Source organism: Streptomyces scopuliridis, assembly GCF_042790125.1.
GTDB lineage: Bacteria > Actinomycetota > Actinomycetes > Streptomycetales > Streptomycetaceae > Streptomyces > Streptomyces scopuliridis_A.
Genome location: NZ_JBHTZS010000008.1, coordinates 110,946 through 165,238, shown reverse-complemented (window position 1 = coordinate 165,238; position 54,293 = coordinate 110,946). Strand labels below are relative to the sequence as shown.

Annotated in this window: 59 protein-coding genes, 1 tRNA gene and 1 riboswitch (2 of these 61 cut by a window edge); of the genes, 39 read left to right on the top strand and 21 right to left on the bottom strand. The window is 70.5% G+C overall.

Features of this window, described 5'->3' with window-relative positions; all coding sequences use genetic code 11:
- Both ACFRKB_RS15365 and ACFRKB_RS15360 read left to right on the top strand, forming a co-directional pair.
- Window positions 1–810, top strand: the 3' portion of a protein-coding gene (locus ACFRKB_RS15365) for a sensor histidine kinase (RefSeq protein ID WP_383106256.1). 345 nt of this gene lie to the left of the window's left edge; the window shows 810 of its 1,155 coding nt (coding positions 346–1,155); the start codon falls outside the window, past its left edge; the stop codon is at window positions 808–810.
- Complete coding sequence (locus ACFRKB_RS15360; protein ID WP_383106255.1) at window positions 807–1,409, top strand: response regulator transcription factor; 603 nt, start codon at window positions 807–809, stop codon at window positions 1,407–1,409. The genes ACFRKB_RS15365 and ACFRKB_RS15360 overlap by 4 nt, the downstream gene beginning before the upstream one ends.
- A 4-nt stretch (window positions 1,410–1,413) precedes the next feature.
- Here the strand turns inward: ACFRKB_RS15360 and ACFRKB_RS15355 are convergent, their stop codons facing one another.
- The gene (locus ACFRKB_RS15355; RefSeq protein WP_383106253.1) at window positions 1,414–1,797 is read right to left on the bottom strand and encodes a hypothetical protein; all 384 of its coding nucleotides are present in this window, start codon (window positions 1,795–1,797) and stop codon (window positions 1,414–1,416) included.
- A gap of 63 nt (window positions 1,798–1,860) precedes the next feature.
- On the opposite strand from ACFRKB_RS15355, the gene ACFRKB_RS15350 reads away from it, so the two are divergent.
- The 3 genes from ACFRKB_RS15350 to ACFRKB_RS15340 all read left to right on the top strand — a co-directional run bounded on the left by ACFRKB_RS15350 (window position 1,861) and on the right by ACFRKB_RS15340 (window position 5,359).
- Complete coding sequence (locus ACFRKB_RS15350; RefSeq protein WP_365972174.1) at window positions 1,861–2,781, top strand: MurR/RpiR family transcriptional regulator; 921 nt, start codon at window positions 1,861–1,863, stop codon at window positions 2,779–2,781.
- 93 nt (window positions 2,782–2,874) lie between these two features.
- Window positions 2,875–3,807, top strand: a complete 933-nt coding sequence (gene murQ, locus ACFRKB_RS15345) for an N-acetylmuramic acid 6-phosphate etherase (RefSeq protein ID WP_383106252.1) — start codon at window positions 2,875–2,877, stop codon at window positions 3,805–3,807.
- A 13-nt stretch (window positions 3,808–3,820) separates the two neighbouring features.
- On the top strand, window positions 3,821–5,359 hold the full coding sequence (locus tag ACFRKB_RS15340; protein ID WP_383106250.1) for a PTS transporter subunit EIIC: 1,539 nt from the start codon (window positions 3,821–3,823) through the stop codon (window positions 5,357–5,359).
- Here the strand turns inward: ACFRKB_RS15340 and ACFRKB_RS15335 are convergent.
- From ACFRKB_RS15335 to ACFRKB_RS15325, 3 genes are read right to left on the bottom strand one after another with little or no spacing between them, the layout of a single operon-like run.
- Window positions 5,276–6,226 (bottom strand): GlxA family transcriptional regulator, encoded by a 951-nt coding sequence (locus ACFRKB_RS15335; protein ID WP_383106249.1) that lies wholly within the window; start codon window positions 6,224–6,226, stop codon window positions 5,276–5,278. The genes ACFRKB_RS15340 and ACFRKB_RS15335 overlap by 84 nt on opposite strands.
- Window positions 6,227–6,235: 9 nt before the next feature.
- Entirely contained in the window at window positions 6,236–7,330 is a 1,095-nt protein-coding gene (locus tag ACFRKB_RS15330) for a hypothetical protein (RefSeq protein ID WP_383106247.1), read from the bottom strand.
- Window positions 7,327–7,716 carry a peptidase inhibitor family I36 protein gene (locus ACFRKB_RS15325; RefSeq protein ID WP_383106245.1) on the bottom strand — a complete coding sequence of 130 codons (390 nt, stop codon included), beginning with the start codon at window positions 7,714–7,716 and terminating at the stop codon, window positions 7,327–7,329. The genes ACFRKB_RS15330 and ACFRKB_RS15325 overlap by 4 nt, the downstream gene beginning before the upstream one ends.
- Before the next feature lie 189 nt (window positions 7,717–7,905).
- On the opposite strand from ACFRKB_RS15325, the gene ACFRKB_RS15320 reads away from it, so the two are divergent.
- Both ACFRKB_RS15320 and ACFRKB_RS15315 read left to right on the top strand, forming a co-directional pair.
- Window positions 7,906–8,874 (top strand): AraC-like ligand-binding domain-containing protein, encoded by a 969-nt coding sequence (locus tag ACFRKB_RS15320; RefSeq protein ID WP_383106244.1) that lies wholly within the window; start codon window positions 7,906–7,908, stop codon window positions 8,872–8,874.
- A gap of 130 nt (window positions 8,875–9,004) precedes the next feature.
- The gene (locus tag ACFRKB_RS15315; RefSeq protein ID WP_383106242.1) at window positions 9,005–9,472 is read left to right on the top strand and encodes a hypothetical protein; all 468 of its coding nucleotides are present in this window, start codon (window positions 9,005–9,007) and stop codon (window positions 9,470–9,472) included.
- A gap of 16 nt (window positions 9,473–9,488) precedes the next feature.
- Here the strand turns inward: ACFRKB_RS15315 and ACFRKB_RS15310 are convergent, their stop codons facing one another.
- Window positions 9,489–9,905 (bottom strand): amidase, encoded by a 417-nt coding sequence (locus tag ACFRKB_RS15310; protein ID WP_383106240.1) that lies wholly within the window; start codon window positions 9,903–9,905, stop codon window positions 9,489–9,491.
- 110 nt (window positions 9,906–10,015) lie between these two features.
- Between ACFRKB_RS15310 and ACFRKB_RS15305 the strand changes: the two genes are divergently transcribed.
- The 10 genes from ACFRKB_RS15305 (at window position 10,016) to ACFRKB_RS15260 (ending at window position 18,064) form a co-directional block, all read left to right on the top strand.
- Window positions 10,016–10,858 (top strand): helix-turn-helix domain-containing protein, encoded by an 843-nt coding sequence (locus ACFRKB_RS15305; protein ID WP_383106238.1) that lies wholly within the window; start codon window positions 10,016–10,018, stop codon window positions 10,856–10,858.
- The gene (locus ACFRKB_RS15300) at window positions 10,839–11,297 is read left to right on the top strand and encodes a DUF397 domain-containing protein (RefSeq protein WP_383106236.1); all 459 of its coding nucleotides are present in this window, start codon (window positions 10,839–10,841) and stop codon (window positions 11,295–11,297) included. Before ACFRKB_RS15305 ends, ACFRKB_RS15300 begins: the two co-directional genes overlap by 20 nt.
- A gap of 55 nt (window positions 11,298–11,352) precedes the next feature.
- Window positions 11,353–12,066 (top strand): alpha/beta fold hydrolase, encoded by a 714-nt coding sequence (locus ACFRKB_RS15295; protein ID WP_383106234.1) that lies wholly within the window; start codon window positions 11,353–11,355, stop codon window positions 12,064–12,066.
- 73 nt (window positions 12,067–12,139) lie between these two features.
- Window positions 12,140–12,580, top strand: coding sequence for a hypothetical protein (locus ACFRKB_RS15290; protein WP_383106233.1), 441 nt, complete (start codon window positions 12,140–12,142; stop codon window positions 12,578–12,580).
- A gap of 12 nt (window positions 12,581–12,592) precedes the next feature.
- Window positions 12,593–13,441 (top strand): hypothetical protein, encoded by an 849-nt coding sequence (locus ACFRKB_RS15285; RefSeq protein WP_383106231.1) that lies wholly within the window; start codon window positions 12,593–12,595, stop codon window positions 13,439–13,441.
- Between the two features lie 136 nt (window positions 13,442–13,577).
- A complete protein-coding gene (locus tag ACFRKB_RS15280) occupies window positions 13,578–14,282 on the top strand; it encodes a M23 family metallopeptidase (protein ID WP_383106230.1) in 705 nt (234 codons plus the stop codon).
- A gap of 157 nt (window positions 14,283–14,439) precedes the next feature.
- The gene (locus ACFRKB_RS15275; protein WP_383106229.1) at window positions 14,440–15,105 is read left to right on the top strand and encodes a LuxR C-terminal-related transcriptional regulator; all 666 of its coding nucleotides are present in this window, start codon (window positions 14,440–14,442) and stop codon (window positions 15,103–15,105) included.
- Window positions 15,102–16,340, top strand: a complete 1,239-nt coding sequence (locus tag ACFRKB_RS15270) for a sensor histidine kinase (protein WP_383106227.1) — start codon at window positions 15,102–15,104, stop codon at window positions 16,338–16,340. The genes ACFRKB_RS15275 and ACFRKB_RS15270 overlap by 4 nt, the downstream gene beginning before the upstream one ends.
- A 165-nt stretch (window positions 16,341–16,505) precedes the next feature.
- Entirely contained in the window at window positions 16,506–17,405 is a 900-nt protein-coding gene (locus tag ACFRKB_RS15265; RefSeq protein WP_383106225.1) for a hypothetical protein, read from the top strand.
- Between the two features lie 59 nt (window positions 17,406–17,464).
- The gene (locus tag ACFRKB_RS15260; RefSeq protein WP_383106391.1) at window positions 17,465–18,064 is read left to right on the top strand and encodes a Uma2 family endonuclease; all 600 of its coding nucleotides are present in this window, start codon (window positions 17,465–17,467) and stop codon (window positions 18,062–18,064) included.
- A 78-nt stretch (window positions 18,065–18,142) separates the two neighbouring features.
- Here the strand turns inward: ACFRKB_RS15260 and groL are convergent, their stop codons facing one another.
- The 4 genes from groL to thrC form a co-directional block, all read right to left on the bottom strand.
- Window positions 18,143–19,768 (bottom strand): chaperonin GroEL, encoded by a 1,626-nt coding sequence (gene groL / locus ACFRKB_RS15255; RefSeq protein ID WP_249952171.1) that lies wholly within the window; start codon window positions 19,766–19,768, stop codon window positions 18,143–18,145.
- A gap of 389 nt (window positions 19,769–20,157) precedes the next feature.
- Complete coding sequence (locus ACFRKB_RS15250; protein WP_005315736.1) at window positions 20,158–20,361, bottom strand: cold-shock protein; 204 nt, start codon at window positions 20,359–20,361, stop codon at window positions 20,158–20,160.
- Window positions 20,362–20,738: 377 nt separating this feature from the next.
- Window positions 20,739–21,014 carry a ubiquitin-like small modifier protein 1 gene (locus tag ACFRKB_RS15245; RefSeq protein ID WP_365972430.1) on the bottom strand — a complete coding sequence of 92 codons (276 nt, stop codon included), beginning with the start codon at window positions 21,012–21,014 and terminating at the stop codon, window positions 20,739–20,741.
- Between the two features lie 10 nt (window positions 21,015–21,024).
- Entirely contained in the window at window positions 21,025–22,326 is a 1,302-nt protein-coding gene (thrC, locus tag ACFRKB_RS15240; RefSeq protein WP_383106223.1) for a threonine synthase, read from the bottom strand.
- Between the two features lie 17 nt (window positions 22,327–22,343).
- Window positions 22,344–22,474, bottom strand: a riboswitch (SAM riboswitch).
- Between the two features lie 168 nt (window positions 22,475–22,642).
- Here thrC and ACFRKB_RS15235 point away from each other — a divergent pair.
- From ACFRKB_RS15235 to ACFRKB_RS15225, 3 genes are all read left to right on the top strand, one after another.
- Complete coding sequence (locus ACFRKB_RS15235) at window positions 22,643–23,647, top strand: glucosyl-3-phosphoglycerate synthase (RefSeq protein ID WP_383106390.1); 1,005 nt, start codon at window positions 22,643–22,645, stop codon at window positions 23,645–23,647.
- Between the two features lie 38 nt (window positions 23,648–23,685).
- The gene (locus tag ACFRKB_RS15230) at window positions 23,686–23,862 is read left to right on the top strand and encodes a hypothetical protein (RefSeq protein ID WP_383106221.1); all 177 of its coding nucleotides are present in this window, start codon (window positions 23,686–23,688) and stop codon (window positions 23,860–23,862) included.
- A gap of 91 nt (window positions 23,863–23,953) precedes the next feature.
- Window positions 23,954–25,393: an alpha,alpha-trehalose-phosphate synthase (UDP-forming) gene (locus ACFRKB_RS15225; RefSeq protein WP_383106220.1), complete on the top strand. Its 1,440-nt coding sequence runs from the start codon at window positions 23,954–23,956 to the stop codon at window positions 25,391–25,393.
- Window positions 25,394–25,446: 53 nt separating this feature from the next.
- Here ACFRKB_RS15225 and otsB read toward each other — a convergent pair whose 3' ends face one another.
- The 3 genes from otsB to ACFRKB_RS15210 are packed head-to-tail and all read right to left on the bottom strand — an operon-like array spanning window position 25,447 to window position 27,869.
- Window positions 25,447–26,289, bottom strand: a complete 843-nt coding sequence (otsB, locus tag ACFRKB_RS15220) for a trehalose-phosphatase (protein ID WP_383106218.1) — start codon at window positions 26,287–26,289, stop codon at window positions 25,447–25,449.
- Window positions 26,290–26,298: 9 nt separating this feature from the next.
- Window positions 26,299–26,589, bottom strand: a complete 291-nt coding sequence (locus ACFRKB_RS15215; protein ID WP_383106216.1) for a DUF3263 domain-containing protein — start codon at window positions 26,587–26,589, stop codon at window positions 26,299–26,301.
- Window positions 26,590–26,600: 11 nt separating this feature from the next.
- Window positions 26,601–27,869 (bottom strand): extracellular solute-binding protein, encoded by a 1,269-nt coding sequence (locus ACFRKB_RS15210; RefSeq protein ID WP_463291735.1) that lies wholly within the window; start codon window positions 27,867–27,869, stop codon window positions 26,601–26,603.
- A 276-nt stretch (window positions 27,870–28,145) separates the two neighbouring features.
- Here ACFRKB_RS15210 and ACFRKB_RS15205 point away from each other — a divergent pair, with 276 nt between their 5' ends.
- The 4 genes from ACFRKB_RS15205 (at window position 28,146) to ACFRKB_RS15190 (ending at window position 32,299) form a co-directional block, all read left to right on the top strand.
- Window positions 28,146–29,096 carry an ROK family protein gene (locus ACFRKB_RS15205; protein WP_383106387.1) on the top strand — a complete coding sequence of 317 codons (951 nt, stop codon included), beginning with the start codon at window positions 28,146–28,148 and terminating at the stop codon, window positions 29,094–29,096.
- The gene (nagA, locus tag ACFRKB_RS15200; protein WP_383106215.1) at window positions 29,096–30,286 is read left to right on the top strand and encodes an N-acetylglucosamine-6-phosphate deacetylase; all 1,191 of its coding nucleotides are present in this window, start codon (window positions 29,096–29,098) and stop codon (window positions 30,284–30,286) included. Before ACFRKB_RS15205 ends, nagA begins: the two co-directional genes overlap by 1 nt.
- 161 nt (window positions 30,287–30,447) lie before the next feature.
- Complete coding sequence (locus tag ACFRKB_RS15195; protein ID WP_383106213.1) at window positions 30,448–31,392, top strand: 1-phosphofructokinase family hexose kinase; 945 nt, start codon at window positions 30,448–30,450, stop codon at window positions 31,390–31,392.
- Window positions 31,393–31,438: 46 nt separating this feature from the next.
- Complete coding sequence (locus tag ACFRKB_RS15190) at window positions 31,439–32,299, top strand: class II fructose-bisphosphate aldolase (protein WP_383106211.1); 861 nt, start codon at window positions 31,439–31,441, stop codon at window positions 32,297–32,299.
- A 6-nt stretch (window positions 32,300–32,305) separates the two neighbouring features.
- Here the strand turns inward: ACFRKB_RS15190 and ACFRKB_RS15185 are convergent, their stop codons facing one another.
- Together ACFRKB_RS15185 and cdgB are read right to left on the bottom strand one after the other, a co-directional pair.
- The gene (locus ACFRKB_RS15185; protein WP_383106209.1) at window positions 32,306–33,340 is read right to left on the bottom strand and encodes a CBM35 domain-containing protein; all 1,035 of its coding nucleotides are present in this window, start codon (window positions 33,338–33,340) and stop codon (window positions 32,306–32,308) included.
- 222 nt (window positions 33,341–33,562) lie between these two features.
- Window positions 33,563–35,284 carry a diguanylate cyclase CdgB gene (gene cdgB / locus ACFRKB_RS15180; protein ID WP_383106207.1) on the bottom strand — a complete coding sequence of 574 codons (1,722 nt, stop codon included), beginning with the start codon at window positions 35,282–35,284 and terminating at the stop codon, window positions 33,563–33,565.
- Window positions 35,285–35,685: 401 nt separating this feature from the next.
- Here cdgB and ACFRKB_RS15175 point away from each other — a divergent pair, with 401 nt between their 5' ends.
- Window positions 35,686–36,198, top strand: coding sequence for a flavin reductase family protein (locus ACFRKB_RS15175; RefSeq protein ID WP_376583399.1), 513 nt, complete (start codon window positions 35,686–35,688; stop codon window positions 36,196–36,198).
- Window positions 36,199–36,207: 9 nt separating this feature from the next.
- Window positions 36,208–36,837, top strand: coding sequence for a DinB family protein (locus tag ACFRKB_RS15170; RefSeq protein ID WP_383106205.1), 630 nt, complete (start codon window positions 36,208–36,210; stop codon window positions 36,835–36,837).
- 15 nt (window positions 36,838–36,852) lie between these two features.
- On the opposite strand, the gene arfB is transcribed toward ACFRKB_RS15170, so the two are convergent.
- Window positions 36,853–37,284 (bottom strand): alternative ribosome rescue aminoacyl-tRNA hydrolase ArfB, encoded by a 432-nt coding sequence (gene arfB, locus ACFRKB_RS15165; RefSeq protein ID WP_129767119.1) that lies wholly within the window; start codon window positions 37,282–37,284, stop codon window positions 36,853–36,855.
- A gap of 200 nt (window positions 37,285–37,484) precedes the next feature.
- On the opposite strand from arfB, the gene ACFRKB_RS15160 reads away from it, so the two are divergent.
- Entirely contained in the window at window positions 37,485–38,060 is a 576-nt protein-coding gene (locus tag ACFRKB_RS15160) for a TerD family protein (RefSeq protein WP_383106203.1), read from the top strand.
- A 160-nt stretch (window positions 38,061–38,220) separates the two neighbouring features.
- On the opposite strand, the gene ACFRKB_RS15155 is transcribed toward ACFRKB_RS15160, so the two are convergent.
- On the bottom strand, window positions 38,221–39,606 hold the full coding sequence (locus ACFRKB_RS15155; RefSeq protein WP_383106202.1) for a M1 family metallopeptidase: 1,386 nt from the start codon (window positions 39,604–39,606) through the stop codon (window positions 38,221–38,223).
- Between the two features lie 243 nt (window positions 39,607–39,849).
- On the opposite strand from ACFRKB_RS15155, the gene ACFRKB_RS15150 reads away from it, so the two are divergent.
- Window positions 39,850–40,347, top strand: coding sequence for a hypothetical protein (locus tag ACFRKB_RS15150; RefSeq protein WP_365977696.1), 498 nt, complete (start codon window positions 39,850–39,852; stop codon window positions 40,345–40,347).
- A gap of 241 nt (window positions 40,348–40,588) precedes the next feature.
- Here ACFRKB_RS15150 and ACFRKB_RS15145 read toward each other — a convergent pair whose 3' ends face one another.
- Window positions 40,589–41,269, bottom strand: coding sequence for a pentapeptide repeat-containing protein (locus tag ACFRKB_RS15145; RefSeq protein WP_383106199.1), 681 nt, complete (start codon window positions 41,267–41,269; stop codon window positions 40,589–40,591).
- Between the two features lie 117 nt (window positions 41,270–41,386).
- Here ACFRKB_RS15145 and ACFRKB_RS15140 point away from each other — a divergent pair, with 117 nt between their 5' ends.
- From ACFRKB_RS15140 to ACFRKB_RS15130, 3 genes are all read left to right on the top strand, one after another.
- On the top strand, window positions 41,387–42,580 hold the full coding sequence (locus ACFRKB_RS15140; protein ID WP_383106198.1) for an NAD(P)-binding protein: 1,194 nt from the start codon (window positions 41,387–41,389) through the stop codon (window positions 42,578–42,580).
- 94 nt (window positions 42,581–42,674) lie between these two features.
- Window positions 42,675–43,685: a zinc-binding dehydrogenase gene (locus ACFRKB_RS15135; RefSeq protein ID WP_383106196.1), complete on the top strand. Its 1,011-nt coding sequence runs from the start codon at window positions 42,675–42,677 to the stop codon at window positions 43,683–43,685.
- 161 nt (window positions 43,686–43,846) lie between these two features.
- The gene (locus ACFRKB_RS15130) at window positions 43,847–45,367 is read left to right on the top strand and encodes a DHA2 family efflux MFS transporter permease subunit (protein ID WP_383106195.1); all 1,521 of its coding nucleotides are present in this window, start codon (window positions 43,847–43,849) and stop codon (window positions 45,365–45,367) included.
- 51 nt (window positions 45,368–45,418) lie between these two features.
- On the opposite strand, the gene ACFRKB_RS15125 is transcribed toward ACFRKB_RS15130, so the two are convergent.
- Both ACFRKB_RS15125 and ACFRKB_RS15120 read right to left on the bottom strand, forming a co-directional pair.
- The gene (locus ACFRKB_RS15125; RefSeq protein ID WP_383106193.1) at window positions 45,419–45,913 is read right to left on the bottom strand and encodes a GNAT family N-acetyltransferase; all 495 of its coding nucleotides are present in this window, start codon (window positions 45,911–45,913) and stop codon (window positions 45,419–45,421) included.
- 25 nt (window positions 45,914–45,938) lie between these two features.
- Window positions 45,939–46,865 (bottom strand): aminoglycoside phosphotransferase family protein, encoded by a 927-nt coding sequence (locus ACFRKB_RS15120; RefSeq protein ID WP_383106191.1) that lies wholly within the window; start codon window positions 46,863–46,865, stop codon window positions 45,939–45,941.
- On the opposite strand from ACFRKB_RS15120, the gene ACFRKB_RS15115 reads away from it, so the two are divergent.
- The 5 genes from ACFRKB_RS15115 (at window position 46,864) to ACFRKB_RS15095 (ending at window position 51,210) form a co-directional block, all read left to right on the top strand.
- Window positions 46,864–47,625, top strand: coding sequence for a rhomboid-like protein (locus tag ACFRKB_RS15115; protein WP_383106190.1), 762 nt, complete (start codon window positions 46,864–46,866; stop codon window positions 47,623–47,625). The two genes, ACFRKB_RS15120 and ACFRKB_RS15115, sit on opposite strands and share 2 nt — an antisense overlap.
- Window positions 47,622–49,055: an NAD(P)/FAD-dependent oxidoreductase gene (locus tag ACFRKB_RS15110; RefSeq protein WP_383106188.1), complete on the top strand. Its 1,434-nt coding sequence runs from the start codon at window positions 47,622–47,624 to the stop codon at window positions 49,053–49,055. The genes ACFRKB_RS15115 and ACFRKB_RS15110 overlap by 4 nt, the downstream gene beginning before the upstream one ends.
- A gap of 154 nt (window positions 49,056–49,209) precedes the next feature.
- The gene (locus ACFRKB_RS15105; RefSeq protein ID WP_383106187.1) at window positions 49,210–50,232 is read left to right on the top strand and encodes an alcohol dehydrogenase; all 1,023 of its coding nucleotides are present in this window, start codon (window positions 49,210–49,212) and stop codon (window positions 50,230–50,232) included.
- 205 nt (window positions 50,233–50,437) lie between these two features.
- Entirely contained in the window at window positions 50,438–51,055 is a 618-nt protein-coding gene (locus tag ACFRKB_RS15100; protein WP_383106185.1) for a hypothetical protein, read from the top strand.
- The gene (locus ACFRKB_RS15095) at window positions 51,040–51,210 is read left to right on the top strand and encodes a hypothetical protein (RefSeq protein WP_383106183.1); all 171 of its coding nucleotides are present in this window, start codon (window positions 51,040–51,042) and stop codon (window positions 51,208–51,210) included. Before ACFRKB_RS15100 ends, ACFRKB_RS15095 begins: the two co-directional genes overlap by 16 nt.
- Before the next feature lie 71 nt (window positions 51,211–51,281).
- Here ACFRKB_RS15095 and ACFRKB_RS15090 read toward each other — a convergent pair.
- A tRNA-Thr gene (locus tag ACFRKB_RS15090) sits at window positions 51,282–51,355 on the bottom strand.
- A 204-nt stretch (window positions 51,356–51,559) separates the two neighbouring features.
- Here ACFRKB_RS15090 and ACFRKB_RS15085 point away from each other — a divergent pair.
- The 3 genes from ACFRKB_RS15085 to ACFRKB_RS15075 all read left to right on the top strand — a co-directional run bounded on the left by ACFRKB_RS15085 (window position 51,560) and on the right by ACFRKB_RS15075 (window position 54,123).
- Complete coding sequence (locus ACFRKB_RS15085; RefSeq protein WP_249952196.1) at window positions 51,560–52,684, top strand: ABC transporter ATP-binding protein; 1,125 nt, start codon at window positions 51,560–51,562, stop codon at window positions 52,682–52,684.
- Between the two features lie 234 nt (window positions 52,685–52,918).
- Window positions 52,919–53,341, top strand: a complete 423-nt coding sequence (locus ACFRKB_RS15080; RefSeq protein WP_129767135.1) for a hypothetical protein — start codon at window positions 52,919–52,921, stop codon at window positions 53,339–53,341.
- A 38-nt stretch (window positions 53,342–53,379) separates the two neighbouring features.
- Window positions 53,380–54,123, top strand: a complete 744-nt coding sequence (locus ACFRKB_RS15075; RefSeq protein ID WP_383106181.1) for a nucleotidyltransferase family protein — start codon at window positions 53,380–53,382, stop codon at window positions 54,121–54,123.
- A 128-nt stretch (window positions 54,124–54,251) separates the two neighbouring features.
- On the opposite strand, the gene ACFRKB_RS15070 is transcribed toward ACFRKB_RS15075, so the two are convergent.
- Window positions 54,252–54,293, bottom strand: partial view of a DoxX family protein gene (locus ACFRKB_RS15070; RefSeq protein ID WP_383106179.1) — the final stretch only. Its footprint extends 1,755 nt past the window's final position; the window shows 42 of its 1,797 coding nt (coding positions 1,756–1,797); the start codon falls outside the window, past its right edge; the stop codon is at window positions 54,252–54,254.

Here is a 54,293-nt window from a genome sequence, read left to right as displayed (position 1 = left end):
CACCGAGCGGCGGCGGCCCTGGCGCTCACCGTGTACGTCGCCGCGGTGGGCGCGGCGAGGCTGACGGAATCACGGGACAACGTCTCCGGCGTTCTGATCGAGTACGTCCTCATCCCCACGGCCGTCGCGGTGGTGACGATCGGCGCCCAGTTCGCCAACCACGGCTTCTACAAGGTCATGGAGCAAGCACGGGAACGCGAGGCGGAGCTGGCCGTCATCCGGGAGCGCATACGGTTCGCCAGTGATCTGCACGATATCCAGGGCCACACACTGCATGTGGTGAAGCTGAAGATCACGCTGGCCGAGAAGCTGCTGCGCAGCGACCTCGGGCGCGTGGAGGAGGAACTACGGGAAGTGCACGCCCTGGTCAGCGACACCATCACCCAGACCAAGGAGCTCGCCTACGCACAGCGGCGGCTCAATCTGTCCGTGGAGCTGGAGAACGCGAAGAACCTCTTCGAGGCCGCCGGCATCCGCGTGCGCGTCAACCGTGAGGCCGACGTCGACGAGAGCGTCAACGGGCTGCTCGGCCAGGTCCTCCGCGAGACGACGACCAACATCCTGCGCCACGCGCAGGCCACGCGCGTGCGGATCACCCTCTCGAAGTCGGGCATCACCATCGTCAACGACGGCGCGCGGGAGACTCCCCTTCCGGGGCTCAGGGGACTGGCGGCCCTCAGGGAACGAGTGGGCGACAACGGAGGCGCGCTGACGGTGGAGCAGGAGAACGGGCGTTTCATCACGGCCGCGGCGTTTCCCCGCCTTCGCCCGGCGACGGTGCCCGCAGGGGCGCGGGAGGGCGACCGATGACCAGCGTGGTGCTCGCCGACGACGAGGCTCTGCTCCGCAAGGCACTGGCGTCGCTGCTGACGCTCGAAGGCGAGATCACCGTGCTCGCCGAAGCGCACGACGGCGAATCCGCGGTCCGGGCCACCCTGCTGCACCGGCCCGATGTGCTCGTCATCGACTTGGAGATGCCCGGTCTGGACGGGCTCGGCGCGGTCGCGGAGATCCGCCGTGCGCGGCCGGACCAGGTGATCCTCATGGTGACCCGCCATGCCAGGCCCGGGGTGCTCCGCAAGGCCCTGAAACTCGGCGTCCAGGGGTTCGTCAGCAAGTCGGCGGAGCCCGCGCACATCACGTCGGTCATCCACACGCTGCACGAGGGCAAGCGCTGGATCGACCCGGACGTCTCCGCGCTCGCCGTCGTCGACGACTGCCCGCTCACCGACCGGGAGATCGACGTCCTGCGCGTGACCGGCGAGGGGTACTCCGTCGCCGATATCGCCGCCCGCCTCCACCTGGCGGAGGGCACCGTACGCAACTACCTCTCGAACGCCATGCGGAAGACCCAGACACGGACCCGCCACGAAGCGGCACGCTACGCGCGCGAACACGACTGGCTCTAGGGCGTCATGAGGTGGTTCCGGCCCCTCGTCCTGAGCCCAGCGACCCCACCGCCGCGACCACCACCCCCGCCTTCGCGCACACCCAGTGCGGATCGGGCCCCAGCTCCGGTTCCACCTCCAGGGCGTGCGGTCCGTCCGGTTCGTCCTCGGCGCAGACGGGGCACAGCGGCCACCGTCCGTACCGTTCCAACAACGCGTCCTGTACGTCCTGCGCCACCAGCCCGGCCACGTAGGCGACGCCCTCCGGCCACTGCTCCACCCACCAGCGCCGGTGCGACACCGAGTCCTCCACCAGCGACACGACCTCGGCGCGCGCGACATCGCCCGCCGCCAGGTCGGCCAGCACCAGGGCGCGGGCGGCGTGCAGTGCCTGCTCAAGGTCGTCCATTCAGCCATTGTCGGTGACGGCGAGGGGTTGACGACCGCCGAAATCCGAAAATATCTTTCACAGGTGACCTCAGACGTGAAGGAAAGTTTCAGCGGTGACGCCCCACCCGCCCCCGCAGCCCTGGCCGCCAAGGTACGGACCCTCGCGCCGACCATGACCCGTTCCATGCAGCTCGTCGCCGAAGCCGTCGCCGGCGACCCCGCCGGCTGCGCCGCCCTCACCGTCACCGGTCTCGCCGAGCTGACCGGTACGAGCGAGGCCACCGTGGTCCGTACCGCCCGTCTCCTCGGCTACCCCGGCTACCGCGATCTCCGTCTCGCGCTCGCCGGCCTCGCCGCCCAGCAGCAGTCCGGCCGCGCCCCCTCCGTCACCGCCGACATAGCCGTCGACGATCCCATCGCCGATGTCGTCGCCAAGCTCGCCTACGACGAGCAGCAGACGCTCGCCGACACCGCCGCCGGACTCGACACCGTCCAGCTCGGCGCGGTCGTCGCCGCTGCCGCCGCCGCCCGCCGCATCGACATCTACGGCGTCGGCGCCTCCTGCCTCGTCGGCATGGACCTCGCCCAGAAGCTGCTGCGCATCGGCCTGATCGCGCACGCCCACTCCGATCCGCACCTCGCCGTCACCAACGCCGTACAGCTCCGCTCCGGCGACGTCGCCATCGCGATCACCCACTCCGGCTCCACCGGCGATGTCATCGAACCGCTCCGCGTCGCCTTCGACCGGGGCGCGACGACGGTCGCGATCACCGGCCGTCCGGACGGTCCCGTGTCCCAGTACGCCGACCACGTACTGACCACCTCCACCGCCCGCGAGAGCGAGCTGCGCCCGGCCGCCATGTCCAGCCGTACGAGCCAACTGCTGGTCGTGGACTGCCTGTTCATAGGCGTGGCGCAGCGTACGTACGAGACGGCCGCGCCCGCGCTCTCCGACTCGTACGAGGCCCTGGCGCACCGCCACAGCCCCCGCAGCACCCGCTGACCCCGCCCCACCCCCTCCCCTCCCCTCCCCTCCCCTCCCCGGTAATCAACGGCACCCGCATGCCGCTCACTCGGAAGAAAGAGCCGCCTCCTCATGACCTCCCAGTACGGCGAACTCCGCGCGCAGCTCGACTCCCTGACCACCGAGGCGTTCCGCCCCGAGCTCGCCGAGATCGACCAGCTGCCGACCCTCGACATCGCCCGCATCATGAACGGCGAGGACAGCACCGTCCCCACCGCCGTCGCCGCCCAGCTCCCCCGGATCGCCGCCGCCATCGACGCCACCGCCGAGCGCGCGGCCCGTGGCGGCCGGCTGATCTACGCGGGCGCCGGTACGGCGGGCCGGCTCGGCGTGCTGGACGCCAGCGAGTGCCCGCCCACCTTCAACACCGACCCCGAGGAGGTCGTCGGCCTGATCGCGGGCGGCCCCGGCGCGATGGTCACGTCCGTCGAAGGGGCCGAGGACTCCAAGGAGCTGGCAGCGGCCGATCTGACCGCCTTGAAACTCTGCGCGGAGGACACCGTCGTCGGCATCTCCGCCTCGGGCCGTACCCCGTACGCGATCGGCGCCGTCGAGCACGCCCGCGGCCTCGGCGCGCTCACCATCGGGCTCTCCTGCAACGCGGGCAGCGCGCTGGCCGCCGCCGCCGAACACGGCATCGAGATCGTCGTCGGCCCCGAACTGCTCACCGGCTCCACCCGCCTCAAGGCCGGTACCGCACAGAAGCTCGTCCTCAACATGCTCTCGACGATCACCATGATCCGGCGCGGCAAGACGTACGGAAACCTCATGGTCGACGTCCGCGCCTCCAACGAGAAGCTGCGCGCCCGCTCCCGGCGGATCGTCTCGCTCGCCACGGGCGCGTCGGACGAGGAGATCGAGGTCGCGCTCGCCGCCACCGACGGCGAGGTGAAGAACGCCATCCTCACCATCCTCGGCGCCGTCGACGCACCCACCGCCGCCGCGCTCCTCACCGACTCCGACGGCCACTTGCGCGCCGCGCTGAAGGCCACCCGTACCAGCTGATACACCACGCACCATGGCACCAGCAGAAACGCCCGAACCCTCCGGAAACACCGGTACCGACAGAAACCGCGCCACGGCCGAGGCGATCCTCCCGCTCGTCGGAGGCGCCGCGAACATCGCGGCCGTCGCCCACTGCATGACCCGGCTCCGCCTCGGCCTGCACGACCGCTCCCTCGTCCGGGACGAGCCGCTCAAGGCGCTCCCCGCCGTGCTGGGCGTGGTCGAGGACGAGACGTACCAGATCGTCCTGGGCCCGGGGACGGTGGCGCGCGTGACGCCGGAGTTCGAGCGCCTGGTGGAGGCGGAACGCGCGCCCCAGGCGGCCGGCGCAGACGAACTGGCCGAACGCGGCGCCGCGATCAAGGCGGCACGCAAAGCCAGGAACGCCACCCCGTTCAAGCTCTTCCTCCGCCGCATCGCCGACATCTTCGTCCCGCTCATCCCCGCGCTCATCGGCTGCGGCATCCTCGCGGGCCTCAACGGTCTCCTCACCAACCTCCACTGGCTCCCCGCCCTCGTCCCCGCCCTCGCCGCCCTCGCGTCCGGCTTCATGTCGCTGATCGCGGTCTTCGTCGGCTACAACACGGCGAAGGAGTTCGGCGGTACGCCCGTCCTCGGCGGCGCGGTCGCCGCGATCATCGTCTTCCCTGGCGTCGCCCACATTGACGCGTTCGGCCAGAAGCTCGCCCCGGGCCAGGGCGGCGTGCTCGGCGCGCTGGGCGCGGCGGTGCTCGCGGTGTACGTCGAGAAGTGGTGCGGGCGGGTGGTACCGGAGGCGCTGGACGTCCTCGTCACCCCGGCCCTGACCGTCCTCGTCTCCGGTCTGGTCACGCTGTACGGCCTGATGTACGTCGCGGGCGAGGTCTCCACGGCCATCGGCGACGCCGCGAACTGGCTGCTGGCGAACGGCGGCGCGGGCGCGGGCTTCGTCCTCGGCGGCCTCTTCCTCCCCCTGGTCATGCTGGGGCTGCACCAGGCACTGATCCCGATCCACACCACCCTGATCGAGCAGCAGGGATACACCGTTCTCCTCCCCATCCTCGCCATGGCGGGCGCGGGCCAGGTCGGCGCGGCGGCGGCGGTCTACGTCCGGCTCCCCCGCAACGGCTCGATCCGCCGCACCATCAAGTCCGCCCTCCCGGCCGGTTTCCTGGGCGTCGGCGAACCGCTCATCTACGGCGTCTCCCTCCCCCTCGGCCGCCCCTTCATCACGGCCTGTGTCGGCGGCGCCTTCGGCGGCGGCTTCGTGGGCCTCTTCAGCCAGCTCGGCGCGGCGGTCGGTTCGACGGCGATCGGCCCGTCCGGCTGGGCGCTGTTCCCGCTGCTCGACGGTGACAAGGGCCTGGGCGAGCTGGTCATGGTGTACGGGGGCGGGCTGCTGGCCGGCTACGCGGCGGGCTTCGTCGCCACGTACTGCTTCGGCTTCACGAGGACGATACTGACGGAACTCAACGCGCGAACAGCGCTTTCATCCGTGCCGGAAAGCGCTCCGGTACAGGTGCGGACTCGTACCGACGACCCGCTTGAACCGGTCGCGGAAAGCCGTAGGTGACCCGAACCCCACCTGGGTCGCGATGCGGTCGACCGGGTGGGTCGTCGCCTCCAGCAGGTACTGGGCCTGCCGGATACGGGCCCGGTGCAGCCACTGCAACGGAGTCGTCCCCGTCTGCTCCCGGAACCGCCGGTTGAGGGTCCGCGTGCTGGTCGCCGCCCGCGCGGCGATGTCCTTGAGGGTCAGCTCACGCCCGGCGTTCTCCTCCATCCACCGCAGAAGAGGCTCCATCGTGGCCCCGGCGGGCACCGGAGGCTGGTCCTGGACGATGAACTGCGCCTGGCCGCCCTCCCGTTCCAGCGGCATGACCGACAGCCGGGCCGCGTCGGCGGCGACGGCCGAGCCGTAGTCCTTACGGATCAGATGCAGACACAGATCGAGCGCGGCGGCGGCCCCGGCCGAGGTGAGGAACTGGCCGTTGTCGACATACAGCACATCGGGGTCGACGGTCACGGCCGGATGGTTCGCGGCCAGCAGCGGGGCAGCGGCCCAGTGGGTGGTCGCGCGCAGCCCGTCGAGCAGCCCGGTGGCGGCGAGGATGAAGGCCCCGCTGCACACGGAGGCGATACGCGTGCCACGCGCGGCGGCGGCCCGCAGGGCGTCGAGTACGTCCGGAGGCACCGGGGCGGCCGGGGTGTCCGTACCGGGCAGGATGATCGTGTCGGCCTCGGCGAGCACGTCGAGCCCGTACGGCGCCCGGAGCACGAACAGCCCGGCGTCGACCTCGGCCCCGGCCGAGGCCGCGCAGACCACGACCCGGTAGGCGGCCCGGCCGTCGGGGAGCCGGGTACGGGAGAAGACCTCGATCGGTGAGGACAGGTCGAAGGGGATGACCCGGTCGAGCGCGAGGACGGCCACGGTGTGCATGGCCACAGGCTAAGGGGCTGCCCCCGCCGCGTCAGTGGGAAAGTTGTTGAATGCGATGCCGTTGGTGAGGGACGTGATGCCGCTCTGCACACCGTCGATCTTGACGGTCTGTCCGGATACGTGTTTCACGTAGACACGCATGAGGAATGTCCGGGTGCCGCACGCGGGGTCGACGGGGATGTCGGACAGGGCGGAGTAGCCGACGGCGTGGTGCGCGTCGTCGGTGACGTTCCGACGGGCGGACGCGCTGTGGGTACGGCAAGCATGGGCGGTGGCATCGAGCTGGATGAACTCGAAGCGGGTGTCCACCACCGCGTTCCGACCGCGCGGGTGAACCTGCATGGATTCGGCGCAGGAAGCGGTTCCCCGGTAGCACGTGGTCAGTTCGACATTCGCTTGTGCCGAGACGCTGACCGCGTCGGGGTGTGCCTGCCACTGGTGGACCGGTGTTCCGTCGTCGTAGAAGACCCAGGCATCCCGGCGGGCGGCTCCGTCACCGACATACGTGCACGCACCGGCCGTGTCGGCACTCTCGCAGGCAGGGTTCTGCCACCAGTGCGCACCGTGCTGGTGGGTGTCGTCGCTTTCCAGCCACGTGCCGTTGGCGACCGCCGTGAGGTGGTAGGTGCCCGGCAGCGTTGAGTAGGCCGTGCCCTGCAGCACACAGGTATAGACACCGGCAGTCGGCGCGGTGAACAGCAGATCGGCGTAGAGCGGCAGATGGCCTGGGGTCGCGTACGTGGTTGTGTCACTGCCTTCGTGGTTACGGGCAGACGCCGCGACTACGGGCACGGTCTGGCCCGTCGAGTTCAGGCACCTGATGCGCTCTGTCAGGCCGACGATTCCCGTCGTACTGCTGGTGGCTTCCAGCCGGCCACGCAGATGCCGTTTCTCTCCAGCCGCAAGGGTCATCGTCCGTCGCAGCAGGTCGACGGTGGCACCTCGGGGTATGTCCACGTCGGCGACCAGCGTGAGACGGTCGACGCGACCGGCAGCTCCGGTCACGCCGACCGCTTCGGTCGCTTCGGCCGGAGCCCACAGAAGCGGCATGAGCAGCGCCGCCGCCAGAACGGCCGTGAGCGCCTTGCGCACATCGAAGCTCACGGGCGCGCGTTGCCCATGCACACCAGGTCGCCATAGGCGGCGCCCAGGTTGGGGACACCGATATTGCTGCTGAAACCGCCGGCCACCAACGTACGGGCGGCCTTGTAGACACCGACGTCGGCGTAGTAGTGCCAGACCTTCGCGTCCACCGACAGGTTGCTGTCGTAGGACACGATGGTGCCGAACGTGAAGTCCTGAGGGAAGAAACAGGAGTTGGTGCTACCGCTGGCGATGCGATTGCCACCGAAGTTCGTCGCGTCGTAGACGCAGATGCGGTTCGCCGGGCATGGGCCGTCCGCGGCGGCCGGTGACGCCGTCGCCATCATGCCCCCCGCCGCCAGGAGCATGACCGAAGCGGTACTGGCGGTTCTCTTCTTCCACGACACGTGCGTTCCCTCCAGGGGTATGGTCTGTTCGCGTTCGATGACGGAGAGACGGTACTGAGCGGCCCGTCAGCTTCGTTTTCGTTTCCTTTCCGCTCGTCACCCACTCTCGCCATTCCCACCTGGGCCGTCCATGACGGAGGGTGCATAACGCTTGCCTTTGCGTCCACAGGTCCGGATAGAGTGAAACGTATGATCGAGACCGTGTTCCGGACCGGTGATCTGTCCCCGGCCGACCGGTTCGGCCTCTGGCGTGAGCACATGGTCAAGGCGCTGTGTCCGATGGACATGAGCAGTGAACACACCGCGGGCTTCCGGGTGGACATGCGGCTGCTCCAGCTCGGCTCCGTATGCGTATGGCCGATGACCGTACAGTCGGTGCGCTTCCGGCGGACCGCCAGGCTGATCCGGCGTTCCGATCCCGAGCTGTACCACCTCACCCTTCCGCTGCGGGGCACCAACGGCATCTCGCATGTCGGCCTGGAAACCGTCCATGGCCCGCACGACATGCATGTCGTGGACTCCTCACGGCCGTTCGACATCCATGTGCTCGACAGTCCGGCACCCGTCCGGATGGTGGGGATCGAGGTTCCCAAAGCGCTGCTGCGCCTGCCCACGCGCGCAGTCGACCGGCTGCTGGCCCGGCCGCTGCCGTTGCGCGACGGGACGGGCGCCCTTCTGGCGGGGCTCCTCACGCGTTTGGTCAAGGACACCGCCTCCTACGGCCTCGCCGACGGTCCCCGCCTGGAGCTGGTCGTCATCGATCTGATCTCGGCGGTGCTGGCGCATCACATCGACGCCGACGACACGCTGCCGCCCGAGGCCGGCGGCCACTCCCTGACACTGCGGATCCACGCGTTCATCCAGCAGCATCTGTGTGACCCAGGGCTGACCCCACCGTCCATAGCCGCCGCACACCAGATCTCCGTCAGCTATCTGCACCGCCTCTTCCAGACCGAAGGCGTCACCGTCTCGGCCTGGATACGCGGCCAGCGTCTGGAACGGGCCCGCCGCGACCTCGCCGATCCCGCCCTGCGGAATCTGTCCGCCCAACGCATCGCGGCCCATTGGGGATTCGTCCACTACCCCCACTTCAGCCGCGCCTTCCGCACCGCCTACGGCCTCCCGCCCGTGGACTACCGCCGCCAGGAGACCCGCTAGGGCCGGTCCGGCCGACCCATGGCGAGAATCCGGCGACACCTGGCAATCGAGCCACTACTACGGCCGTGAGCAGCGCCTTAGCGTCGGCGTACAGCCTCCTCCCGCCGAAGCCGAAAGAGCGATCCACGCCGTGACGAAGTTCCTGCTCGCCGTTCATGTCCTCGCCGCGATCGTCGCGATCGGCCCGGTCACCGTCGCCGCCAGCATGTTCCCGCCGTACGCGAGACGGGCGATGGCAGCGCCCGGGGACCCCCGGGCGCTGTCGTCGGTACAACTGCTGCACCGCATCTGCCGCGTCTACGCGACGATCGGTCTCGCGGTGCCGGTCTTCGGCTTCGCCACGGGTAGCGCGATGGGCGTCCTGGGCGACACCTGGCTGATCGTCTCGATCATCCTGACCGGGCTCGCGGCCGTCACGCTCATGGTGCTGGTACTGCCGCGCCAGGAGGCCATAGTGACGGACCTCGAAGAAGCCACGGGAACGTCGACCACCAGGATGACCGCGCGCCTGGGCATGCACACGGGGATCTTCAACCTCCTGTGGGCGACGGTCACGGTCCTGATGATCATCCGCCCCGGCTCCACGACGGGCGCCTGAACATCCGACAGGTCATTCAACCCACCGCGGCCGTACGCAGGAACCGCACCAGGTCATCCACGCTGTACCCGAGCAGCGGCCCGCGCTCGGCGGCCATCAGCAGCAACTGCCCCACCACCTCCGCGCCCCGGCCGTCGGTCCCGTCGGAGGCCCACTCCCAGAGCCCCTCGATCCCGAGATCGGTCATGAGCAGGCCGTGTTCGGCCCTGATCTCGGCGCACAGCGGCCCCACGGCGTCGAGCAGGGTCGCACCCCGGCGCACGCAGCGCAGACTGAAGTACGCCTCGAATCGCACCACCGTGCATCCCTCCGGTGGCCGGGACTTGAGCCCGTCGTAACGGGGGTCGTCGAAGTCCGGGGAACTGTCTGCTGAGCAGTGCACAAGGCTGAACCGGTGCATGACGGCGTCTCTTGTGTCCTGGGTACGAAGCATCGCAACTCTCCACTGTGTGTGACTGATCGGGCTACACAGCGTGGCCAACAGTCGCTAGCGTGCATAGAGGAAGCGGCACAACACCGACATCTGTCCCACCGGGAGCACCTATGCCTGGACCCAAGCCCCTCGACCCGTCGTCCTCACCGCGCGCCATGCTCGGCGCCGAGCTCCGACATCAGCGCGACGAAGCGGACATGTCCCAGGAAGAGCTGGGCAGGCCGATCTTCGTCAGCGGATCGCTGATCGGCCAGATCGAGGCGGGTACGCGTCGAATGCAGCCGGAATACGCGATTCACTTCGATGAGGTGTTCAAGACGGACGGCTTCTTCCTGCGGAATTGCGAGGCGTTGAAGAAGTCGAAGTATCCGGATCACTTCGCGGAGGCGGCGGAGGCCGAGGCGATCGCGACGATGATCAGGGAGTTCGAGCCGCAGCTGATCCCGGGTCTGTTGCAGACGGAGGCGTATGCGAGGGCGGTTTTCCGCAGGTACCACCCGACGGCGCCGGAGGAGGTCATCGACGAGTTGGTAGCGGCGCGGCTGGATCGCGCCAAGCTGCTGAAGGATCCAACAATGCCCCTTGTGTGGACGGTGCTTGACGAGGCGATTCTGCGTCGGCCGGTGGGTGGACCTGCGGTGATGGCGGAGGCGCTGCGTCATGTCGCGGCTCTGATCCGACGCCACAGGGTCATCGTGCAGGTACTGCCGTTCAGCGCGGGAGCTCACGCGTCCATGGGAGGCGCCATCAAACTCATGTCTTTCGAGGACGCACCCCCACTCGCCTATCTCCAGGGCGCGGGATCGGGCCAATTGCTGGACGATCCGGCATCGGTCGCCCGGTACGAACTGGCCTACGATCTATTGGGGGCCAGCGCACTCTCACCGGAAAAGTCCTTGGCCCTGATCGAATCAGTGGCGGAGGATTACGAACATGCAGAGCAGCAGCCATGAGTACGACCTGAGCGGTGTGTCCTGGTACAAGTCCAGCTACAGCGATGGCAGCGGCGGCAACTGCCTGGAGGTAGGCACCTGGCAGAAGTCGACGTACAGCGGCGGCAGTGGCGGCGACTGCCTCGAAGTAGGCACCTCCTGGCGGAAGTCGACCCACAGCGGCGGGAGCGGCGGCAACTGCCTCGAAGTAGGCACCGTCTGGAACAAGTCGACCCACAGCGGCGGGGACGGCGGCAACTGCGTCGAAGTAGGCAGTGTCTGGCGCAAGTCGACGCACAGCGACGGCAGCGGCGGAAGCTGTGTCGAGGTGGCCGACGGCCACCCCGACATCGTCCCCGTCCGCGACTCCAAGTTCCCCGACCGCCCCGCGCTCGTCTTCCGTACGGCGTCCTGGTCCACCTTCCTCTCCGACGTCAAGTCCGACAGCAAGGCCGGCTGACCGGCGGCGGAGTGGCCTGACACGGGTTGTCAGACCCCTCCACTACGTTTCCGGCATGACTGAATTCGTACTGGTACCAGGAGCGTGGCTCGGTTCGTGGGCGTGGGACGAGGTGGTGCCGGAGTTGCGCGCGGCGGGCCACGGCGCCCACGCGGTGACGCTGTCCGGCCTCGCCGAGAAGCAGGGCGTACCGGCCGGACAGCGGACGCACGTCCGGGACATCGTTGACGTCGTCGAGCGGAACGATCTGCGGGACGTCGTCCTGGTCGGGCACAGCTACGCGGGCATCCCGACCGGCCAGGCCGCCGAGCTGATCGGTGACCGGCTGACGCGCGTGATCTTCGTCGACTCCGACGTTCCGGCCGACGGCGAGTCGTTCGTGTCGGGCTGGCCGGACGGCCGGGCGATGGTGGAGGGCGCGATCGCCGAGACCGGTGGTTTCTGGCCGCCGCTGACCGCGGCCGACTACGACGGCCAGGGACTCAGCGACGAGCAGATCACCCGGATCGTGACCGGCTCGACGCCTCACCCGGGCGCCTCGCTGACCGAGCCGGCCACGCTGGCCCGCCCGCTCGGCGAGCTTCCGGCGACATACATCAAATGCCTCCTCGACGGCGATAAGCCGAACGCCCGCGTGGCCGCGCTGCTGACCAGCGACCACTGGCGGCTCGTCGAGATGGACACCGGCCACTTGCCGATGTTCTCCCAGCCCCACGAACTGGCCCGCATCCTCCTGGCCGAGGCTGGCGACTCATCGCCAACTCCTTGATCGGTACCCGGCCCGACCTCCAAGCTGACAGAACACCACGAACCAGTGGATCAGCGGAGGTATCCCCATGTACATGCGGAAAGTCCTTGTCCTGTCAGCTGCCGTGACCACCCTCCTCGCCGGTACGTCATTCGCTCCCGCCTACGCGGAGGAGGCGGCCGAGCCCGGCGTGATCATCACCGATGGCGACCGCGTCCATGTCTCCAGCACGCCACCGCCCACCGCGTCCGCTCACGGGTGGTGGAAGAAGGTCAGCGGCCCCGGCGAGAAGGCGCGCGTCACCGTTGATTTACAGGTGAAGAACGCTGACGGTTCCTGGCGGACCGTCGCGACCGGCTCCAAGGTCGTGAAGCCCGGCGGCGGCAGCGCACGCCGGGCCAATGCGCGCAAACAGTGCGTCAATGTGAATCGGACGATCCATTGGCGGAGCGTCATCGATGTGGACATCATCGGAGTGGTCGACTCACCGGAGAAGGCCGTCACGGCGACCCAGTCGTTGCGGTGCGCGGTTTAGGAGCTTGCTGCCTTGAGCGATGACGCGGACATGGACGGCCTGGCACCGACCATGATTCTGGGCGTCCATGGGGTCCTCGATCTGGCCTCATGGATCCGCCGGGCCTATGAGGACCACAGCTTCGAAGAGGACATGTACAGCCTCGTCGTGAAGCGTACGGTCGCCTACGGGCTGAGTTCCTTCCACGCGGGCGGGCCCGAGGGCGAGCGCTGGGGGCACAACGACGCGGGCGGGGACTGGACCCAGGACGGGAAGATCCGCCAACTGGCCTGGCTCCAGGTCGCCGTCACCGAACAGCTTCGCGGGCAGCGGCTGCCGGTCCAGCCCGCGGCGACGGTCCTCCGCGACGTCCTGACCCGACTGGGCCGCTTCCGCCTGACGGGCCTGCACACCCTGGCCCCTCTCCACCTGGCCCCCGACGGCCGCGCGGACCTCGCGGACGCGGCGGCCTGGTTCGCCCTCGCGGACCCGGCCCCGGACGCGCCGGTCGACCTCACCGTGTCCGTATGGGCCACCGAACCCGCCGCTCTGCCCTCCCGCGCCTCCGACATCCTCACCGCGGCCCAGGAACGTACGTACGACGCGATGACGATCCGCCCCGCACCACCCGACTCACCCCCGACCACCGCGCTGGACGGCCTGGCACTCCCCCTGGCCGGCGAAGTCCAGACGGAGGGGATGCGCCCAGGGCCGTCGTTCCGTTGCCGCGTCCGCGAGTGGTCACTCGATGTAGCCACGTGGACGACGGAGATCTTCGTGGACGCACTCAGGTCCACGGGAACGACCGCCCCGGCACTGATCACGGTGTCGGCCCGGGACCGCACTCAACAGAAAGGACCCACGCGGCCGACGATGCGATAGCCGATACCGGCGGCGCGCCGCCCGCACCACAACACATGTGGTGCGAATGGACGACACCGCGCTCCCTGCCCTCGCCCTCCGTGGCGCTGCGACGCTGGGACCTCCGTTGACGTTTGACGATCACTAGGAGGTCCCGATGGGCATCCGATGGCCCCGGCCACCCCGGTCCCGCTCGCGCAGATTCGCCGTGGCCGTGGCCGCCGCGTTCACCCTGCTCACCACGCTCGCCGTACCGGGCGCGGTCGCGGCGGTCTCAGCACCTACCGCAGCCACGGCACCCTCCGCGATCGCCGGCTGCGTCGACTGGCCGACGAGCAAGTTCCTCCAGACCCCGTTGACGTACAAGGCCAACGGCGGCGCCGGTTACGCCATGCAGAACGGCAGTCATTACGGCGAGGGCTACCACGTCAACTGCAACACCACCGGCAACATGAACCAGTACTACGCACTCGATCTGGGCATGCGTGAGGGCGACGAAGTCCTCGCGCCGGGCGGCCCCGGCACGGTCCTGTACGCGGGCTGGGCGCCCGCGGGCTGGGAGACCTGCGGGCAGTACATCGTCGTCGACCACGGCGGCGGCTACTGGAGCGTCGTCTGCCACCTCAGCCGGATTCTGGTCAGCAAGGGCCAGCGGATCACGGACGCGACCGTCATCGGCCTGGTGGGCGGCACCGGCGGCTTCGCCCCGCACCTGCACTTCTCGCTCATGTACAACGCCAAGCTCACCGGCGCGGGCGGGGTGTACGGCGGCCAGAGCGCCCAGCCCCGGCATCTGTTCCATCTCGGCTGTGGCGGTGGCTACTACGAGTACATCAACAAGGGCCAGCAGGTCTGCTACTGATACCGCCGCGCTCCCGTACAGCCGGACGCGTCGGCCGGAATCCGCCGCTCCCCTCGGGGAGGAGCCCGGCCGGCGCGTCTTCCGTACGCCGGAAAGACAGGACACAATGGCCGCCGACCGCGTCACCACCGACTTTTCGGCCGCCGAGGGGTCTCCCATGATCACCGTTGCGGTGGTGGACGACCATCCCATCGCCCGTCACGGCATCGCCCACATTCTCGGTGCCCTGCCCGACTCGTCCATCACGACGACGGCGTCCGTCGGCTCGCTGCGCGAGCTGGAGGAGGCACTCGCGGCCGGCGCGGCACCGGACGTCATCGTCCTCGACCTCTATCTCGACGGCGGTACGCCCGCCCTGGACGCGGTCGCCGCGCTGTCCGTCGCCACCCGCGTCCTCGTGATGTCCGCCTCCGGGCTGCCCGCCGATGTGCTCGGCGCCATCAAGGCCGGGGCCGGCGGCTACGTCACCAAGCACTGCAGCGCGGAACTGTTCGTCGCGGCGGTGGAGACCGTCGCCGCCGGCGGCTTCTCGCTGTCGGCCGAACTCGCCGACATCCTCCAGGCCGAACTGACCCGCCGGGAGCCGGGGCCGGGGGCGGAGACCGTCGGCCCCCGGCTCTCCGCCCGGGAGGAGGAGACGCTGAGTTACGTGGCGCGCGGCTTCACCCACGCGCAGATCGCGACGCGCCTCGGCGTACGCAAGACCACCGTCGACACGTACGTCGAGCGGATCCGGGCGAAGCTCCAGGTCGGCAACAAGGCGGAGTTGACCCGCGCGGCCATGGCGCGGCTGGGCGCGGACAGAGGCACAGCCCCGACGTGAGCGCGCCGGTCATGGGTGCGGCCACCGGCTCGGTCGCGGGAGTGCTTCGCAGCGAGAGAGTGGTGCTGCGGGCGTACGTACTGTTCCGCCTGGGCGGGCTGTTGCAGGTCGTGATCGGAGCTGTCACCACGTTCCCCCACTATCAACCGCTGGTGGCGGGGGTGGCGTTGTGCGCGGTCGTGTCCGGCGAGAGCTTCGCGCTGATCGCGGTGGGCTTACGGCTCCGCCGGGTCCCGCCGCGCGCGCTCGTGGCCGCGGACGCGGCGGTCATGGCCGGTGTCCTGGTCGTGGGCGGCGGTCTCACCGACCGGGCGCACGGCCACACCTGGGCCTACTTCGTCTACCCGTTCAGCCTGCTCGCGAGCGTCGGGTTCGGGCTCGTATGCACCAGGCTGGTGTCCGTCGTGGCGCTGGCCGCGCTGCCCGCGGCGGCGTACGCCGTCACGGCGGTGACCCGGCTCGGCGAACCCGTCTGGAACGCCGTCCCCAACAGCGTTCCCTACCTGGCCAACGCGGGGGTCGCCTGGGCGGTGGCCGGGGCGCTGCGCCGCACCGGCCGGGAACTGGACCTCGCGACGGACACCGCCATGGTGAAAGAGGCGGAGCTCGCGGCCGAGCGCGAACGCGTCCGACACGCGCGTCTGTTGCACGACCGCGTGCTCCAGACCCTGGAGACCCTCGCCCGTGAGCCGTGGATCACCGACCCGGGACTGCACGCGCATGTCCGGGCCGAGGCCGTCTGGCTGCGGGGTTTCGTACGGGGCGAACACCCCGTCACCGGAAACGGCGACCTCGCGAGCGGCCTCGCCCGGCTCGCCGAGGACATGGCGAGGATCGGCCAGACGGTGGAGGTGCATACCGCCCAACTGCGCAGCGCGTCCGAGCGAGCCGCGAGGGTGCCGGAGAAGGTCGCCGACGCGCTCGTCGAGGCGACACGCGAGGCGCTGACGAACGTGGTCAAGCATGCGGGTACCGCGCGCGCGGTGGTACGCGCCGAACTCGCGGGCGACGTCGTCATGGTCAGCGTCCTCGACAACGGCACCGGCTTCGACCCGACAACGCTCCCGACCGGCTCGGGTCTCGACGGCTCCGTACGTGACCGGGTGGCGGGCGTCGGCGGCCGGGTGACGATCGACTCGGCGCCCGGCGCGGGGACGTACGTCGAGATGCGCGTCCCGGGGCTCAAGCCTCGGGATCCGAGCCCTCTTTCCAAGGATCGGGAGGCCGGGTCTTAACCCACCCACCCTCCCTGCCTGGGGAATTGACTTTTCGTGACCGACTTGCCACGCAGGGTTGCGACGCTCTAGCGTGCCCCAGAGAGCACAAAACAGCCCCCGCCGGTGCTAGCAACACCTGCGAGGGCCTGACCAATCAAGATCGACGGCTTAGGACCCGATCCCATGGCTGAGAGCCAGCTTAGTGCCGCCGTGCCCGAGACGCACGCGGCCTCACCCGCTTCACCCACTTCTCCCCCGATGGCGGCCCCCGGCTACGGCAAGCGTTCGACGCCCGGTCAACAGGCCCGCAGGGACGACGACTTCGCGCACCTCCCGCCGCGCGAGGCCGCCGTCGCCGCGTTCATCGACCGGCTGCCCGAAGGCACGGACATCTCGGTGAAGGCCCTCGCCAGGGTGCTCCCGTACGGGCAGTGCGCCCTGCGTACCGCGCTCCGCCGCCTCCAGGTGGCCGGGCATCTGCGGCGCGGCAGGGAACACCTCGCCGGGCCGGACGGCATGCGCTGGGTGACGCGTACGTGGTTCTCCCGTACCGCGCGGGGCAACGACTGGTGGGCGGCGTTCGTCACCGGCGACCTTGCCACCGCGGACGCGCGGGTCAACACCTCACACCCGCCGACGCGTTCCCGCGCCTTCATCCTGCTCGCCGCGCTCGGCCGCAGTGCGCCGACGATGTCACTGTCGGCCGCCGACTGCGCGGCGCTGGAGCCGCTGACCACGCCGTGGTTCGAACGGGGCGCCACCGAGAGGGACATCCTGCGCGCCCTCACCTCCGGACTCCCCGCGGAGGTCCATCACCCGGCGGGGATCGCCCGTGCACGGCTGACGTCCAAGCTCCCACCGGAGCGGATCCGCGCCCCACGCCCGCCACTACGCGTCCTGGAGTGCGCGAAGTGCGGCGCCCCAGGCCGCCCCGAAACGCTCACCGACGGCGAGTGCGGCCCATGCAGGGGTGAGCCTGTCCCCGCACCCCCTGCCTCCCGGCTCTCCCCCACTCAGGTCCGCGCCCGCGTGGCAGAGGCCCGCGCGGCGGCGACCCGCCCACCCGAAAGGACCCGTACATGACCATCCAGTCGATCCGCCGCCATAAAACCGGGGCACCATGGAGGGGAGGAGGCGACGCCATGACCCCCAGCCCCAGTTCCAGCCCCTGCGCCGAGGTGCGGCCGCAGATGTCCGTCGAGGACTTCGAGGAGCTTGCTCGCAAGGCTCCTGAGACGGTGCTGCTCGAATTCATCAACGGAAAGCTAGAGGTCAAACCCTTGCCGGACCAGCTTCACGGGGCCATTGCCATGTGGTTGCTGAGGCAGTGCATGCAGCAACGTCCCGAACTCGCGCTGTACCCGGAGCAAGGTCTTAAGGTCGAGACCTACCGCAACGGCCGCGCCCGCGCGGACGGCGCCCTCGCACCGCTCGACCACTTCGTGGGCCAGGATGGTGAGTGGGCCGGACCCGAAGGCGTACTGATGACAGTCGAAGTGACTTCACACGACCACGACACGGACCGCCGCGACCGCATCGAGAAGCGCGACGGCTACGCGGCGGCGAACATCCCCGTCTATCTCCTCATCGACCGCGACGCGGAAGAACTGGTCCTTTACGCCGACCCGCGGAAGGGCAAATACCAAACGCGCACCACACACCCTTACGGCTCCACGGTCAAACTCCCCGACCCCGTCGCAATCACCCTCGAAACCGAGAAGCTCAAGGACTACACCCCCTGAAACACCCGAAGGCGGTACCCCGCGAAGGGGTACCGCCCTCGGTCACTTCAGACCATGGACCGGTCCGAGCCGTCAGGCTCAGAAGTCCATGTCACCGCCCGGCATACCGCCGCCGGCCGGGGCCGCGCCGGCCTTCTCCGGCTTGTCGGCGATGACGGCCTCGGTGGTGAGGAACAGCGCCGCGATGGAGGCGGCGTTCTGCAGGGCAGAGCGCGTCACCTTCGCGGGGTCGATGATGCCCTCGGCGATCATGTCGACGTACTCGCCGGTCGCGGCGTTCAGGCCGTGACCCACCGTCAGGTTGCGGACCTTCTCCACGACGACGCCGCCCTCAAGACCACCGTTGACGGCGATCTGCTTGAGCGGAGCCTCCAGCGCGAGCTTGACGGCCTGCGCGCCGGTCGCCTCGTCGCCCGTCAGCTCAAGCTTCTCGAAGACCGAGGAAGCCTGGAGCAGAGCCACGCCACCACCGGCGACGATGCCCTCCTCGACGGCGGCCTTGGCGTTGCGCACCGCGTCCTCGATGCGGTGCTTGCGCTCCTTGAGCTCGACCTCGGTCGCGGCGCCGGCCTTGATGACGGCCACGCCGCCGGCCAGCTTCGCGAGGCGCTCCTGGAGCTTCTCGCGGTCGTAGTCCGAGTCGCTGTTCTCGATCTCGGCACGGATCTGGTTGACCCGGCCGGCGACCTGGTCGCTGTCACCGGCACCGTCGACGATGGTGGTCTCGTCCTTGGTGATGACGACCTTGCGGGCACGGCCCAGCAGGTCCAGGCCGGCGTTCTCCAGCTTGAGGCCGACCTCCTCGGAGATGACCGTACCGCCGGTGAGGATGGCGATGTCGTTGAGCATGGCCTTGCGGCGGTCACCGAAGCCCGGGGCCTTGACGGCGACGGACTTGAAGGTGCCACGGATCTTGTTGACGACCAGGGTCGACAGCGCCTCGCCCTCGACGTCCTCCGCGATGATCAGCAGGGGCTTGCCCGACTGCATGACCTTCTCCAGCAGCGGAAGGAGGTCCTTCACGTTGCCGATCTTGGAGTTGACGATCAGGAGGTACGGGTCGTCGAGGGACGCCTCCATACGCTCCATGTCGGTGGCGAAGTACGCCGAGATGTAGCCCTTGTCGAAGCGCATGCCCTCGGTGAGCTCAAGCTCAAGGCCGAAGGTCTGCGACTCCTCGACGGTGATGACGCCTTCCTTGCCGACCTTGTCCATGGCCTCGGCGATCAGCTCGCCGATCTGGGTGTCGGCGGCGGAGATGGAGGCGGTCGAAGCGATCTGCTCCTTGGTCTCCACGTCCTTGGCCTGCTCCAGCAGGGCACCGGAGACGGCCTCGACGGCCTTCTCGATACCGCGCTTGAGGGCCATCGGGTTGGCGCCGGCGGCCACGTTGCGCAGGCCCTCGCGGACCAGCGCCTGGGCGAGCACCGTGGCGGTGGTCGTACCGTCACCGGCGACGTCGTCCGTCTTCTTGGCGACTTCCTTGACCAGCTCGGCGCCGATCTTCTCGTACGGGTCCTCGAGCTCGATCTCCTTGGCGATGGACACACCATCGTTGGTGATCGTGGGGGCGCCCCACTTCTTCTCGAGGACGACGTTCCGGCCCTTGGGGCCAAGGGTGACCTTGACGGCGTCGGCGAGCTGGTTCATCCCGCGCTCGAGACCGCGCCGTGCCTCCTCGTCGAACGCGATGATCTTGGCCATGTGAAGTGGTCCTCCCGGACGGATGGGGTCTCCCCTGCTCGAACGCAGTTGAGAGCTTGGGGAAGGATTGCTCCGGACCGTGCTGGCGCCCGCGACGGACGGCCTGAGAGCCGTGCGGTTCCTTGCCCCACCGGCTCTTCGGGCCTCACCGACCCGGTCCTTAAGTTGTCACTCTCACGTGCAGAGTGCTAACGCCAATGATTAGCACTCGACCCCCGAGAGTGCAAGCTCCCCTGGGTCCGCCTGGTGTCCCCGGAGGCGCGGGAACGGAGGCGCGGGAACGGAACGGCGGCGCGGGAACGCACGAAGGGTCCGCACCCCCTGTACGGGATGCGGACCCTTCGGCGTGAGTACGTACGTCAGTGCGTCGGTGGCCGATCGCGCCGGGATCAGACGGCGAGCTTGACCATGTCCGCCTGCGGACCCTTCTGGCCCTGCGAGATCTCGAACTCCACTCGCTGACCTTCTTCAAGGGTGCGGTATCCGTCCATCTGGATCGCGCTGTAGTGGACGAAAACATCCGCACCACCGTCTACCGCGATGAAGCCGTAGCCCTTCTCCGCGTTGAACCACTTGACGGTGCCCTGAGCCATGCCTAACTCCCCTATTACTGGCCCTTGCACGGGGCCACACTTCGCGCCGGAACGCGTCGACCGCGGCTGAATGTATCTGCCCAACTGCCCTCTGCAACAGGTCAATCGGACGAGAATTCTGGGCATGGCTGAACACGCATAGTGATGAATTCGCTGCGTTCCAGGGCAAGTCGGGCCGGGCAAAGCGCACCTACGGCGCATACGACACTCCGACTTCGACCCCATGTTGTCGCGTTCTCGCATGCCTTCGGCAGGGGCGACAGCGGGGCGTTCCCACACTCTACCGCGCTCAACCATGTAGAACGGCCCCCTCCGTTTCTCTCACGGAGGGGGCCGTACTCGTCACAGAGCGGAGGACATCCGGGGCATCCGGGAAGTCAGCCTCCGGCGACGGCGGGGATGATCGAGACGCCGGCCCCGGCCGGGGTGGCGGTCTCCAGACCCTGCTCGAAGCGGACGTCGTCGTCGTTCACGTACACGTTCACGAAGCGGCGCAGCTTGCCCTGGTCGTCCAGGACGCGGGCGGCGATGCCCGGGTGGCTGGCCTCCAGGGACTGGATGACCTCGGAGAGGGTCGCGCCCTCGGCGGCGACCTCGGCCTTGCCGCCGGTGTACGTACGGAGGATGGTGGGGATGCGGACGTTGACGCTCATCAGGTGCCTTTCAGTTGGTGGCGAGGCCCGCGTCACGGAACGCGTCCAGGCTCGGTCGGATCGTCGCCGTGGGTCCCGTCGTCGGCGCGACGGCGTCCAGGGTCTTCAGTCCGTCACCGGTGTTGAGGACGACGGTGGTCAGCGCCGGGTCGAGGACACCGGCCTCGATCAGCTTCTTCGTCACGCCGACGGTCACACCCCCGGCCGTCTCCGCGAAGATGCCCTCGGTGCGCGCCAGCAGCTTGATCGCTTCGACGATCTGCTCGTCGTCGACGTCCTCGACGGCGCCGCCGGTGCGGCGGGCGATGTCCAGGACGTACGGGCCGTCGGCCGGGTTGCCGATCGCCAGGGACTTGGCGATGGTGTCCGGCTTCTGCGGCCGTACGACGTCGTGTCCGGCCTTGAAGGCGGTGGACACCGGCGAGCAGCCCTCGGCCTGCGCGCCGAAGATCTTGTACGGCTTGTCCTCGACCAGGCCGAGCTTGATCAGCTCCTGGAGACCCTTGTCGATCTTCGTGAGCTGCGAGCCCGAGGCGATCGGGACGACGATCTGGTCGGGCAGCCGCCAGCCGAGCTGCTCGCAGATCTCGTACGCCAGCGTCTTGGAGCCCTCGCCGTAGTACGGGCGCAGGTTGACGTTGACGAAGCCCCAGCCCTCGCCGAGCGGGTCGCCGATCAGCTCGGAGCAGAAGCGGTTGACGTCGTCGTAGTTGCCCTCGATACCGACGAGTTCACCGCCGTAGACCGCCGCCATGACGACCTTGCCCTGCTCCAGGTCGTGCGGGATGAAGACGCAGGAGCGGAAGCCGGCACGGGCGGCGGCGGCGCCGACGGCACCGGCCAGATTGCCCGTGGAGGAGCAGGAGAGCGTGGTGAATCCGAAGGCGCGGGCGGCCTCGACGGCGATGGCGACGACGCGGTCCTTGAAGGAGTGCGTCGGGTTGCCGGAGTCGTCCTTGATGTGCAGGGAGCCGGTGACGCCCAGTTCACGGGCGAGGTTGTCGGCCTTGACGAGCTTGGTGAAGCCGGGGTTGATATTGGGCTTGCCGGCCACGTCGGCGGGGACGGGCAGCAGCGGGGCGTAGCGCCAGATGTTGTCCGGGCCCTCGGCGATGCGCTTCTTCAGCTCTTCGGGGGTGCCGCTCGGCAGGTCGTACGCCACTTCGAGCGGCCCGAAACAGCTGGCACAGGCGAAGATGGGGCCGAGGTCGAAGCGCTCTCCGCACTCGCGGCACGAGAGTGCGGCGGCGGGTCCGAGATCCACCGAGCCGGTACCGGCGTCGGAGTTCTGTACGGCGGTCTGCACAGCCATGGAGGCGAGGCCCTTTCTCCTCATCTTCCTCGCGACGTACTTCGCCACGAGACGGAATTGGCACCTTCCCCACCGTGACCTCGAAATGGTCGGCGGGAGGGTTGCCGGGACTTCAACGGGCCGTTCCCTCAGTCCCTCTGGATGAGCGCTATGGCGCCGGACTCCGGGTCCGACGCGTTTTTTCACGTAAGGACCCCCGGCATGTGGTGGTCATTCGTGTTGTTCAAGACTGTAACCGAAGGAGCGCACGGTTGAGATAGTCGTCCGCACCGCGAGATGGATCACGTTCATGGCAGACGTACAGGGAGTTCCGACCGTGCTGGAAGAGGTGGAGCACTGGCTGACCAGGCGTTCCTGGTCCGTGGCCGACCGCCCGCTCGACCGGCTGATGGTGGCGAAGGCCGCGCGCGGCACGACGGTGAGCGTGGTCCTTCCGGCCCTGAACGAGGAGGAGACGGTCGGCGAGATCGTGTCCGTGATCCGGCGCGAACTGATGGAGCGGGTGCGGCTGGTCGATGAGCTGGTGGTGGTCGATTCCGGTTCCACCGACCGTACGGCGGCGGTCGCCGCGGCGGCGGGCGCGCGGGTGGAGCACCGGGACGCGATCCTGCCGCGGCTCCCGGCGCTGCCCGGCAAGGGTGAGGTGCTGTGGCGCTCCCTGCTGGTGACGAACGGCGACATCGTGTGCTTCGTGGACGCCGATCTGCGGCGCTTTTCGGCCGATTTCGTGTCGGGGATCGTGGGGCCGCTGCTCACCGACCAGGACATGCAGTTCGTGAAGGCGATGTACGACCGTCCGCTGCACCGGCCCGCGACGGAACGGGGTCCCGGCCAGAGCGGGCACGGCGGTCAGAGCGGCCAGGGCGGCCACGGCGGCCAGGGCGGGCGCGTGACCGAGCTGGTGGCCAGGCCGCTGCTCAATCTGCACTGGCCCCGGCTGGCCGGTTTCGTCCAGCCGCTGGGCGGCGAGTACGCGGCGCGGCGCTCGCTGCTGGAGCGGCTGCCGTTCCCCGTCGGGTACGGCGTGGAGCTGGGGCTGCTCGTGGACGCGCTGCACTTGGCGGGTCTCGACGCGCTGGGACAGGTCGACGTCGGGGTACGGATCCACCGCCACCAGGACGAACGGGCGCTGGGGCGGATGGCCGCGGCGATCTACCGTACGGCGCAGCTGCGGCTGTCGCGGGCACATCTGGTACGGCCGGAGCTGACGCAGTTCGAGCGCGGCGAGAACGGCTTCGTGCCGCGTACGCACGCGGTGGACACGGAGGAACGGCCGCCGGTGCGGGAGATCGCGGAGTACACGGCCGGACGCGCGGCGTAACGGAACGCGATCAGGCGCACTACCTAGATTGCCCGGTTATGGGCATGAATCAGGTGATGGCCGGAGCACTGACCGAGCCTCTGGGTGCCGTCCACACGCAGCTGGCCGTGGCCGGAAGCGCCGCCGAGCGGCTGTGGCTGCTGGGCGGGGTGGTACTCGCGCTGAGCGGCGCCGGGGTGGTCGCGCTGGCGGCCCTGCGCGGCCGGCGGGACTGACGGCCGTGCCCGCCCGGTGACGGCGGCACAGCCGACGACATGGCCGCGTCCGTACGTTTGAGCGTTTCCGTGACGGGCTAGGTTTCGGCACATGGTTACCGAGCCGCCCTCCCAGGCCCAGGTCCTCGTCGCGTCCAACCGCGGCCCCGTCTCGTACACGCTGCGCGACAACGGCGCACTGGAGGCCAAGCGGGGCGGCGGCGGGCTGGTGTCCGGTCTGTCGGCCATCGGGCCCGACGCGGACGCGGTGTGGGTGTGCGCGGCGCTCGGGGACGGCGACCGCGAGGCGGTACGGCGTACGGGCGGCCGGCTCGACCCCGCCGACACGGGCGGCCAGCGCGTCCGGATGCTGGGCATCGCACCCGAGGTGTACGCGGACGCGTACAACGGCGTCGCCAACTCCGCGCTCTGGTTCGTCCACCATCTGCTCTACCAGACCCCGTTGGAGCCCTCCTTCGGCCCGGAGTTCCGCGCGCGGTGGGCGTCGTACGAGACGTACAACCGCGCCTTCGCGGAGGCGCTGGCCGACGAGGCGGCGGACGGCGCGGCCGTGCTGGTGCAGGACTACCACCTGGCGCTGGTGCCCGGGATACTGCGCGCCCTGCGCCCCGACCTGAGGATCGGGCACTTCTCGCACACCCCCTGGGCGCCGGTCGACTACTTCCGGCTGCTGCCCGACGACATCGCGCGCCAGCTGCTGCGCGGCATCCTCGGCGCGGACCGCGCGGCCTTTCTGACGCACCGGTGGGCCGACGCGTTCACCGCGTGCTGTACGGAGCTGCTGGGCGCGACGGGCGGCACGGGAAAGACCCGGATCGGCGTGCACGGCCTCGGCACGGACGGCGACTTCCTGCGCGAGCGCGCGCACCGCCCGGACGTGGACGAGCGGATCGTGACCCTGCGCGGGCAGATCGGCCGTACGAGCACGGGCGAGGAGCGGAAGACCATCGTCCGGGTGGACCGTACGGAACTGTCGAAGAACATCGTGCGCGGGCTGCTCGCCTACCGGCTGCTGCTGACCGACCGCCCCGAATGGCGCGAACGCGTCGTCCATCTCGCCTTCGCCTACCCGTCCCGGCAGGACCTGGCGGTCTACCGCGACTACACGGCGGAGGTCCAGCGGGTGGCCGATGAGATCAACGCCGAGTTCGGCACGGCCGGCTGGACCCCGGTCGTCCTGCACGTGCGGGACGACTTCGCCCGCTCACTGGGCGCCTACCGGCTGGCGGACGTGGCGCTGGTCAACCCGATCCGCGACGGCATGAACCTGGTCGCGAAGGAGATCCCGCTCGTCTCGGAGCGCGGCTGCGCGCTGGTGCTGTCGCGGGAGGCGGGGGCGTACGAGGAACTGGGCGAGGACGCGCTGGTGGTGAACCCGTACGACATCAGCGCCACGGCGGCGGCCCTCCACGAGGCGCTGTCCATGCCGGCCGACGAGCGCGCGGAACGGGCCAAGCGGCTGGCCGCGGCGGCGACGGCGCTGCCGCCGCAGCAGTGGTTCCTGGACCAGCTGACGGCGCTGCGCGCCTGACGCGCCCGCCGCCGGGCGGCGGCCCTCGGCCATCGGCGGTCAGGCATCCGCCGTCAGGCCATCTCCTCCGCCAGCGCCGCCAGGAAGTCGGCCAGCGCCGCCGGTCCCGGCAGCAGCAGGTCGGCGCGCTCGGCCAGTTCGGGTACTTCGTCGCCGCTGCAGACCAGCAGCCCCGGGTGGCCCTCGGAGCGCAGCTTCTCGACCGCCGCGTAGGCCGGGCGGTCGCCCAGGTCGTCGCCCGCGTACAGCACCGTCTCGGCGCCGACCTCGCGGACGTACTCCAGCAGCGCCACGCCCTTGTCCACGCCGGGCGGGCGCAGCTCCAGGACCATGCGGCCCGGTTCGACGATCAGGCCGTGGCGGGCCGCCAGCTCGGTCAGCGGGTCGCGCAGGGCGTCGAAGGCGGCCTGCGGGTCGGAGGCGCGGCGGGTGTGGACCGCGACCGCCTGGCCCTTCTCCTCGATCCAGGTGCCGCGCCAGGCGCCGAACTGTTCGAGCAATCCGGGGAGTTCGGCACGGGCCGCCGCGACGCCCTCGTGCGGGGCGGGGGTGCGGACGGTGCCGGAGACGGCGTCCCAGCGCTCGGCGCCGTAGTGGCCGAGGACCACGAGATGCTCCAGCCCCGGCACTCCGGCGAAGCCGCCGTACCGCACGGCGACCCCGGCCGGGCGGCCGGTGACGACCGCGACCGACGCGACATGCGGCGCGAGCGCGACCAGGGCGGGGACGGCGCGCGGATGCGCGCGGGCCTGTTCGGGGTCGGGGACGATCTCGGCGAGGGTGCCGTCGAAGTCGAGCGCGACGACGGCCTTGCCGGGCCGCGCGAGGAGCGCGGCCAGACCGTCGGCGCCGGCGGAGGTGGCCGGTTTCGGCAGGGGGTACGGGTTGCTGCCCATGCCCCGACCTTATCGGCGGCGGCGTTTCTCGTCCCTGATCCGCCGCAACCTGTTCACCGTCACCGGGTCGTGCTCCACCGCCAGCGGATCGTCCAGCAGCGCGCCCAGCAGCTGGTAGTAGCGGGTCGGCGACAGGCCGAGCCCTTCCCGGATCGCGCGCTCCTTGGCGCCGGGCCCCGGCCAGCCGCGCCGCTCCATGGCGAGCACGGCGCGGTCCCGCTCGGACAGCCCGGCGGGCTCGGCGGAACCGGGGGGCTCGGCAGGCCCGGCAGGCTCGGCAGCGGGCTCAGACGCGGTCATATGACCACACGCTACTCGGCGGCCTCGGCCGCCGCCGCGTCCCTGGCGATCCCGCCGAGGACGTTCGACGGGCTGGCGCCCGGCTCGACCGCCTTGCCGATGTTCTTCTTGAAGCTCTCGCTCACGCTCGCCCACGAGTTCTTGTTGTACGGGATCAGCTCGGAGGTGGGCAGCGCCGCCAGGAACTTGCGCAGATCGGCGTAGTGCGGGTCCGCCGCCATCGCCTCGTTCCCGCTGTAGGTGACCGGCAGCAGGTGGTACTGACCGGCGAAGGACATCACGTTCTTGTCGTGGTACGCGAAGTCCAGGAACTTGCCGATCGCGGTGCGGTTGCCGTTCTGCTTGAAGGCCATCATCCAGTCGGCCACGCCCATGGACGCCTTGGCCTTGCCGTTGACGCCGGGCAGCGGCACCATCCCGACCTTGACGCCCTGCTTGGCGGCCTCCTCCATCAGGGACGGATGCCCGTTGAGCATGCCGACCTGGCCGCTGGTGAACGCCTTGAAGGCCATGGCGCGGTCGAGCTTCCCGGGGGCGACCGGGCCGGTCAGCCCCTTGCCGACGAGGTCCTTCTGGAGCCACTGGAACGTCTTGATGTTCTGCTGCGAGTCGATGTTGTACGAGCCGTCGGCGGTGTCCGTGAAGCCGCCCCCGCCGCTCAGCAGCCACATCATGGTCTCGCCCTGCGCCTCCTCGGAACCCAGCGGCAGGGCGAACGGTGTCGTCACGCCCGTCGCCTTGAGCGCCTCGGCGTCGGACTGGATGTCGTCCCAGTCCTTCGGGGCGTCGAGACCGGCCTGGTCGAAGAGCTTCTTGTTGTAGAAGAGGAGCCGGGTGGAGGCGACGAACGGCAGTCCGTACTGGATGCGGTTGACCTTGCCGGCGTCGGCGAGCTGGGAGAGGAAGTTCGACTGCGTGGGGACGGAGAGCACTTCGTCGGCGGCGTAGAGCTCGTTCTGCTTCGCGTAGTTGGCGTACGAGCCGACCTGCGCGATGTCGGGGGCGCGGTTCTCCTTGACCATCGTGGCGACATCGCTGTCGACGGTCTTCCAGGGGCGGACGTCGACATCGACCTTGATGCCGGGGTTCTCGGACTCGAACGCCGTGGCGAGCGCGGACCAGTACTTCTCGGAGCTGTTCTCCGAGTTGGTGCCGTAATCCGCGGCGACGAGCTTGAGGGTGATGTCCCCGGACCCTCCCGAACTGCCGCAGCCGGCCAGCGCCATTGCCATGCTCCATGCGGCTATCGCCGCGGTCATCCCCAGATAGCGCTGTCGCACAGCCGTGTTCCCGCCCTTGATCTTTGATTGCGCGTAAGGCCCCGGTCGGTCCCCCATGACGCACTGTTATAGAAGCAAATGATTTTCCCTCATCCGGAGGTTTGGGGTCCACCTGGGATTGGTTTCACTTAGGCAACGCCTGGACCATGAGCCAACAGGTCGCGCGTTTGTATGGAGGCTCAACAATCCTGGACAGTGGACTAGACCTTTTAAGGGTCCACGCGCGAGACTGTTCCCGTGAGACATGTCATCGCCCTGGATGTGGGCGGCACCGGTATGAAAGCCGCCCTGGTGGGGGCGGACGGCGCGCTGCTGTACGCGGCACGGCGGGCGACCGGCAGAGAGCGCGGGCCCGAGGCCGTCGTGGAGACCATCCTCGGCTTCGCGGCGGACCTGCGCGCGCACGGCATCGAGCACTTCGGCGAGAGCGCCGTCGCCGCCGGGGTCGCCGTGCCCGGGATCGTCGACGCCGAGCGCGGTATCGCGCGGTACGCCGCCAACCTCGGCTGGCGCGACGTACCGCTGCGCGATCTGCTCGGCGCCCGGCTCGGCGGCGTACCCGTCGCGCTCGGGCACGACGTACGCACCGGCGGTCTCGCCGAGGGGCGGCTCGGCGCGGGCCGTGGCGCCGACCGCTTCCTGTTCGTGCCGCTGGGCACCGGGATCGCCGGGGCCATCGGCATCGCGGGCGGCATAGAGGCCGGCGCCCACGGTTACGCGGGCGAGATCGGCCATGTCGTGGTCCGCCCCGACGGACCCGAGTGCGGCTGCGGGCAGCGCGGCTGTCTGGAGACCCTCGCGTCCGCCTCGGCCGTGTCCCGTGCCTGGGCGGCGGCCAGCGGCGATCCGGACGCGGACGCCGCCGACTGCGCGAAGGCCGTGGAGTCCGGCGACCCCGCGGCCGTACGGGTCTGGCGCGACGCGGTCGACGCGCTCGCCGCCGGGCTGGTCACCGCGCTCACCCTGCTCGACCCCCGGACGCTGATCATCGGTGGCGGACTCGCCGAGGCCGGGGAAACCTTGTTCACACCCCTGCGGGCCGCGGTGGCGGAGCGGGTGACGTTCCAGAAACTGCCCGGGATCGTCCCGGCGGCCCTCGGCGACACCGCCGGGTGTCTGGGCGCGGGGCTGCTCGCCTGGGACCTGCTCGCCGCCGCGCGGCCCGCCACCGACCCGTCCACCGATCCGCCCGCCGACGAACCACTCGCCACGGAGGTATCCGCCTGATGGCCGCTAGCGCCCCACGCGCCGCGCACGCCGCACGCACCCCACGCGCCGGAAGCACCGTTCTCACCGGCGCCCGGGTGGTGCTGCCCACCGGAACCGTGGACGGCGGGCGGGTGATCATCGAGGACGGCCGGATCGCGGGCGCCGCCCATGACGACGCCGTCTCGCTGGATCTCTCCGGCCACTGGATCGTCCCGGGCTTCGTGGACATGCACAATCACGGCGGCGGCGGCGCCTCGTTCACCTCCGGCTCGGTGGACGACGTACTCAAGGGCATCCGTACGCACCGCGAGCACGGCACCACCACCCTCGTCGCCTCGACCGTCACCGGCGAGATGGACTTCCTCGCCCACCGCGCCGGCTTCCTCTCCGAGCTGGTCGAGCAGGGCGAGCTGGCCGGGATCCACTTCGAGGGCCCGTTCATCTCCCCCTGCCGCAAGGGCGCCCACAGCGAGGCGCTGCTGCGCGACCCCGACCCGGCCGAGGTGCGCAAGCTGCTCGACGCGGCGCGCGGCACGGCCAGGATGGTCACGCTCGCCACCGAACTGCCCGGCGGCATCGAGTCCGTACGGCTGCTCGCGGAGCACGGCGTGATCGCCGCCGTCGGCCACACGGACGCGACGTACGAGCAGACCGTGGAGGCCATCGACGCGGGCGCGACCGTCGCGACGCATCTCTTCAACGCGATGCCGCCGCTCGGACACCGCGCCCCTGGACCGATCGCCGCGCTGCTGGAGGACGAGCGGGTCACGGTCGAACTGATCAACGACGGTACGCATTTGCACCCCGCGGCCCTGGAGCTGGCGTTCCACCGCGCGGGCGCGGACCGGGTCGCCTTCGTCACGGACGCGATGGACGCGGCCGGGTTCGGCGACGGGCGCTACCAGCTCGGCCCGCTCGCGGTCGAGGTCAAGGAGGGCGTCGCGCGGCTGGTGGAGGGCGGCTCGATCGCCGGCTCCACGCTGACCCAGGACACCGCGTTCAAGCGGGCCGCGACGGTGGACCGGCTGCCGGTGGAGGACATCGTGCGGGCGATCTCCGCCAACCCGGCGCGGCTGCTGGGCGTGTACGACACGGTCGGCTCGCTGGAGCCGGGCAAGGACGCGGACCTGGTGGTCCTGGACGAGGAGTTCTCGGTCAAGGGCGTCCTGCACAAGGGCGAATGGGTGATTGAACCTCAAGTCGGCTGATTCCGCAATAAGTCAGCCGGTTCAGTCTCAAACCCTGAGAAGCCATACGAAGGCGGTCGGCCCGGGGTCTGGGCCTACCGCCTTCTGTTTGGCATGATCGCTCCGGTAATCGGCCGAGCGAACGATCGGCCCGACAAGCGCGTTTCCCGGGGGTGCGACGGATGATCGTGACGGTCACGCTCAACGCCGCGCTGGACATCACGTACCGCACCCCCGAGCTCGTCCCGCACACCACGCACCGCGTCAGCGATGTCGCCGAGCGTCCGGGCGGCAAGGGCCTGAACGTCGCGCGGGTGCTGTCGGCGCTGGGCCACGAGACGGTGGTGACCGGGTTCGCGGGCGGCCGGACGGGCGATGTGCTGCGCGAGCTGCTCGGCAGCAGCGCCCCCGGGGGCTCCAGGAGCCGGCCGGTGGACGCGCTCGTACCGATCTCCGGGGCCACCCGCCGCACCCTCGCCGTCGTCGACGAGACGAGCGGCGACACCACCCAGCTCAACGAGCCGGGCCCGACCGTCTCGTCCGCCGAGTGGTCCACCTTCCTCAGCGCGTACGAGCGGCTGCTCACCGGCGCCGACGCCGTGGCCCTGTGCGGCAGCCTGCCGCCCGGCATCCATGTCGGCGCGTACGCCGAACTGATCCGCCGGGCCCGCGCCGCGGGCGTACCGGCCCTCCTCGACACCAGCGGCGAACCGCTGCGCCGCGGCGTCGCCGCCCGCCCCGATCTGGTCAAGCCGAACGCCGACGAACTCGCCCGGCTCACCGGCTCCCGCGAGCCGCTGCGCGCCGCGAGCGACGCCCGCCGTCGCGGCGCGCACGCCGTCATCGCCTCGCTCGGACCCGACGGCATCCTCGCGGCCACCCCGGACGGCGTCTGGCAGGCGACCCCGCCCGCGCCCGTGAAGGGCAATCCGACGGGGGCGGGCGACTCGGCGGTGGCCGGGCTGCTCTCGGGCCTCGTGGAGCGCCTGCCCTGGCCGGCCCGGCTCGCCCGCGCGGTCGCCCTGGCCACGGCGACGGTCCTGGCCCCGGCGGCCGGCGAGTTCGACGCGGAGGCGTACGAGGAACTGCTGCCACGGGTGGCAGTGACGGAACAGCCCGGTCCGTAGCGCCGCGACCAGGACCGAATCGCACACCGGAAGGACTGAGGCACGCATGCCACTCGTCAGCACAGGTGAACTCGTCACGGCCGCCCGCGCCGGGAACCACGGGATCGCCGCCTTCAACGTCATCACCCTGGAGCACGCGGAGGCGATCGCCACCGGTGCCGAGCGGGCCGGGGCGCCCGCGATCCTCCAGATATCGGAGAACGCGGTGACGTTCCACGGCGGCGACCCCGTCGCCGTCACCGCCGCCGCGGCGGCCGTCGCCCGCGCCTCTTCCGCGCCGCTCTCCCTCCATCTCGACCATGTCGAATCGGTCGCACTGCTGCGGGCCGCGCCCGGGGCCGGCTTCAGCTCGGTGATGTTCGACGCGTCGAAACTGCCCTACGCGCAGAACCTCGCGGCCACCGCCGAGGCCGTGCGCTTCGGCCATGACCACGGCATCTGGATCGAGGCGGAGCTGGGCGCGGTGGGCGGCAAGGACGGCGAACCGTCCCTCGACGCGCACGCCCCCGGGGTACGTACGGATCCGGCCGAGGCGGTCGGCTATGTCGCCGAGACCGGCGTGGACGCGCTGGCCGTGGCGGTCGGCTCGTCCCACGCGATGACCCTCCGCACCGCCACCCTCAACCACACCCTGATCGCCGCGCTGCGCGACGCCGTCCCGGTCCCCCTGGTCCTGCACGGCTCGTCCGGCGTCCCGGACGAGGAGATCCGCCGGGCGGTCGCCTCCGGCATGGTCAAGATCAATGTGGGAACGGCGCTCAACACGGCCTTCACCGGCGCCGTACGCGACTACCTCGCGGCGCACCCGACGACGGTGGACCCCCGGAAATACCTCGTCCCGGCTCGCGAGGCGATGGCCGGGACGGTGGCGGATTTCCTGCGGGTGGTCGGCTCGGCGGCCGACTGACCGGGGCTACCCCTTGGGGGGTGTGACCTCCAGCCAGTCGAGGATGGCGTCGCACTGATTGCCCTGCTCGCAGGAGATCTTGAGGGTGTTCTTGCCCTTCTTGAGCTCCACCGGCGCCCAGGTGGTCTGCCAGTTCTTCGACCAGTCGGGGTCGTTGGAGTTGATGAAGTTCTTCAGCCCGAGCGGGGAGTTGTTCGGCTTGCCGTTGACGGTCAGGGTCGCGTTGGCGTCCTTGGCGGGTATCGCGTAGCGCACGGACAGCGCGTAGGAGCCGGCCTTCTCGATGTCGGCGGTCCAGGTCACCGAGGCGCCGACGGCGTTGAAGCCGGTCACATACGAGCCGTTGGTGCCCTGGGCGCCGTCGATGTCCGTCGCGAGGACGGCGGGCGGGCCCAGCTTGAGGGTCGCCGCGTCCTGCTTGGGCAGGCCGATCCCGTCGGGCGAGGTGTCGCCCTTGTCGCCCGCCCCGTCGGTGGGCTGCTCCGACGGCTGGCCGGCCGAGGGGCTGGTGCCGCCGGTCGGGGGCACGTCGGCGTTGCTGTCCTTGTCGTCGCCGTTGGTGAGCAGCGCGGCCGTGATACCGATCACGACCACCGCGACGACGGCGATCGCGCCGATCAGCAGGCCCTTGGTGTTGGGGCCGCTGCCGCGTCCGCCGCCCCGCTGGGCCGGCACCTGGCGGGTGGTGGCACCGCCGGGGTGGGTCTCGGGGGCCGCGTAGTGCGGGTTCTGCTGCTGGGCGTACGGAGCCTGGCCGTAGGGCGCCTGCTGCTGGCCGTAGGGAGCCTGGCCGTACTGCGGCTGCTGACCGTACGGCGCCTGCTGCTGCGGGGCCGCCTGCTGCTGGCCGTACTGGCGCTCGCCGACCGTCCTGACCTGGTTGTACGACGTCCTGGGCACGCCGGGCTGCGCGGCCGGACCGGGGTAGCCGTAGCCGCCTTGGCGTCGCTGATTGGCGCCCGCCGCCTGTCCGTCCTCGTACAGATAGCCGAACGGGTCGTCGTCCTCGGGCGTGCTCGCGCCGTTGTTCCCGGCCGTCATCCCTGGTCACTCCTCACCATCTCGCCAGCGTCGCCGACCGGCCGAGCCTACCTCGAATGAGCAAGGCCACGGACGGGCCTTGACGGGTGGCAGCCAGTCTGCGGCCCGTGGGTGAACAACGGATCGCGGACATGTCCCAGCCCTGTCCCGAATGGTCGCGGGACCCTTCCCGGCCTGTCCGGGACTCTTCCCGACGCGTCCGGCGGACCCGTCGCATAACGCCTACCCCGCACGCCGGTGAACCTTGCTCCGCGACCGCTTCTCGATATACATCCGCTGGTCAGCGGATTGCAGCACTTCCTCGACCGACATCCCGCAGCTCGCCCAGCTGATGCCGAAACTCGCCCCGACCCGGACCGCCCGGCCGTCGACCCTGATCGGCGGAATGATCGCGTTCCGCAGCCGTACGGCGAGATCGGCGGCGTCCGCCGAGCCCAGTCCGTCCGCGAGAACGACGAATTCGTCACCTCCGAGGCGCGCGACGGTGTCCCCGTCCCGTACGCCGGTGGTCAGCCGGCGCGCGACCTCGATCAGGACCGCGTCGCCGGTGTTGTGGCCGAACCGGTCGTTGATGGACTTGAAGCCGTCGAGGTCGCAGAAGAGGACCGCGAGGCCCTTCGTGCCGTCGTCGGCCTCGGGGTCGTCGCCGGGCGCGACCATGTGCACATGGTGGTCGAGGGGCACCCCGCCGGGCGCGGGGACGGCGGAGTGTCCGCCGCCCTGCCGGCCGCCCCGCTCCTCGTACTGGTCATAGCCGTCATAGCCGTCGTACGCGTCGTAGCCGGGCTCGTACAGGACGGTGCCCTCGTACCCTCCGTACGCCGCGTCCAGCGCCTCGACCGCGGTCTCCCGCATCGCGTGGGGCCGCGAACAGAGCCGGGCGCTGAGGCGGGAGCGCAGCTCGGCGCTGTTCGGCAGGCCGGTGAGGGAGTCGTGCGAGGCGCGGTGCGCGAGCTGGAGTTCGCGGCTCTTGCGCTCCTCGATGTCCTCGACGTGGGTGAGCAGGAAGCGCGGACCGTCGGCGGTGTCGGCGACCACGGAGTTGCGCAGCGAGACCCAGACGTACGTGCCGTCGCGCCGCAGCAGCCGCAGTTCGGCACGGCCGCCCTCGGCGGAGGTACGCAGCAGGGTCCCGATGTCCTCGGGGTGGACCAGATCGGAGAACGAGTGCCGGCGCATCGCGGACGCCGGGCGGCCCAGCAGCCGGCAGAGCGCGTCATTGGTCCGCAGCAGCCGGCCGTGCTGGTCACCGCCCATCTCGGCGATGGCCATCCCGCTGGGCGCGTACTCGAACGCCTGGCGGAAGGATTCCTCACTGGCCCGCAGCGCCTGCTGTTCCCGTTCGAGCCGGACCAGCGCGCGCTGCATGTTTGCTCGGAGGCGAGCGTTACTGATCGCAATGGCGGCCTGGGACGCGTACATCTGGAGCGCTTCCTGCCCCCAGGGCCCCGGCCGGCGCCCACCGCGCGGCCGGTCGACGGAGATGACGCCGAGCAGCTCGCTCCCGCCGCCGGACGCGTACATCGGCGCGTAGAGCCGGTCCTGGGGGTGCCACTCGTCCTCGAAGCGGGGATCGGGGCCCTCGGTGTACCACTGCGGAACGTCGTCCTCCAGCAGCACCCAGCCCTCGGTGTGCGGTATGAAGCGCAGCTCGCCCCAGCTCTCGCCCATCAGCAGCCGCCGCTCCCAGGAGGCCCTGGAGCCGACCCGGCCGGTGATCAGGGCTTCCGCGGCGGGGCTTCCGGCGAAGGCGGCGACGACGAGGTCACCGTCGGCCTGGACGATATTGACGCAGGCCAGTTGGTACCCGAGCCCGGAGACGACTCCGTCGGCCACGGTCTGCAAGGTGTCCGCCAGGCTGCGGGCGGTGTTGAGTCCGGCGACGGCCTCATGCAACTGCCGCAGGGTCGCAAGACGGACATACGGCTCCGACTCGGTCTCCATTGCTCGCTCTCCCCGAGACCTCGACAGCAACTCCAGGATTCTCATCGGCTCTCGTCCTGCACTGGCATCGCCACTGAATCACAGGGAGCTGCGCGCTCGGTACACAGGGTCAACAAATACCGGGCTCTGTGAGTCAAGTCACATGACCTGTTGAAGAGATGGACGGCCTGGTGAGAGCGCTCCCCAACTTTCTTGAACGCAAATTCCGACAACGGGAGGCGGGTCGGGGCGGGGGCCACGGCGGACCCGTACCGGCCCCGTACCGGCCCCCACCGCTCCTGGTCCTAGGACCGGGCTGGTCCCCTGGCCCGATGTGGGCGGCGGCGGCCGGGGTTAGCGTCGTCCCCGTGCCCCAGACGACCCCTGCCGCCCATACCGACGCCATCCCCCATCCTGAGGGGGTGAGCAACGAAGAGTTCCGCGCCGCCCTCGCCCGGCTGGCCGCGGGTGTGGTGCTGGTGACGGCGCACGAACCCCCCTTGAGCGCCACCGGACCGCGCGGCGAGGACGCCGGGATGACGGCGACCGCCTTCATGTCGGTCTCGCTGGACCCTCCGCTGGTACTGGTCAGCGTGCGCAACGGCTCCCGCATGGACGACCTGCTCGCCGAACAGCCGCTGTGGGCGGCCTCGTTGCTCTCCGAGAGCCAGCGGCATGTCGCGGGCCGGTTCGCGATGAAGGGCCGGATCAGCGACCGGCTGCTGTTCGAGGACATCCCGTACCGCCGGGGCGAGGTGAGCGGCGCGCTGCTGATCGGGGGATCGCTGGCGGTACTGGAGTGCCGCACGGAACAGCGGATCGAGGCGGGCGACCACACGCTGGTGATCGGCAGGGTGCTGACGGCGGAGCTGCCGAGCGCGGAGGGCGGGCCGCTGATGTATTTCAAGGGGCGCTACCGGCAGCTGGGTTCGTAATATCGGCGGATGACAACTCCACCACGGCTCATCCCGCTGCTCGACCAGTTCGATTTCGCGCGCACGCGGCTCGCCGACCGTATGGCGGGCCCGGTCATGAACAGCGGCAACGGCACGGACGTCGACGTCGTTCCGATGACCGACGAGGAGTATCTCTGGGAGCCGGTGGCCGGATGCTGGTCGGTCCGCCGCCGTACGGACGGGCCGGGGCCCGGGGCGACGCTGCTGACCGGCGCGGGCGACTGGGGGCGCGACGCCGCGCCCGCCCCGCACCCTTCGCCGCCGCCGTTCACCACCATCGCGTGGCGGCTGAGCCACCTCAGCGAACTGCTGGCCCTCCGCGCCGACCACACGACCGGCGGCCACAGCCTGACCCGGGACGACTACCCGGTGAGCGCGGACGCCGCGGGGGCGATGGCGGCCTTCGACGCGGGGGCCGCGGCGTGGCGGGAGACGCTGCTCGCGACGGACGAGACGGCGCTCGACACGGTGGGACGGAGCAGGTATCCGTACGGCGGCGATGCGGAGGAACCGTTCGTCGACATCGTGTGGTGGGTCAACCAGGAACTGCTGCACCACGGCGCCGAGATCGCCCTGATACGGGACCTCTACCGCCACCGCGCGGAGCAGTCGCGCTAGGTCCTGCCCTGTCCCCTAGGTCCAGCCTCGGCCGGTGCGGCCACGCTTCGTCTCGGCGCGCTGCTTCTTCTCGCGCAGCCGGCGCTCGTTGATCCCGCGCGGGATCTTCGTCTTACGGCGCGGGCGCGGCGGCGGGGCCGTCGCCTCCGCCAGCAGGGAGGCGAGCCGTACGGCCGCGGTCTCGCGGTTGCGCCACTGCGAGCGGTGCTCCGACGCGCGTACGGTGATCACGCCGTCCACCAGCCGGTCCGCGAGCCGCTCCAGCGCGCGCTCCTTCCACACCGGCGGCAGCGCCTCCGTCTTCGCGAGGTCGAAGCGCAGCTCCGCCTTCGAGTCGCTGGTGTTGACGTGCTGTCCGCCGGGCCCGGAGGACCTTGAGAAACGCCACATCAGTTCGGCCTCCGGCAGGGAGACCGAACCGCGGATGACATGAGCGGGTCCGGACATACCCCTATGGTCCCGTGTCCCGCCCGCTTCCGTCACCCTCTTTTCCCCGGCGTTCCCGTGGCGTTCCCGGGGCGCGGACCTGTTCGGGTAAAGAAAGTAAAGAGGTGCGGAACCTCCCGGACCTCTGCCTGCGTTATGCCGGGTGACGGTAGCTTCGGGACCACTCGGAGCCCGCACACGACAACGAAAGGGACATCCCCATGGCTGTAAGCCTGTCCAAGGGCGGCAACGTCTCGCTCACCAAGGAGGCACCGGGCCTGACCGCCGTCACGGTCGGCCTCGGCTGGGACGTCCGTACCACCACCGGCACCGACTTCGACCTCGACGCCTCGGCGATCGCGGTGAACGGGGGCGGAAAGGTCGTCTCCGACGGCCACTTCGTCTTCTTCAACAACAAGTCGACGCCGGACCAGACGATCGTCCACACGGGTGACAACCGCACGGGCGAGGGCGAGGGCGACGACGAGGCGATCAACGTCAACCTGGCGGGTCTGCCGGCCGACGTCGACAAGATCGTCTTCCCGGTCTCCATCTACGACGCCGAGTCGCGCAGCCAGAACTTCGGCCAGGTGCGGAACGCGTACATCCGCATCGTCAACCAGGCCGGCGGCAGCGAGATCGCCCGCTACGACCTGAGCGAGGACGCCGCCACCGAGACCGCGATGGTCTTCGGCGAGCTGTACCGCAACGGCGCGGAGTGGAAGTTCCGCGCGGTCGGCCAGGGCTACGCCTCGGGCCTCGTCGGCATCGCCACGGACTTCGGCGTCAACCTCTGACACGAAGCGGCGCGCCGGTGACGGCGCGGTTCACGAGTGGGCCCCGGCTCCGGCCGGGGCCCACCGGTCTGTGCGGTCCGACCCTGTGCGGTCCATCCCTGTGTGGTCCGCCCCTGTGTGTTCCGCCCCTGAGCGGTCCGAGCCACACCCGCCCCCGCCGCTACTCCAGCCAGGGCTTCTCCTCCCCGTACAGCCACGTGTCCCACAGCTCTCCCAGGTCGCGGCCCGACTCCCTCTCCACGTACGTCGTGAAGTCGTGGGTGTCGGCGTTGCCGTGACGGTGCGTACGGAGCCAGCCGCGCACGATGCGGAAGAAGGTGGCGTCGCCCACGGTCTCCCGTACGCGCTGGAGCACCATGGCGCCGCGTCCGTACACCGGCGGGTTGGAGATGTTCACCGCCGAGGGCGGGCGCGCCGGCGGGAAGGCCCAGTTCGCGTCGGCGTCGTACGCGTCGAGGAAGCTCTGGCGGACCGGTACGCGCTCGGTGTGTTCCGTCCAGAGCCACTCCGTGTACTCGGCGAAGCCCTCGCTCAGCCACATGTCCCGCCAGGACTTGGGGGTCACGGAGTTGCCGAACCACTGGTGGGCCATCTCGTGGACCAGCGTCGCGACGCTGGTCGGGCCCGGGAGGAAGGGCCTGTTCTGCGTCTCCAGGGCGTACCCGGAGTCCCCCGGCCGCCCGATGACGACACCCGTGGAGGAGAAGGGGTACGGCCCGAAGGTCTTCTCCTGCCACTTCACGATCCCGGGGAGTGCCTTGAGGAGCCGCGCGCCGCTCTTGGCAGCCGTCGGATCGACCGCCGTATAGATCGGCACCGTCCCCTTCGTCCCCTCGGTCTCATACGTCTTGTACGGGCCGATGGCGACCATGGCGACATAGCTCGCCATCGGCTCCGCCGAGTGCCAGTCGGAGGTCGTGCGCCCGTCCGCCGTGCGCTCCGCGCGGAGTTCACCGTTGGAGACGGCCTTCTGCCCCTCGGGCACGGTGATCCGGATGTCGTACGACGCCTTGTCGCTCGGATGGTGGTTGCCCGGGTACCACGCCATCGAGCCGGTCGGCTCCCCCAGCCCGACCGCGCGCTCCCCGGTCCGGAGCCAGCCCTCCTGCGAGGTGTCGGGGTCGGTGATGCGCCGGGGTACGCCGGAGTAGCGGACGACCGTACGGAAGGTGGCGCCCCGGCGGAGGTCGTCGCCCGGTCGCAGCGTCAGCTCCGTACCGGCGTGGTGGAAGGCGGCCTTCTCGCCCTCGACGGTCACGGAGTCCACCCTCAGCCCGTCGAGATCGAGGTTGAAGGCGCTGAGGTCCTGGGTGGCACGGGCGGTGATCTCGGCGGTGCCCTTGAGCCGGCCGGTGTCGGGTGCGTAGTCGAGGGTCAGGCCGTAGTGCTGCACGTCGTACCCGCCATTGCCGATCCGCGGGAAGTACGGATCGCGCAGGCTCGCGGCGCCCGGCCTGCCCTGCACGCCGCCGCCCGGCACACAGCCGCCGAGAACGAGGGCGAGGACAAGGGCGGAGGTGGGGCGGAGTGCCGGGCGCGGGTACACCCGGTGATCGTAGGCCGGGCGACGGCGGCTCGCCGGTTCGACGCCGGTGCCGGGTCGACCGCCGCGCCCGGTCCGGCATCGCGACCGCCCGGTCCGGCATCGCGACCGCCGGTTCAGCTTCACGTCCGCCCGGTCCTGCATCGCGACCGCCCGGTCCGGTCCGCACAGCAGGCCCGTGTGACCGGGAACGCCTGATCGACCACCCCGCGAGTCCGCCGGGACGGCCGTGACACCATCGGGCCCGTGCTCGACATCGGCTACTCCCTCTCCCGGCGCTTTCCCGATCCCCCGCAGACCGACTACCGCCTCGCGGACGTCCGGGCGCTGCGGCACGACCTGTTCTGCGGGGACGTCTATCTCGCCGATACCCACACGGACCGCGAGGTGTCCACAGCCTGGGGATGGGTACCGGTGCTCGACTTCGCCTGGGCGCTGTGCGACATCGTGGAGCAGCTCGACCGCGACCCGCGCGGCAGCCGCGCGGCCAAGCCGCAGTACGCCGAGCTGGACTTCACCGAATCCGCCGACCGCATGCTCTTCCAGCGGCGGTTCGGCTGGGTCGATGTGGAGGCCGACTGGATGCCCGGCGACGAGCCGCCGCTCACCTTCAGCCACCGTCTGCTGCGCCGTGAGGCGCGCGACTTCCTGCACGATCTGATCGCGGATCTCGCCGATATGCACGAGGGGCTGGCCGACAACCCCATCATCTGGGACCTCCAGTCCCGCTTCCCCCGCAGCTGACCGACCCAGCACCTCAGGGCCCCCACAACACGGTCACAGACCCCACCCATCGAATTCCGGATCGGCAGGCGTACATCCCCCGGAAACGGGCAGACGAGGTTCTGCCGGGGCACTGCCGGGGAAGCGGACAACCGTTTCCTCCCCCCACACAAGGCCGTGCCTCTGGAGCACCACGAAGGCCCCGACCCCATCCCCCCAGGTCGGGGCCTTCGAAGGACGGGCCTCCGAAGGACGGACCGCGTCAGTCCTCCACCCGCACCCCGATCTGCGCCGCGAACGCCGGTGCCAGCTGGAGCAGTTGCGCCGAGCTGATGACCGCCCCCGCCAGCCGGTCCAGCCCCCGCGCGATATCCAGCTCCGCGACCGTCCGCAGATCGACATCCTTCATCCGCGCACCGCTCAGATCGGCCCGCCTGAGCACGCAGTCCCGGAACTCGACCCGTACCAACTCCGCTCCCCCGAAGTCCGGTTCGGACAGGACGACGCCCTCGAACACCACGTCCTTGAGCCGGGCCTTCCGGAAGTTCAGATAGTCGATCTTCCCGCCCCGGATCAGCACCCGCTCCAGCACGGCGCCATGCAGCTGCGTCCCGCCCAGCCGCGCGTCCACCACCTCCACATCGCGCAGCGACGCCCCGGACAGATCCGTGCCCACCCCCCGGACACCGCTCAGTACGGAGTCGATGAACCGCGCCCGCCCCAGCGCCGTCTCGTCCAGTCCGCAGTCCCGCAGCGCGCAGTCGATGAACCGCGAGCCCGGCCCCTCCTGCCCCGACAGGTCGAGGTCCTTGAACTCCAGCCCGTCGTAATCGCCGTCCGGATCGAGCCCGCCGCGGTACGGGCTCAGCGGCGGCAGCCGCACCTCTGCCCGCCGCGCCGCCGGGACCCCGCCCGCGCCGCTCTTCGTTGTCTTCCGTGCCATGCCCCCATGGTGACGTACGCCACTGACAACGCGCCGATGTCACATCCGGCTGTCCAGTTCCCGTCACACCGGTGACAGAGAGAGACAGAGCGAGCGAAGGAAAGAAAGAGAGAGACCATGGATCCCAGCCGTCGCATCACCGTCATCGGTGGCGGTCTCGCCGGCCTCACCGCCGCCATCAGCGCCGCCGAGGCGGGCGCCGCCGTCACCCTGTACGAGGCCCACCGCACCCTCGGCGGCCGGGCCCGCACCACCGAGGGCCCGTACGCGGCCAACGACGGGCCGCACGCCCTCTACCGCCGCGGGCCGCACTGGGCCTGGCTGCGCCGGCGCGGACTGCTCGGTCCGATGGCGACCCCGCCCCTGCGCGAGAGCCACCGCTTCCGCTTCCACCGGGCCGGCGCCCTGCGCAGGACCCCGCCCCTCGGAGTGTTCGCCCTCGCCCGCCGCACGGCCGAAACCGCCCCGGTGGACACCGACTTCATGACCTGGGCCACGGAACGAGCGGGCGCGGACACCGCGCGCGCCGCCGCCCACTACGCCGCCGTCGCCCTCTTCCACCACGACCCCGGCGCGCTCTCCGCCGCCTTCGTCCAGGAGCGGCTGCGGCGCGCCACCGCCCTGCCGCCCGAGGCCCGCTACCCGGTCGGCGGCTGGGGGCGGTTGACCGGCCGGATGGCCGCGCACGCCCGGAGTCTGGGCGTACGGATCGAGACGGCTGTACGGATCGACAGCCTCCCCGAGCACGCCCCCGTGATCGTCGCGACCTCCCTGGAAGCGGCCCGCCGCCTCCTCAAGGACGACAGTCTGCGCTGGACCGGCGGCCGTACCGCGCTGCTCGATCTGGCGCTGCGTACGCGCAAGGGCGACCCGTTCATCGTCTCGGACCTCGACGCGCCCGGCTGGCTCGAACGGTTCACCGCGCAGGACCCGGCCCTCGCCCCGGACGGTGAGCAACTGCTCCAGGGCCACTTCCCGGTGGGCCCCGGCGAGTCCAGGGCCGACGGCATCGCCCGCGCCGAGAACCTGCTCGACCTGGGGTTCCCGGGCTGGCGCGCGCGTACCGCCTGGCGGCGCGAGTCGCTCGCGACCGGCCGTACCGGAGCCGTCGACCCGCCGGGCACCACCTGGCGGGACCGGCCCCGGATCGACCGGGGCCAGGGCGTCTTCCTCGCGGGTGACCAGGTCGCCGCGCCCGGGGTGCTCTCGGAGGTGTCGTTCAACAGCGGGATCGGCGCGGCGGCGCTGGCCGTCCAGCAGTTCGCGGCTCCCAGGACGGCCTCCAAGGGGCGGAGCACCGACCTCACTTGACCTCAAGCATGGTTGAGGTCATTGGCTGTTCCCGTACACCGGAAAGCCGTACACCGGACAACCCCGTACGCCGGACAACCCCCGGGAGCCCGCCATGCACGCCATCCGCCTCCATGCCTTCGGCCCCGCCGAGAATCTCCTCTACGAGCGGACCGAGGACCCCGTACCCGCCCCCGGCCAGGTCCGGATCGCCGTCGCCGCGGCCGGGGTCCATCTCCTCGACACCGCCCTGCGCGAGGGGATGCGAGGCCCGTACCCCGCCCCCGTCGAACTGCCCACCATCCCCGGCCGCGAGGTGGCCGGTACGGTCGAATCGCTCGGCGCGGGCGTGGACGCGGGCTGGCTCGGCAAGCGCGTCGTCGCCCATCTCGGCACGGTCCCCGGCGGTTACGCGGAGCTGGCCGTCACCGACACGGCACGGCTCCACGAGATCCCGGCCGGGCTCGACGAGGCCGAGGCCGTCGCCATGATCGGCACGGGCCGTACGACCATGGGCATCCTCCAGTTCACGGACCTCGGCCCCGACGACATCGTCCTCGTACCCGCGGCGGCGGGCGGCATCGGCACGCTCCTCGTCCAGTACGCGAAGAACGCCGGCGCGACCGTCGTCGGTCTTGCGGGCGGCGCGGCCAAGGTCGCGCGGGTCGCCGCGAACGGCGCCGACCTCGCCGTCGACTACACCCTCCCGGACTGGCCGGGTCAGGTCCGCGACCAGCTGCGCGACCAGTGGGGCGGCCGGCGCGCGACCGTCGTCTTCGACTCCGTCGGCGGGGCGACCGGGCTCGCCGCCGTCGGCCTCCTCGGCAAGGGCGGCACACACATCGTCTTCGGCTGGTCGGGCCAGGGGCCGCACGACGGAGAACCGCTGACCTTCACCGACGAGGAACTGGCGGAGCGCGGCATCACCTCCGAGTCCGTCCTCGGGCCGGTGATGATCGCCAAGGCGGGCGGCCATGTCCGCGCGCTCGAAGAGCGCTCACTCGCCGAGGCCGCCGCGGGCCGGCTGCGCCCCGCCGTACAGCGCTTCCCGCTGGCGAACGCGGCCTGGGCCCATCGCGCGCTGGAGACCCGGGGAACGATGGGGAAGGTCGTCCTGGAGCCGTAGCGGCCGTAGCGGACCCGAGCCGCGAGGGGCGAGGAGCGAGGAGCGAGAACCACCGATTCGTGGTGTCCTGTCCAGAGGTTCGACGCGCTTCCGGGGGGCGGTCAGGCGGAGATTCACGGTGAGAGCGGTGAGGGCGGTGAGAACGGTGAGGGGCGATCTCGATGAGTGACCCGCCGACGTCCGGCACTCGGCCGGCCGACACCCACCGCTGGTGGGCCCTGGCCGTCATCGCGACCGCCCAGCTCATGGTCGTCCTGGACGCCACCGTCGTGAACATCGCCCTGCCCTCCGCCCAGCGCGAACTCGGCCTCACCAACGACAACCGGCAGTGGGTGATCACCGCTTACACCCTCGCCTTCGGCGGTCTCCTGCTGCTCGGCGGCCGGATCGCCGACCTCGTCGGCCGCACACGCACCTTCGTCGTCGGGCTGATCGGCTTCGCCGCGGCCTCCGCGATCGGCGGCGCGTCCACCGGTCCCGAGATGCTCTTCGCCGCCCGCGGGCTCCAGGGCGTCTTCGCCGCGCTCCTCGCGCCGTCCGCGCTCTCCCTGCTCACCACCACGTTCACCGGCGGCACCGAGCGGGCCAAGGCGTTCGGGATATTCAGCGCCATCGCGGGCGCGGGCTCCGCCATCGGACTGCTCGTCGGCGGAGTCCTCACCGAGTTCCTCAGCTGGCGCTGGTGCCTCTACATCAATGTCCCGATCGCCGCGATCGCCGTCGTCGGCGCACTCACCCTCCTCGGCGACCGGGCGGGCACCAAGGGTGCGCACCTCGACATCCCCGGCGTCGTCCTCGGCTGCGGCGGGCTCATCGCCATCGTGTACGGGCTCAGCGAGGCCCAGGCGCACGGCTGGACCGCCCCGCTCGTCCTGGCCCCGCTCCTCGGCGGCGCCGCGCTGCTCTGTGTCTTCGCGTGGTGGCAGACCCGCTCGCCCGGCCCGCTGCTGCCCCCGCAGGTCATCCGCGACCGCAACCGCGGCGGCTCGGTGCTCACCATGTGCCTGACGACGACCGGGCTGTTCGGGGCGTTCCTGTTCCTGACGTACTTCTTCCAGACCGTCCTCGGCTACTCACCGCTCCGAGCCGGTCTCGCCTTCCTGCCGATGACCTGCGCGATCGTCGTCGGATCCACGCAGATCTCCGCCCGGCTGCTGCCCCACGTACCGCCGCGGCTGCTGCTGGGCCCGGGGCTGCTGCTCGCCGCGGCCGGGCTGTACTCGCTGACCTTCATCGACACCCACTCCAGCTACCCCACCCACATCCTGCCCGGCACGCTGCTGCTCGGCCTGGGTCTGGGGCTGACCTTCATGCCCGCCATCTCGACCGCCACCATGGGCGTCGCGCCGAGGGACGCCGGGGTCAGCTCGGCCACCGTCAACACGGCGCAGCAGGTCGGCGGCTCGATCGGTACGGCGCTGCTCAACACGCTCGCGACGACCGCCACGGCGACGTATCTGATGACCCATCTCGCCGCGGCGGAACGGCGGGCGGCGCCGAGGGGAGGGCTCACACCGGCGCAGAGGGCGGACATCGTGAACACCGGGACCGTGCACGGCTTCACCGTCGCCATGGGCTGGGCGGCCATCATTCTGGTGGGCACGGCGGTGATCGCCGTGCTGCTCGTCAACGGCGGTTCGCCGCGCAGCCGGGAGGCGGCCGAGGCGGCACCGGCCGCCTGACCGCCCCCGTACGGACTCCGCACCATCCACCTGTCGGGGTGAAGCCACCTATCAGGGTGAAGCCACCTGTCGGGGTGCTGCCCCCAGCTCGCCCAGCGCGGCGTCCGTCAGCCGGAACACCGTCCACTCGTCCTGCGGCAGCGCGCCCAGCGACCGGTAGAACCCGATCGACGGCTCGTTCCAGTCCAGGACCGACCACTCCAGCCGCTCATAGCCGCGCTCCACACAGATCCGCGCCAGCTCGGTCAGCAGCGCCTTGCCGTGCCCGCCGCCGCGCCGGTCGGGACGTACGTACAGATCCTCCAGGTAGATGCCGTGGACGCCGCGCCACGTCGAGAAGTTGAGGAACCAGAGCGCGAACCCGACCGGCTCCCCGTCCTCCGTCTCCGCGATGTGCGCGTACGCGGCGGGCCGCTCCCCGAACAGCGCCTCACGCAGCTGCTCCTCGGTCGCGCGCGCCTCGTCCAGGGCCTTCTCATACTCCGCGAGCTCACGGATCATCGCGTGGATCACCGGAACATCGGCGGGTGTGGCATTACGAATCATGACCACAGACTCTCCTGCCGCCTGCCTACCGCGCCAGCAGCGACCGAGCGATGGACACCTGGTCCGGCTGGAGCGTGTGCTCCCCGTCGGCCACATGCCACAGGCTGTTCTGGAGCACCCGCCCCAGCGTCCAGGCCCGCGCCCGTCCCCGGTCCAGACCCAGCACCTCCGTCATCAGGTCGAAGCGCCACAGCGTCTCCGCCGCGTCGAAGCGGTTGTCGAGGGCCGGCATCAGCTCGAACCCCGGGTCGCCCGCCAGTGGTTTCGGGTCGATGGCCAGCCACGGTTCCCGCGGGTCGGCGGGGTGCGACGCGAGCACGTTCTCGTAGTGCAGATCCCAGTGCAGCAGCCGGTCCCCGGGCTCGTCCGCCACCTCGCGCACCGCCGCCGCGCAGTCCCGCAGCAGTCTCCGCTCGCCCTCGTCGGGCAGCGACCGCGAGAGAACCGGTACGTCATCGAGCATGCGCGCGGCGATGTCCCCCAGCCCGCGCATCCCGGCCGGGGCCGGCACCGACGTGAGCCGCGCCAGCAGCTCCGCGATGATCCGGACCGCCTCCCGCGAGTCCAGCGCGCCCAGATCGCGAGTGTCGAGCCGCTCCAGCAGCAGCGTGCCCGTCTCCTCGTCGTACCCCAGCAGCCGTACCGCGCCGTCGCCGCCCCACACCCGCAGCGCCACCGGCTCCCCGGCCGACTCCTCGTCCAGGTTCTGGAGCTTCAGCACGGCGGGCGTACCGTCCGCCCGCTCCACCGGCAGCACCAGCGCGCACATGCCGTACATCGCGGGGCCGGTACGGCGCAGCTCCCACCGCTCCAGGAAGTCCGCCGCCCGGCCCGGCAGCGCGGCGATGAAGGCGCGGCCCGCCTCGCCCAGGATCTTCGACTGTGTTTCCGCCAGCTCCACCGGAATGTCAATCACGTCACCGATCGTACGGGCGTGGGTGAATCGGCCCATGCGCCGTTTCCTTCCCCGGGTATCCCAGGCACCCCGGGCACTCCGGGCACCCCGGGCCCGCCGCCAGGTCCGCCGCGCGATCCGCGCCGGGACCGTCTGGATCACGAGCGCCCCCGGCACCTATCTCTGGCTGGCGGCCCTCTTCGTCACCACCGTCGCCCTGCACCGCATGTCACCGGCGTTCGAAGAGGACTTCCTGCGCCAGCGCTCCACCAACATCCATGAGCTGTCCACCGACCCGGTGCGGGTGCTGATCGCCAGCGCCTTCTGGATCGACAGCGGCGCGTGGGCCCCGTACGCCGTGCTCTACACGGTCTTCCACGCACCGGCGGAACACTGGCTCGGCACAGCGCGCTGGCTCGCCGTCGTCGCCCTCGCGCACATCGGCGCCACACTGATCAGCGAAGGCGTCCTGGCCTGGGCCATCCGCCACGGCCACGCCCCGCAGTCCGCCGTGAACACGCTGGATGTCGGGGTCAGCTACGCGCTCGCCGGCGTCGTCGCCGTCCTGACGTACCGCGTCCCGAAGCCCTGGCATCTGCCCTACCTGGGAGCTGTCCTCATCTTCTTCGCCACCCAGCTGATCGCCGACCGCAGCTTCACGGACCTCGGCCACTTCGCCGCCGCCCTGATCGGCCTGGCCTGCTACCCGCTCACCCGGGGGCGTGGCCGGGCACGGGACCGGGGACGGAGCCGGGACCGGGGCCGCCGCCGGAGCCTGGACAGACATACGGACAGCGGTGTACGAACACCCTCATGACCAGCGCGAACAACGGCGGCAGCGGCGGCAGCGGCGGCCCGAACAACGGCGGCATCTCCTTCTGGTACGCGAGGGACGGCATCCCCGCCCCCCGCGAGCCGCTCCCCGGCGACGCGAGCGCCGACGTCTGCATCGTCGGCGGCGGCTATACCGGCCTGTGGACGGCGTACTACCTCAAGAAGGCCGTGCCGTTCCTCAACATCACGGTCCTGGAAGGCAAGTTCTGCGGTTACGGGGCCTCCGGGCGCAACGGCGGCTGGCTCTACAACGGCATCGCGGGCCGCGACCGCTACGCCAAGCTGCACGGCCACGACTCCGCCGTACGCCTCCAGCAGGCCATGAACGACACCGTCGCCGAGGTCATACGCGTCGCCGACGAGGAGAAGATCGACGCCGACATCCACCGGGGCGGCGTCCTGGAAGTCGCCCGTACGCCCGCCCAGCTCGCCCGCCTCAAGGCGTTCCACGCCGCGGAGCTGGCGTTCGGCGAGACCGACCGCACCCTCCACGGCGCGCGCGAGACCGCCGAGCGCGTCCGGGTCACCGGAGCCGTCGGCTCCAGCTGGACCCCGCACGGCGCCCGGCTGCACCCCGCCAAGCTGGTCAAGGGCCTCGCGGCGGCCGTCGAGGCGCTCGGCGTCACGATCCACGAGTCGACGCCGGTCACCGAGATCAAGCCGAAGCACGCCATCACCCCGTACGGCACGGTCCGCGCGCCCTACATCCTGCGCTGCACCGAAGGCTTCACCGCGACCCTCAAGGGCGCCCGCCGCGCCTGGCTCCCGATGAACTCCTCGATGATCGCCACCGAACCGCTCCCCGCCGAGGTCTGGGACACCATCGGCTGGGACGGCCGCGAAACCCTCGGCGACATGGCTCACACATACATGTACGCGCAGCGCACCGCCGACGACCGCATCGCACTCGGCGGCCGTGGCCACCCGTACCGCTACGGCTCGAAGGCGGCCCGCCTCGGCCACCCCTCCGGCACCGAGCCCGCCACCATCGACGCCCTCCGCGCCGTCCTGGTCGACTTCTTCCCCACCACCGCGGGCGTCCGGATCGACCACGCCTGGTCCGGCGTCCTCGGCGTCCCCCGCGACTGGTGCGCCACGGTCACCCTCGACCGCACCACCGGCCTCGGCTGGGCCGGCGGCTACGTGGGCTCCGGCGTGGCCACCACGAACCTCGCGGCCCGCACCCTCCGCGACCTGATCCAGCAGGACTCCGGCCAGTCGGGCCCCACGGACCTGACCACCCTTCCCTGGGTCAACCACAAGGTCCGCAAATGGGAACCGGAGCCCTTCCGCTGGCTGGGCGTCCACGGCATGTACGCGACCTACCGCACGGCCGACCGCAAGGAATCCACGACCTCCGCCCCGGAGAGCCACCCCCTGGCGCGCACGGCCAACCGCGTCTCGGGCCGCTGACCGCGAGCCACCGGCGGCCGATCCGACGGCCGATCCCGCACTGACCTGCCCAACGCGCGGGATCGGCCCGGAGCTGGTCCCCTGGAAGGGAGGGGAGTGCCGTCACTCCAGCACCCGCCGACAGGCCAGTGCCCGTCAGGACCCCGGGAGCGAGATGAGCACCTATCGAGTCGCGCAGGTGGCCGCCGCGGGCGGGCCCTTCGAGATCACCGAGCGCGAGACACCACACCCGGGCCCGGGCCACGTACGGATCGCCGTGGACGCGTGCGGGGTCTGCCACAGCGACGCCATGTTCGTCGACGGCCTGCTGCCGGGCGTGCGGTTTCCGCTGGTTCCCGGGCATGAGATCGCCGGGCGCGTCGAGGAACTGGGCGAGGGAACGGAGAACGCCTGGCAGGTGGGCGACCGGGTCGCGGTGGGCTGGTTCGGCGGCAGCTGCCACCACTGCACACCGTGCCGGCAGGGCGACTTCATGGTGTGCGACAACCTGAAGGTCCCCGGCTGGTCGTACGACGGCGGCTTCGCCGAGTCGACGATCGCGCCCGTCGACGCCCTGGCCCGGATCCCCGACGCCCTGGCGGCGGCCGACGCGGGCCCCATGGCCTGCGCGGGGGTCACCACGTACAACGGACTGCGCCGCAGCTCCGCCCGGCCCGGCGACCTGGTCGCCGTACTCGGCATCGGCGGCCTGGGGCATCTGGGGGTGCGCTACGCGGTCGCGATGGGCTTCGAGACCGTGGCCATCGCCCGCGGGGCCGACAAGGCCGATTTCGCCAAGCAGCTCGGCGCCCACCACTACATCGACAGCACGGCGGGCACCCCCGTCGCCGAGGCGCTTCAGTCGCTCGGCGGCGCGAAGGTCGTCCTGGCCACCGCGGCCAACTCCGACGCCATCACGGCGACCGTGGAGGGCCTGTCCCACCGCGGCGAACTGGTGGTCATCGGCGCGTCCGCCGATCCGCTGGGAATCACCCCGGCCCAGCTGCTCATGCGCGGCAAGATCATCCGCGGCCACCCGTCCGGCACCGCGCAGGACGTGCAGGACACCATGGCGTTCAGCGCCCTGCACGGCATCCGCCCGATGATCGAGACGGTCCCCCTGGACCGCGCCACCGAGGCATACCAGCGCATGCTCACCGGCGCCGCGCGCTTCCGCATGGTGCTCACCCCGCACTGACCGGCGCGTGGGTCCCGTCCGAACCGACCAGCGGTAACGGCTTTCTTTACCTTTTTCTTTACGTTGGCGAAAGGTGGTGTTCAGGTACAACGAACACTCCGGTTCGGGTGCACGCCGACCGTTCGGCCGCCCCCCGCCCCGCGCAGGCGGCACGCCGCGGCTGCGGCGGGTGCCCGTCATCATCAGTGGCCCTGGAGTGTGGCGCGTGCGCGTTTTCGAGACTGTGAAGCGAATGCCGGATGCTCCGGCACTGCTCGACCGCTGCCGCGGGCTGGGGATGATCGAGAGGATTCTCCAGCCGCCGTGGCCCGATGAGCACGCCTACGCTTTCGAGAGGGCGGAGTGCGCTGACGGCGGCTGGACTCTGACCATGTACCGCCAAGAGCAGTACTTCACTGTTCACTTTCACACAACGGGTGTCCTGGTCTACGGGTGGGACACCAACGACGATTTCACCTGGTACGACGAGACGCTGGAGTTGGGCTCGGGGACCGTATGGCCGGAGATCATGAGCCAGATACCCGAGGAGCTCAGCCCCTGCCTGCGGGTAGGCGTCGGTGCGCGTTTCCACGACGATGAGGGGTGGCTGCTGTCGGTCGTCATGTGGCGGCTGCCGGAGGACAGCGCGTGGCACGCAGGCGAGTACGAGATCCCCGCCGACGAGCACAAAGCAGCATCCCTGTACCAAAGCTGGGCAAATTCCGCGGACTTGCTCGTGGACCTGATCGATCCGTCCCCGGCACAGATCGAGTGGTCGGGGGGCTGGGGGTCGGCGGAAAGTATCTGGAAGACGATGAGATCGAGTGGGTGGACACGGGCCTGAGCCAGGAGGACGCGATCCGTCACATCCTGGCACTCCGGCCACTGACCGAGCAGGTCGTCCGCACGCTCAACCCGTACCGGGGGCTGGCGGACGTGACCGACGACATCGCCGCCGTCGACTACCCCCAGCACGCCCCGGAACGCTCGACACCGTGACCGCAGGCCGGTCGAGCTGACGAAGGAAGGCCAGGCCGGGGAGCGAAACCCCCGGACCTGGCCTCCGGCTGAGCCCCCTGTCGGATTCGAACCGACGACCTACGCATTACAAGTGCGTTGCTCTGGCCAACTGAGCTAAGGAGGCGTGCCCGAGCAGTGTAACCGGCTTCGATCACCACCCCGCCCAGGAATTTCGTTCCCGCGCAGCTACTGACAGATCAGTATCGGACAGGTACCGTCACCTCAAGTTCACCCAGGTGGACTAGACCCATCCTTCGCCCCCGGCGGAGGACCCATTCCTTTACTCGGATCGTCCGGCACGTTCCTGCCGGTGAGGGGACACATCGCCATGGCAACTGTCTCGTTCGACAAGGCAACCCGCGTATACCCGGGTTCCACCAAGCCCGCTGTCGATCAGCTGGAGATCGAGATCGAGGATGGCGAGTTCCTCGTCCTCGTCGGTCCGTCCGGCTGCGGCAAGTCGACCTCCCTGCGCATGCTCGCGGGTCTGGAGGACGTCAACGGCGGCGCCATCCGGATCGGTGACCGCGATGTCACGCATCTGCCGCCGAAGGACCGGGACATCGCCATGGTGTTCCAGAACTACGCGCTCTACCCGCACATGTCCGTCGCCGACAACATGGGCTTCGCGCTCAAGATCGCCGGTGTGAACAAGGCGGAGATCCGCAAGAAGGTCGAAGAGGCCGCGAAGATCCTCGACCTCACCGAGTACCTCGACCGCAAGCCCAAGGCCCTCTCCGGTGGTCAGCGGCAGCGTGTCGCGATGGGGCGCGCCATCGTGCGTGAGCCGCAGGTGTTCCTCATGGACGAGCCGCTGTCGAACCTCGACGCCAAGCTCCGTGTCTCCACCCGTACGCAGATCGCCTCGCTCCAGCGCCGCCTCGGCATCACCACCGTCTACGTCACCCACGACCAGGTCGAGGCCATGACCATGGGCGACCGCGTGGCGGTCCTCAAGGACGGTCTGCTCCAGCAGGTCGACTCCCCGCGCAACATGTACGACCGCCCCAACAACCTCTTCGTCGCCGGCTTCATCGGCTCCCCGGCCATGAACCTGGTCGAGGTGCCGATCACCGACGGTGGTGTGAAGTTCGGCAACAGCGTCGTGCCGGTCTCCCGTGACGCGCTCGCCGCCGCCGCGGACAAGGGTGACAAGACCGTCACGGTCGGTGTCCGTCCCGAGCACTTCGACCTCGCGGAGGAGAGCGGCGCCGGTGGCGCGCTGTCCAAGGACGCTCCGGCCGGTCTGGCCGTGACCGTCAACGTCGTCGAGGAGCTGGGCGCCGACGGTTACGTCTACGGCACCGCCGACCTCGGCAGCGAGAAGAAGGACCTCGTGGTCCGCGTCAACGGCCGCGCCGTACCGGAGAAGGGCGCCAAGCTGCACGTCGTCCCGCGCGCCGGCGAGACGCACGTCTTCTCGACCTCCACCGGTGAGCGGCTGACCGACTAGGACGCGGTGAAAAGCACGTACGGCTGACGCGCCCACAGGGGCGTCCCGCCCGAATTCGTCCGCGCGGCCCCGCACTCCGGTGCGGGGCCGTACGCGTGTGTCGACAAATACCCCGGCAGACTGGCCATTTCGGACAGGGCGCGTCAATGCCCGATTCGAAAAGTCCGGTCGAACCATCCCTCGCACGAGTGACTAAATGTCGCCAAATCATTACTGGCCGCTACGCTCGCCTGCGTGACCCACACAGCCCGCCGTATCGGCCGAACTCTCGCTCTCGTACTGCCCGTCGTCCTGGTGCTCTCCGGGACCCTCGCGGTCGCCCGCGTTCCGTGGGCGGCCAGCACCTCCGAGTCGCAGGTCCTGACCGCTTCTTCGGACACCGCCTCGGTCCGGGCCAAGTCCCGTACGCCCCAGGATATTCTGCGCGACCAGCTCCTCGTTGAGCTTCAGGAGAAGGATCCGGGCATCGCCCTGACGCATCTTCAGCGGCAGGTCGAGGAGCGCCCGTCGCTCGCCAGGCACTGCATGTCGATCGCAAGGGCCCTCGGCCGCGCCGCCGTGGCCTCCTACGGCCCCACGCGCGCGCAGTCCTTCTCACGTCCCGTGTGCGACACATCGTTCGCGTACGGCGTCTCCCAGCAGACCGCGGGGAGCTGACCGCCCGCTCCCTGTCCGGCCCGCCTATCGTTCACGGCATGCATACGTATCCGACGCAGGCCGTGGTTCTCGCGGGCGGCCAGGGGTCGCGGCTGCGCCCGTACACCGATGACCGGCCCAAGCCGATGGTCGAGATCCCCGGAACAGGGACCCCGATCATCGGCCATCAGCTTTCCTGGCTCGCCGCCGAGGGCGTGACCGATGCCGTCATCTCGTGCGGCCATCTCGCCGAAGTCCTCCAGGAATGGCTGGACTCGGCGGACCTTCCGCTGCGTGTCACAACCGTGGTGGAGCCCGAGCCGCTGGGGCGCGGCGGCGGACTCAAGTACGCCGCCGCGCGCCTGCCCGCCCCCGATCAGCCCTGGTACGCCACCAATGGCGACATCTGGACGCGTTTCTCGCTGCGCGAGATGGCCGCGTTCCATGCCGAGCGCGATGCCACCGCGACGCTCGCTCTCGCCCGCCCGCGCATCCCGTGGGGGGCCGTCGAGACGGACGAGTTCGGTCATGTCCTCGACTTCATCGAGTCGCCCCCGTCGCCGTATCTGATCAACGCGGGGGTGTACGTGTTCTCCGCCGACTTCCTCGCGTTGCTCCCCGACCGCGGCGACCACGAGCGGACCACCTTCCCCCGGCTGGCGCGGCAGCGCCGGCTGGCGGGCTTTCCGCTGCCGCACGGGGCGTACTGGCGGGCCATCGACACCGCCAAGGACCTCACGGAGGCGGCCAAGGAGCTCGCTTCCGGCGGCCCGGGGCGACCCGGGAGCCCCGCGGGGGTCTGACGGGTCCGAGAACCGCGGCACGGACGCGGCACGGACGCAGCACGGCAGCAAAGCACGGCTGCAAAGCGCGGCAAAGGGGCGGTCCCCACCTGAAGTGAGGGCCGCCCCTCCGTCGTCTCCGTACGGCGTCAGCCGAGCAGGCCGCCGATCGGGTTGCTGTTGCCGCCGCC

Bases quoted from the DNA above. Each gene is read 5' to 3' on its own strand.
- ACFRKB_RS15360 (WP_383106255.1), top strand. From the start codon at position 807: ATGACCAGCGTGGTGCTCGCCGACGACGAGGCTCTGCTCCGCAAGGCA.
- ACFRKB_RS15355 (WP_383106253.1), bottom strand. From the start codon at position 1,797: ATGGACGACCTTGAGCAGGCACTGCACGCCGCCCGCGCCCTGGTGCTG.
- murQ (WP_383106252.1), top strand. From the start codon at position 2,875: ATGACCTCCCAGTACGGCGAACTCCGCGCGCAGCTCGACTCCCTGACC.
- ACFRKB_RS15340 (WP_383106250.1), top strand. From the start codon at position 3,821: ATGGCACCAGCAGAAACGCCCGAACCCTCCGGAAACACCGGTACCGAC.
- ACFRKB_RS15335 (WP_383106249.1), bottom strand. From the start codon at position 6,226: ATGCACACCGTGGCCGTCCTCGCGCTCGACCGGGTCATCCCCTTCGAC.
- ACFRKB_RS15320 (WP_383106244.1), top strand. From the start codon at position 7,906: ATGATCGAGACCGTGTTCCGGACCGGTGATCTGTCCCCGGCCGACCGG.
- ACFRKB_RS15310 (WP_383106240.1), bottom strand. From the start codon at position 9,905: ATGCTTCGTACCCAGGACACAAGAGACGCCGTCATGCACCGGTTCAGC.
- ACFRKB_RS15305 (WP_383106238.1), top strand. From the start codon at position 10,016: ATGCCTGGACCCAAGCCCCTCGACCCGTCGTCCTCACCGCGCGCCATG.
- ACFRKB_RS15300 (WP_383106236.1), top strand. From the start codon at position 10,839: ATGCAGAGCAGCAGCCATGAGTACGACCTGAGCGGTGTGTCCTGGTAC.
- ACFRKB_RS15295 (WP_383106234.1), top strand. From the start codon at position 11,353: ATGACTGAATTCGTACTGGTACCAGGAGCGTGGCTCGGTTCGTGGGCG.
- ACFRKB_RS15290 (WP_383106233.1), top strand. From the start codon at position 12,140: ATGCGGAAAGTCCTTGTCCTGTCAGCTGCCGTGACCACCCTCCTCGCC.
- ACFRKB_RS15280 (WP_383106230.1), top strand. From the start codon at position 13,578: ATGGGCATCCGATGGCCCCGGCCACCCCGGTCCCGCTCGCGCAGATTC.
- ACFRKB_RS15275 (WP_383106229.1), top strand. From the start codon at position 14,440: ATGATCACCGTTGCGGTGGTGGACGACCATCCCATCGCCCGTCACGGC.
- ACFRKB_RS15265 (WP_383106225.1), top strand. From the start codon at position 16,506: ATGGCTGAGAGCCAGCTTAGTGCCGCCGTGCCCGAGACGCACGCGGCC.
- ACFRKB_RS15260 (WP_383106391.1), top strand. From the start codon at position 17,465: ATGACCCCCAGCCCCAGTTCCAGCCCCTGCGCCGAGGTGCGGCCGCAG.
- groL (WP_249952171.1), bottom strand. From the start codon at position 19,768: ATGGCCAAGATCATCGCGTTCGACGAGGAGGCACGGCGCGGTCTCGAG.
- ACFRKB_RS15250 (WP_005315736.1), bottom strand. From the start codon at position 20,361: ATGGCTCAGGGCACCGTCAAGTGGTTCAACGCGGAGAAGGGCTACGGC.
- ACFRKB_RS15245 (WP_365972430.1), bottom strand. From the start codon at position 21,014: ATGAGCGTCAACGTCCGCATCCCCACCATCCTCCGTACGTACACCGGC.
- thrC (WP_383106223.1), bottom strand. From the start codon at position 22,326: ATGGCTGTGCAGACCGCCGTACAGAACTCCGACGCCGGTACCGGCTCG.
- ACFRKB_RS15230 (WP_383106221.1), top strand. From the start codon at position 23,686: ATGGGCATGAATCAGGTGATGGCCGGAGCACTGACCGAGCCTCTGGGT.
- ACFRKB_RS15225 (WP_383106220.1), top strand. From the start codon at position 23,954: ATGGTTACCGAGCCGCCCTCCCAGGCCCAGGTCCTCGTCGCGTCCAAC.
- otsB (WP_383106218.1), bottom strand. From the start codon at position 26,289: ATGGGCAGCAACCCGTACCCCCTGCCGAAACCGGCCACCTCCGCCGGC.
- ACFRKB_RS15215 (WP_383106216.1), bottom strand. From the start codon at position 26,589: ATGACCGCGTCTGAGCCCGCTGCCGAGCCTGCCGGGCCTGCCGAGCCC.
- ACFRKB_RS15205 (WP_383106387.1), top strand. From the start codon at position 28,146: ATGAAAGCCGCCCTGGTGGGGGCGGACGGCGCGCTGCTGTACGCGGCA.
- nagA (WP_383106215.1), top strand. From the start codon at position 29,096: ATGGCCGCTAGCGCCCCACGCGCCGCGCACGCCGCACGCACCCCACGC.
- ACFRKB_RS15195 (WP_383106213.1), top strand. From the start codon at position 30,448: ATGATCGTGACGGTCACGCTCAACGCCGCGCTGGACATCACGTACCGC.
- ACFRKB_RS15190 (WP_383106211.1), top strand. From the start codon at position 31,439: ATGCCACTCGTCAGCACAGGTGAACTCGTCACGGCCGCCCGCGCCGGG.
- ACFRKB_RS15185 (WP_383106209.1), bottom strand. From the start codon at position 33,340: ATGACGGCCGGGAACAACGGCGCGAGCACGCCCGAGGACGACGACCCG.
- cdgB (WP_383106207.1), bottom strand. From the start codon at position 35,284: ATGGAGACCGAGTCGGAGCCGTATGTCCGTCTTGCGACCCTGCGGCAG.
- ACFRKB_RS15170 (WP_383106205.1), top strand. From the start codon at position 36,208: ATGACAACTCCACCACGGCTCATCCCGCTGCTCGACCAGTTCGATTTC.
- arfB (WP_129767119.1), bottom strand. From the start codon at position 37,284: ATGTCCGGACCCGCTCATGTCATCCGCGGTTCGGTCTCCCTGCCGGAG.
- ACFRKB_RS15160 (WP_383106203.1), top strand. From the start codon at position 37,485: ATGGCTGTAAGCCTGTCCAAGGGCGGCAACGTCTCGCTCACCAAGGAG.
- ACFRKB_RS15145 (WP_383106199.1), bottom strand. From the start codon at position 41,269: ATGGCACGGAAGACAACGAAGAGCGGCGCGGGCGGGGTCCCGGCGGCG.
- ACFRKB_RS15140 (WP_383106198.1), top strand. From the start codon at position 41,387: ATGGATCCCAGCCGTCGCATCACCGTCATCGGTGGCGGTCTCGCCGGC.
- ACFRKB_RS15135 (WP_383106196.1), top strand. From the start codon at position 42,675: ATGCACGCCATCCGCCTCCATGCCTTCGGCCCCGCCGAGAATCTCCTC.
- ACFRKB_RS15130 (WP_383106195.1), top strand. From the start codon at position 43,847: ATGAGTGACCCGCCGACGTCCGGCACTCGGCCGGCCGACACCCACCGC.
- ACFRKB_RS15125 (WP_383106193.1), bottom strand. From the start codon at position 45,913: ATGATTCGTAATGCCACACCCGCCGATGTTCCGGTGATCCACGCGATG.
- ACFRKB_RS15115 (WP_383106190.1), top strand. From the start codon at position 46,864: ATGCGCCGTTTCCTTCCCCGGGTATCCCAGGCACCCCGGGCACTCCGG.
- ACFRKB_RS15120 (WP_383106191.1), bottom strand. From the start codon at position 46,865: ATGGGCCGATTCACCCACGCCCGTACGATCGGTGACGTGATTGACATT.
- ACFRKB_RS15110 (WP_383106188.1), top strand. From the start codon at position 47,622: ATGACCAGCGCGAACAACGGCGGCAGCGGCGGCAGCGGCGGCCCGAAC.
- ACFRKB_RS15105 (WP_383106187.1), top strand. From the start codon at position 49,210: ATGAGCACCTATCGAGTCGCGCAGGTGGCCGCCGCGGGCGGGCCCTTC.
- ACFRKB_RS15085 (WP_249952196.1), top strand. From the start codon at position 51,560: ATGGCAACTGTCTCGTTCGACAAGGCAACCCGCGTATACCCGGGTTCC.
- ACFRKB_RS15075 (WP_383106181.1), top strand. From the start codon at position 53,380: ATGCATACGTATCCGACGCAGGCCGTGGTTCTCGCGGGCGGCCAGGGG.